General features: G+C 66.6%; 51 protein-coding genes and 1 pseudogene (1 of these 52 cut by a window edge). 34 read left to right on the top strand and 18 right to left on the bottom strand.

All coding sequences use genetic code 11. The features are described 5' to 3' along the window. The 10 genes from LGN17_RS34590 to LGN17_RS34545 form a co-directional block, all read left to right on the top strand. Positions 1-389 carry the 3' end of an efflux transporter outer membrane subunit gene (locus tag LGN17_RS34590; protein ID WP_226201308.1) on the top strand. The gene continues 1,093 nt to the left of window position 1, outside the view, so only the last 389 of its 1,482 coding nucleotides appear in the window; its start codon lies off the left edge, out of view; its stop codon occupies positions 387-389. A 432-nt stretch (positions 390-821) separates the two neighbouring features. Continuing rightward, positions 822-1,631 carry an enoyl-ACP reductase FabI gene (gene fabI / locus LGN17_RS34585; protein WP_226201307.1) on the top strand — a complete coding sequence of 270 codons (810 nt, stop codon included), beginning with the start codon at positions 822-824 and terminating at the stop codon, positions 1,629-1,631. Positions 1,632-1,692: 61 nt separating this feature from the next. Continuing rightward, positions 1,693-4,041: a DUF3141 domain-containing protein gene (locus LGN17_RS34580; protein ID WP_226201306.1), complete on the top strand. Its 2,349-nt coding sequence runs from the start codon at positions 1,693-1,695 to the stop codon at positions 4,039-4,041. Positions 4,042-4,060: 19 nt separating this feature from the next. Further along, positions 4,061-4,999, top strand: coding sequence for a phosphate acetyltransferase (locus LGN17_RS34575; protein ID WP_226201305.1), 939 nt, complete (start codon positions 4,061-4,063; stop codon positions 4,997-4,999). A 4-nt stretch (positions 5,000-5,003) separates the two neighbouring features. Then, complete coding sequence (locus LGN17_RS34570; RefSeq protein WP_226201304.1) at positions 5,004-6,182, top strand: acetate/propionate family kinase; 1,179 nt, start codon at positions 5,004-5,006, stop codon at positions 6,180-6,182. A gap of 33 nt (positions 6,183-6,215) precedes the next feature. Beyond that, positions 6,216-6,470 (top strand): RNA-binding protein, encoded by a 255-nt coding sequence (locus tag LGN17_RS34565; RefSeq protein WP_113194772.1) that lies wholly within the window; start codon positions 6,216-6,218, stop codon positions 6,468-6,470. Between the two features lie 270 nt (positions 6,471-6,740). Next, entirely contained in the window at positions 6,741-7,784 is a 1,044-nt protein-coding gene (locus LGN17_RS34560; RefSeq protein WP_226201303.1) for an alpha/beta fold hydrolase, read from the top strand. After that, a complete protein-coding gene (locus LGN17_RS34555; RefSeq protein WP_226201302.1) occupies positions 7,784-8,326 on the top strand; it encodes a cytochrome P460 family protein in 543 nt (180 codons plus the stop codon). Before LGN17_RS34560 ends, LGN17_RS34555 begins: the two co-directional genes overlap by 1 nt. A 302-nt stretch (positions 8,327-8,628) precedes the next feature. Continuing rightward, positions 8,629-8,955 carry a DUF4148 domain-containing protein gene (locus LGN17_RS34550; RefSeq protein ID WP_175965635.1) on the top strand — a complete coding sequence of 109 codons (327 nt, stop codon included), beginning with the start codon at positions 8,629-8,631 and terminating at the stop codon, positions 8,953-8,955. Between the two features lie 84 nt (positions 8,956-9,039). Then, positions 9,040-9,831 (top strand): alpha/beta fold hydrolase, encoded by a 792-nt coding sequence (locus LGN17_RS34545; protein ID WP_226201301.1) that lies wholly within the window; start codon positions 9,040-9,042, stop codon positions 9,829-9,831. Positions 9,832-9,885: 54 nt separating this feature from the next. Here LGN17_RS34545 and LGN17_RS34540 read toward each other — a convergent pair whose 3' ends face one another. Continuing rightward, entirely contained in the window at positions 9,886-10,194 is a 309-nt protein-coding gene (locus LGN17_RS34540; protein WP_226201300.1) for a hypothetical protein, read from the bottom strand. 444 nt (positions 10,195-10,638) lie between these two features. On the opposite strand from LGN17_RS34540, the gene LGN17_RS34535 reads away from it, so the two are divergent. Then, complete coding sequence (locus LGN17_RS34535) at positions 10,639-12,252, top strand: FAD-dependent oxidoreductase (RefSeq protein WP_226201299.1); 1,614 nt, start codon at positions 10,639-10,641, stop codon at positions 12,250-12,252. Between the two features lie 197 nt (positions 12,253-12,449). Here the strand turns inward: LGN17_RS34535 and leuB are convergent, their stop codons facing one another. The 4 genes from leuB to LGN17_RS34515 form a co-directional block, all read right to left on the bottom strand. Then, the gene (gene leuB, locus LGN17_RS34530) at positions 12,450-13,544 is read right to left on the bottom strand and encodes a 3-isopropylmalate dehydrogenase (RefSeq protein WP_226201298.1); all 1,095 of its coding nucleotides are present in this window, start codon (positions 13,542-13,544) and stop codon (positions 12,450-12,452) included. 396 nt (positions 13,545-13,940) lie between these two features. Beyond that, on the bottom strand, positions 13,941-14,714 hold the full coding sequence (locus tag LGN17_RS34525; RefSeq protein ID WP_226201297.1) for a class I SAM-dependent methyltransferase: 774 nt from the start codon (positions 14,712-14,714) through the stop codon (positions 13,941-13,943). After that, positions 14,695-15,357 (bottom strand): flavodoxin family protein, encoded by a 663-nt coding sequence (locus tag LGN17_RS34520; RefSeq protein ID WP_226201296.1) that lies wholly within the window; start codon positions 15,355-15,357, stop codon positions 14,695-14,697. The genes LGN17_RS34525 and LGN17_RS34520 overlap by 20 nt, the downstream gene beginning before the upstream one ends. Positions 15,358-15,389: 32 nt before the next feature. Beyond that, on the bottom strand, positions 15,390-16,424 hold the full coding sequence (locus LGN17_RS34515) for an MDR family NADP-dependent oxidoreductase (protein ID WP_226201295.1): 1,035 nt from the start codon (positions 16,422-16,424) through the stop codon (positions 15,390-15,392). Between the two features lie 92 nt (positions 16,425-16,516). On the opposite strand from LGN17_RS34515, the gene LGN17_RS34510 reads away from it, so the two are divergent. Further along, positions 16,517-17,158: a TetR/AcrR family transcriptional regulator gene (locus tag LGN17_RS34510; protein WP_226201294.1), complete on the top strand. Its 642-nt coding sequence runs from the start codon at positions 16,517-16,519 to the stop codon at positions 17,156-17,158. Positions 17,159-17,355: 197 nt separating this feature from the next. On the opposite strand, the gene LGN17_RS34505 is transcribed toward LGN17_RS34510, so the two are convergent. After that, entirely contained in the window at positions 17,356-18,183 is an 828-nt protein-coding gene (locus LGN17_RS34505) for an SDR family NAD(P)-dependent oxidoreductase (RefSeq protein ID WP_226201293.1), read from the bottom strand. Positions 18,184-18,282: 99 nt separating this feature from the next. Between LGN17_RS34505 and LGN17_RS34500 the strand changes: the two genes are divergently transcribed. From LGN17_RS34500 to LGN17_RS34475, 6 genes are all read left to right on the top strand, one after another. Continuing rightward, positions 18,283-18,657, top strand: coding sequence for a MerR family transcriptional regulator (locus tag LGN17_RS34500; RefSeq protein WP_226201292.1), 375 nt, complete (start codon positions 18,283-18,285; stop codon positions 18,655-18,657). 601 nt (positions 18,658-19,258) lie between these two features. Further along, a complete protein-coding gene (locus LGN17_RS34495; RefSeq protein ID WP_226201333.1) occupies positions 19,259-19,729 on the top strand; it encodes a rhodanese-like domain-containing protein in 471 nt (156 codons plus the stop codon). Positions 19,730-19,757: 28 nt separating this feature from the next. Continuing rightward, positions 19,758-20,696: a serine O-acetyltransferase EpsC gene (gene epsC, locus LGN17_RS34490; RefSeq protein WP_226201291.1), complete on the top strand. Its 939-nt coding sequence runs from the start codon at positions 19,758-19,760 to the stop codon at positions 20,694-20,696. Positions 20,697-20,704: 8 nt separating this feature from the next. Beyond that, positions 20,705-20,926: a helix-turn-helix domain-containing protein gene (locus LGN17_RS34485; protein ID WP_175965646.1), complete on the top strand. Its 222-nt coding sequence runs from the start codon at positions 20,705-20,707 to the stop codon at positions 20,924-20,926. Positions 20,927-21,062: 136 nt separating this feature from the next. Beyond that, positions 21,063-21,995, top strand: a complete 933-nt coding sequence (locus tag LGN17_RS34480; RefSeq protein WP_021156739.1) for a family 2A encapsulin nanocompartment shell protein — start codon at positions 21,063-21,065, stop codon at positions 21,993-21,995. After that, complete coding sequence (locus LGN17_RS34475) at positions 21,970-23,970, top strand: family 2A encapsulin nanocompartment cargo protein cysteine desulfurase (protein WP_226201290.1); 2,001 nt, start codon at positions 21,970-21,972, stop codon at positions 23,968-23,970. Before LGN17_RS34480 ends, LGN17_RS34475 begins: the two co-directional genes overlap by 26 nt. 58 nt (positions 23,971-24,028) lie before the next feature. On the opposite strand, the gene LGN17_RS34470 is transcribed toward LGN17_RS34475, so the two are convergent. The 6 genes from LGN17_RS34470 to groES all read right to left on the bottom strand — a co-directional run bounded on the left by LGN17_RS34470 (position 24,029) and on the right by groES (position 28,889). Then, positions 24,029-24,922 (bottom strand): acetylglutamate kinase, encoded by an 894-nt coding sequence (locus LGN17_RS34470; protein ID WP_226201289.1) that lies wholly within the window; start codon positions 24,920-24,922, stop codon positions 24,029-24,031. Between the two features lie 48 nt (positions 24,923-24,970). Further along, complete coding sequence (locus LGN17_RS34465) at positions 24,971-25,492, bottom strand: PTS sugar transporter subunit IIA (protein WP_226201288.1); 522 nt, start codon at positions 25,490-25,492, stop codon at positions 24,971-24,973. 139 nt (positions 25,493-25,631) lie between these two features. After that, on the bottom strand, positions 25,632-25,850 hold the full coding sequence (locus LGN17_RS34460) for a hypothetical protein (protein WP_226201287.1): 219 nt from the start codon (positions 25,848-25,850) through the stop codon (positions 25,632-25,634). A gap of 61 nt (positions 25,851-25,911) precedes the next feature. Continuing rightward, complete coding sequence (locus tag LGN17_RS34455) at positions 25,912-26,283, bottom strand: DUF6697 family protein (RefSeq protein WP_039354345.1); 372 nt, start codon at positions 26,281-26,283, stop codon at positions 25,912-25,914. A 662-nt stretch (positions 26,284-26,945) separates the two neighbouring features. Then, positions 26,946-28,586, bottom strand: coding sequence for a chaperonin GroEL (groL, locus tag LGN17_RS34450; RefSeq protein ID WP_226201286.1), 1,641 nt, complete (start codon positions 28,584-28,586; stop codon positions 26,946-26,948). Between the two features lie 12 nt (positions 28,587-28,598). Then, positions 28,599-28,889, bottom strand: coding sequence for a co-chaperone GroES (gene groES, locus LGN17_RS34445; RefSeq protein WP_175954388.1), 291 nt, complete (start codon positions 28,887-28,889; stop codon positions 28,599-28,601). Between the two features lie 183 nt (positions 28,890-29,072). Between groES and LGN17_RS34440 the strand changes: the two are divergent. Then, a pseudogene (locus LGN17_RS34440) lies at positions 29,073-29,282 on the top strand (porin); the annotation flags it as partial. A gap of 111 nt (positions 29,283-29,393) precedes the next feature. Here LGN17_RS34440 and LGN17_RS34435 read toward each other — a convergent pair. Continuing rightward, on the bottom strand, positions 29,394-30,413 hold the full coding sequence (locus LGN17_RS34435) for a zinc-dependent alcohol dehydrogenase family protein (protein ID WP_226201285.1): 1,020 nt from the start codon (positions 30,411-30,413) through the stop codon (positions 29,394-29,396). Positions 30,414-30,547: 134 nt separating this feature from the next. On the opposite strand from LGN17_RS34435, the gene LGN17_RS34430 reads away from it, so the two are divergent. After that, entirely contained in the window at positions 30,548-31,459 is a 912-nt protein-coding gene (locus LGN17_RS34430; RefSeq protein ID WP_226201284.1) for a LysR family transcriptional regulator, read from the top strand. A 104-nt stretch (positions 31,460-31,563) separates the two neighbouring features. Beyond that, positions 31,564-31,692 (top strand): hypothetical protein, encoded by a 129-nt coding sequence (locus LGN17_RS36935; RefSeq protein ID WP_264166164.1) that lies wholly within the window; start codon positions 31,564-31,566, stop codon positions 31,690-31,692. 63 nt (positions 31,693-31,755) lie between these two features. Here LGN17_RS36935 and csgH read toward each other — a convergent pair whose 3' ends face one another. After that, complete coding sequence (csgH, locus tag LGN17_RS34425; RefSeq protein WP_226201283.1) at positions 31,756-32,076, bottom strand: curli-like amyloid fiber formation chaperone CsgH; 321 nt, start codon at positions 32,074-32,076, stop codon at positions 31,756-31,758. Between the two features lie 56 nt (positions 32,077-32,132). Continuing rightward, positions 32,133-32,753, bottom strand: coding sequence for a hypothetical protein (locus LGN17_RS36795; RefSeq protein WP_226201282.1), 621 nt, complete (start codon positions 32,751-32,753; stop codon positions 32,133-32,135). Positions 32,754-33,352: 599 nt separating this feature from the next. On the opposite strand from LGN17_RS36795, the gene LGN17_RS34415 reads away from it, so the two are divergent. From LGN17_RS34415 to LGN17_RS34385, 7 genes are all read left to right on the top strand, one after another. Next, positions 33,353-34,072: an SDR family oxidoreductase gene (locus LGN17_RS34415; RefSeq protein WP_226201281.1), complete on the top strand. Its 720-nt coding sequence runs from the start codon at positions 33,353-33,355 to the stop codon at positions 34,070-34,072. 222 nt (positions 34,073-34,294) lie between these two features. Further along, positions 34,295-36,253, top strand: a complete 1,959-nt coding sequence (locus LGN17_RS34410; protein ID WP_226201280.1) for an arylsulfatase — start codon at positions 34,295-34,297, stop codon at positions 36,251-36,253. A gap of 14 nt (positions 36,254-36,267) precedes the next feature. Continuing rightward, the gene (locus LGN17_RS34405; protein ID WP_226201279.1) at positions 36,268-37,317 is read left to right on the top strand and encodes a formylglycine-generating enzyme family protein; all 1,050 of its coding nucleotides are present in this window, start codon (positions 36,268-36,270) and stop codon (positions 37,315-37,317) included. Next, positions 37,314-38,123, top strand: a complete 810-nt coding sequence (locus LGN17_RS34400) for a MetQ/NlpA family lipoprotein (protein WP_226201278.1) — start codon at positions 37,314-37,316, stop codon at positions 38,121-38,123. Before LGN17_RS34405 ends, LGN17_RS34400 begins: the two co-directional genes overlap by 4 nt. Beyond that, the gene (locus LGN17_RS34395) at positions 38,117-39,103 is read left to right on the top strand and encodes a YkgJ family cysteine cluster protein (protein WP_226201277.1); all 987 of its coding nucleotides are present in this window, start codon (positions 38,117-38,119) and stop codon (positions 39,101-39,103) included. The genes LGN17_RS34400 and LGN17_RS34395 overlap by 7 nt, the downstream gene beginning before the upstream one ends. 65 nt (positions 39,104-39,168) lie before the next feature. Next, complete coding sequence (locus LGN17_RS34390) at positions 39,169-39,495, top strand: antibiotic biosynthesis monooxygenase family protein (protein ID WP_175954362.1); 327 nt, start codon at positions 39,169-39,171, stop codon at positions 39,493-39,495. 197 nt (positions 39,496-39,692) lie between these two features. Beyond that, positions 39,693-41,393 carry a hypothetical protein gene (locus LGN17_RS34385; protein WP_226201276.1) on the top strand — a complete coding sequence of 567 codons (1,701 nt, stop codon included), beginning with the start codon at positions 39,693-39,695 and terminating at the stop codon, positions 41,391-41,393. A gap of 93 nt (positions 41,394-41,486) precedes the next feature. Here LGN17_RS34385 and LGN17_RS34380 read toward each other — a convergent pair whose 3' ends face one another. Both LGN17_RS34380 and LGN17_RS34375 read right to left on the bottom strand, forming a co-directional pair. Then, entirely contained in the window at positions 41,487-42,392 is a 906-nt protein-coding gene (locus LGN17_RS34380; protein ID WP_226201275.1) for a hypothetical protein, read from the bottom strand. A 178-nt stretch (positions 42,393-42,570) separates the two neighbouring features. Next, complete coding sequence (locus tag LGN17_RS34375; RefSeq protein WP_175965668.1) at positions 42,571-43,503, bottom strand: LysR family transcriptional regulator; 933 nt, start codon at positions 43,501-43,503, stop codon at positions 42,571-42,573. 205 nt (positions 43,504-43,708) lie between these two features. On the opposite strand from LGN17_RS34375, the gene LGN17_RS34370 reads away from it, so the two are divergent. The 4 genes from LGN17_RS34370 to pdeR all read left to right on the top strand — a co-directional run bounded on the left by LGN17_RS34370 (position 43,709) and on the right by pdeR (position 52,198). Beyond that, the gene (locus tag LGN17_RS34370) at positions 43,709-44,482 is read left to right on the top strand and encodes a putative hydro-lyase (protein ID WP_011356168.1); all 774 of its coding nucleotides are present in this window, start codon (positions 43,709-43,711) and stop codon (positions 44,480-44,482) included. Between the two features lie 78 nt (positions 44,483-44,560). Next, positions 44,561-45,859, top strand: a complete 1,299-nt coding sequence (locus LGN17_RS34365; protein WP_226201274.1) for an MFS transporter — start codon at positions 44,561-44,563, stop codon at positions 45,857-45,859. 120 nt (positions 45,860-45,979) lie between these two features. Further along, entirely contained in the window at positions 45,980-49,630 is a 3,651-nt protein-coding gene (locus tag LGN17_RS34360; RefSeq protein ID WP_226201273.1) for a hydantoinase B/oxoprolinase family protein, read from the top strand. 564 nt (positions 49,631-50,194) lie between these two features. Further along, on the top strand, positions 50,195-52,198 hold the full coding sequence (pdeR, locus tag LGN17_RS34355; protein ID WP_226201272.1) for a cyclic di-GMP phosphodiesterase: 2,004 nt from the start codon (positions 50,195-50,197) through the stop codon (positions 52,196-52,198). 48 nt (positions 52,199-52,246) lie between these two features. Here the strand turns inward: pdeR and LGN17_RS34350 are convergent, their stop codons facing one another. Further along, positions 52,247-53,110, bottom strand: a complete 864-nt coding sequence (locus LGN17_RS34350; RefSeq protein WP_089432175.1) for a crotonase/enoyl-CoA hydratase family protein — start codon at positions 53,108-53,110, stop codon at positions 52,247-52,249. Between the two features lie 582 nt (positions 53,111-53,692). Between LGN17_RS34350 and LGN17_RS34345 the strand changes: the two genes are divergently transcribed. Both LGN17_RS34345 and LGN17_RS34340 read left to right on the top strand, forming a co-directional pair. Then, a complete protein-coding gene (locus LGN17_RS34345; protein WP_175954344.1) occupies positions 53,693-54,415 on the top strand; it encodes a winged helix-turn-helix domain-containing protein in 723 nt (240 codons plus the stop codon). A 10-nt stretch (positions 54,416-54,425) separates the two neighbouring features. Next, the coding region (locus LGN17_RS34340) for an ATP-binding protein (protein ID WP_226201271.1) at positions 54,426-56,629 on the top strand (2,204 nt) is incomplete at its 3' end.

The following is a 56,629-nucleotide window of genomic DNA, read 5'->3' as shown; positions in this document are numbered from 1 at the left end:
ACCTCGCGAACCTCGATCTCGCGCACGTGCAGAAGCGCATCGAGATCGCGAACTACGAGAAGACGATCCAGGCGGCGTTCCGCGACGTGGCCGACGGGCTGGCCGCACGCGGCACGTACGACCAGCAGATCGCGGCGCTGGAGCGCAACGCGCACGCGCAGCAGCGCCGCTTCGACCTGTCGGACCTGCGCTACAAGAGCGGTGCCGACAGCTATCTGTCGGTGTTGACCGCACAAACCGACCTGTACAACGCGCAGCAGACGCTGATCAATGCGCGTCTGGCGCGCTGGACCAACCTGGTCAACCTGTACCGCGCGCTGGGGGGCGGATGGATCCAGCGTAGCGGCGAGACGCCGCGTCCGGCAGATCAGCCGATCGCATTCCGATAGGTGGGGATGTCCCGGTGCGCGGCCGGCACGCAACCGGCCGACGGATGGCCCGGTCGGTGCCGTGTGACGAAGCGACAGATCGTGCGTTGGGCAGCCAACCGGTCATGAAATCGACGAACGCGGGGCGGCGCAGTCATGCCACTCGCGTTCGTTTCTTTTTTATGGCGAGAACGGCGATGACTGGATTGCTGCCTGCAGAAGCACCACGCGCTTGCACACACGATTGAATGACATATCGATGAAATGCGCACTTATGGATCGAAACATTTCAACGTAATTATCTGATTCAAAAGCGATTTTGATAAAAATCAAAAACATGTCGCGCGAATGATCAGATGGTTTGAAACCCTCAATACAATGATTCTCCGCATAAAGGCCAACCGGCCTTGACGCAGTTTCGTCCGGTGAAAAAATTCGACCCGAGGTTTCGCGATGACGAATCACGACGTGCGCGAGTCGCGCGTGTCTTGCAATGGCTTGCAGCCCCTTGAAGGCAAAAGGGGAATCGTCGTCGGCCTGGCGAACGAGCAGAGCATCGCCTGGGGATGCGCGCGCGCATTTCACGCAGCGGGTGCCGAGCTGGCCGTGACCTGGCAATCCGACCGCGCGTTGCCGTACGTCGAGCCGCTGCTGGAACAGCTGAAGCCGGCGATTGCGTTGCCTCTCGACGTGAGCCGGACCGACCAGATGCGCGAGGCGTTCGACGCGATCGGCGAGCAGTGGGGCGGCCTCGACTTTCTGCTGCATGCCGTTGCCTATGCACCGAAGGCCGATCTGCACGGGCGGGTCGTCGACAGTTCGCCGGAAGGGTTCGCACTCGCGATGGATACCTCCTGCCACTCGTTCATCAGGATGGCCAAGCTTGCCGAGCCGTTGATGACCTCCGGCGGCAGCCTGATGGCGATGACCTACATCGGCGCCGACCGGGTCATCGACGAGTACGGCGTGATGGGGCCGGTCAAGGCGGCGCTGGAGGCCTCCGTTCGCTACCTGGCCGTCGAACTGGGATCGGCAGGCATTCGGGTGAACGCCGTTTCGCCCGGCGCATTGCCCACGCGCGCGGCCTCCGGGCTGCCGAACTTTGATCACCTGCTCGACGACACCGCGCGACGTGCGCCATTGCGCCGGGCGCTCGACATCGATGACGTCGGCGCGCTGTGCACCTTTCTCGCCAGCGATGCCGCGCGCGCGATGACCGGCGGCGTTCACTACATCGACGCCGGGATGCACGTGCTCGGCTGACGCGAGTCGGCCGCTCCCGGCATGCGTCGCGATTCACCTTGCCCCTCTGGAGAACAGTGTTATGGATGCTGCCACGCAACTGGCGCGCAGTGACGAGATCGCCGCGGAGATTGTCCACGTCCTGCATAAGCGCACGCGGCACGCGCTGGAACAGTACGGGAAACGGTTGGGCGAAGCACTCGACGGCAGCGACAGCCCCAGCCACGATCCGGGCGCCGCGCCTTCGGGCACACCTTTCTCGCCGCTGAGCGCATGGCATTACGCGGTCGACGCCGTGCAGCGCTCGCTGCTGTTCTGGGACACGCTGCGCGAGCGCGGCACGCAATACGTCGAGCGCGCGGCCCAGGGGCTCAAGCCGGTGCTGCATTTCGACTACGACGTCGTGCTCGACGGGCGGCAGTTCGAGCGGCCCGTCAATTACGCGCTCGTTCACATCCAGCCGCCGGACGGCGTGATCGTCGACGCCGCGAAACGGCCTTACCTGATCATCGATCCGCGCGCGGGGCACGGCCCCGGAATCGGCGGCTTCAAGGACGATTCGCAAGTCGGCGTTGCGTTGCGCGCAGGGCATCCGGTGTACTTCGTCGTGTTCTTCCAGGAGCCCGAGCCCGGCCAGACGCTGCTCGACGTGTGCGCGGCGGAACAGGCGTTCGTCCGGAAAGTGCGGGAACTGCATCCGGACAGCCTCAAGCCGGCCATCGTCGGCAACTGCCAGGGCGGCTGGGCCGCGATGATGCTCGCGAGTTCGTCCGCCGACGATACGGGCCCGATCGTCATCAACGGCGCCCCGATGTCGTACTGGAGCGGCGCATGGAGCGAGGGGCCCGGCGACAATCCGATGCGCTATGCGGGCGGCCTGCTCGGCGGCACCTGGCTCGCGTCGTTCTCGTCGGACCTCGGCAACGGCAAGTTCGACGGCGCGTATCTCGTGCAGAACTTCGAGAACCTGAACCCGGCGAATACGTTGTGGGACAAGTATTACCACGTGTACGACAACATCGACACCGAGCCGCCGCGCTTCCTCGAGTTCGAGCGCTGGTGGGGCGGCTACTACCTGATGAACCGCGAAGAGATCGAATGGATCACGCGCAACCTGTTCATCGGCAACAAGCTCTGGTCCGGCGAGGTGCGGGACGGGGCGGGCAAGGCGTTCGACCTGCGCGAGATCCGCTCGCCGATCATCCTGTTCGCGTCGATGGGCGACAACATCACGCCGCCGCAGCAGGCGTTCAACTGGGTCGCGGACATCTACGGCAGCACGGAGGAGATCAAGTCGCGCGGGCAGGTCATCATCGGGTTGATGGAGGAGGATGTCGGGCATCTCGGTATCTTCGTGTCGGGCAAGGTCGCGAAGAAGGAGCACGCACAGATCGTCAGCGTGCTGGATGCCGTCGAGACGCTGCCGCCGGGCCTCTATGCGATGTCGATCGAAGAGGTGAAAGGCGCCGACGGAAAGGTCGCGTACGACGTCACCTTCGCCGAGCACCGTCTCGAAGAGATCGCGCAACACTTCAACCGCTTCGGGCGCAAGGACGAACAGGCGTTCGCGGCCGTCGCCGAGCTGTCCGAATTCACGCAGCGCGCCTATGAACTGTTCATGCAGCCGTTCGTGCAGCAGGCATCGAGCGAGACCACGGCACAACTGTTGCGCGATTTTCATCCGCTGCGCGTTCAGCGCTGGGCGTTTTCGGACCTGAATCCGTGGCTGCGATGGCTGAAACCGGCCGCCGACACGGTCAAGGCGAACCGCCAGCCGGCCGACGATATCGAGCCGTGGCGCAGGCTCGAGCGTCGCGGCTCGGACGTCATCAGCGCGTCGCTCGACTATTTCCGCGCGATCCGCGATGCGGGCACCGAGGCGCTGTTCTTCACGCTGTATACGCAGCCGTTCATGCTGCGTTTCGCGGAGCAGTATCGCGACCGTCACGCTGCTTCGCCGGCGGCGACGGACCCCCGTGACCTGCCGTTCGTGAAGGAGGCGCTCGCGTCGATCGACCGGGGCGGCTACACCGAAGCAGTGGCGCGCGCAGCGTTCCTGCTCGAGCGCAGCGGCGAGCCGTTTCCGCTGGCGCAGCTTGCGACCGAGCGCGAACTCGCCGAAACCTACGCCGACTACCTTCCGGACCTGCCGCCCGACCAGTGGCGGCGCATCTACGGCGAGCAGGAGATCATCGCGACGTATGCGTCGCAACAGGCCGTCGCCACGCTGCCGGCCCTGCTTGCCCGGCCGGAGGATCGCGGGCGGCTGCTGACGTTGCTGGACAAGCTGCTGGGCGATCCGCGCGTGCAAAGCGCGGCGGTGAGCGAGCAACAGTGGGCGGCCCTGCAACGCATCCGCGCGGTGCTGGGCGCGCCGCCCGCGAAGCGGCCGGCCAAGGGGCCGGTCGCGGCCCTCGATCGTGTGCAGTGACGGACAGCAAGGAATCGCAATGGAAACCAGACACGAGAAGTATCACCGCCTGATCGAACACTGCCGGACGCTGGCGCCGATGCCGACGGCCGTCGTGCATCCGTGCGATCGAAGCTCGCTCGAGGGGGCGCTCGAGGCGGCGCGCAAGCGGCTGATCGCACCGATCCTGGTCGGCCCGCGCGCACGGATCGAAGCGACCGCCGCGCAGTGCGGGCTGTCGATCGCCGATCACGAGATCGTCGATGCGCCGTACAGCGAGGCGTCGGCGGCCGCGGCGGTGCGGCTCGTTCGCGACGGGCGGGCGGCCGCGCTGATGAAGGGCAGCCTGCATACCGACGAGCTCATGGCCGAAGTGGTGCGTCACGATGCCGGATTGCGCACCGGCCGGCGCATCAGCCATTGCTTCGTCATGGACGTGCCCGCGCACGCCGATCCGCTGATCGTGACCGACGCGGCGATCAATATCGCGCCGACGCTCGAGGAAAAGGTCGACATCCTGCAGAACGCGATCGATCTTGCGCATGCGCTGGCATTTCCGCAGGTATTCGTGGCGATCCTGTCGGCGATGGAGACGGTCAACCCGAAAGTGCCGTCGACGCTCGAAGCCGCCGCGCTGTGCAAGATGGTGGACCGGCGGCAGATTACCGGCGCGCTCGTCGACGGCCCCCTTGCGCTCGACAACGCGATCGACCCCGAGGCTGTGCGCATCAAGCAGATCGATTCGCCGGTGGCCGGGCATGCGAACGTGCTGATGGTGCCGGACCTCGAAGCGGGCAACATGCTCGCCAAGAGCCTGTCGTTCCTCGCGGGCGCGGACGCGGCGGGGATCGTGCTCGGCGCGCGCGTGCCGATCATCCTGACGAGTCGCGCCGATTCGTTGATCACCCGGCTGGCTTCATGCGCGGTCGCGATGCTCGTCGCGAACGCGCAGCGTGAAGCCGCCGCGCGCGCGGGGTGACGCCATGGCAGACGTGATTCTGGTGTTGAATGCCGGCTCGTCGAGCATCAAGTTTTCCGCATTCGACGTGCAGGGCGACACGCTCGGGCTGATCGTGCACGGTCAGGTCGACGGCCTGTATACGGCCACCGCGCACTTCAGCGCCGTCGACCGTCACGCGGAACGTCACGAGCAGCAATGGGGCGGCGGCGATACGTTCGGCCATCACGAAGGGCTCGCGCAGATCGCCGCGTTCCTGGAGGCGCATCGGGAAGGGCATCGTCTCGCGGCGGTGGGCCATCGCGTCGTGCACGGCGGGCAGCGCTTCAGCGGCCCGGTGCGCGTCACGCCCGCGATCGTGGCCGAGCTGGAAAAGCTCACCCCGCTCGCGCCGTTGCATCAACCGCACAACCTGACGCCGATTCGCATCCTCGAAACGGTGCGGCCCGGTATCGAGCAGGTGGTCTGCTTCGACACGGCGTTCCACTGCACGCAGCCCGCGGTGGCCCAGGCGTTCGCGCTGCCGGAGTCGATCACCGGCCGGGGCGTGCGCCGCTACGGCTTCCACGGGCTCTCGTACGAGTACATCGCGAGCGTGCTGCCCGACGTCGCGCCTCGGGCGGCGCGCGGGCGCACGGTCGTCGCCCACCTTGGCAACGGCGCGAGCATGTGTGCGCTCGTGGCGGGCAAGAGCGTTGCCAGCACGATGGGGTTCACGGCGGTCGACGGACTGCCGATGGGCACGCGTTGCGGCAACCTGGACCCGGGCGTCGTGCTGTTCCTGATGGAAGAGCTCGGGATGGACGTGCGCGCCGTCGAGGATCTGCTGTATCGGCGCTCCGGCCTGCTCGGGGTGTCCGGCATATCGAGCGACATGCGCACCCTGCTCGCGAGCGACGATCCACGCGCGCGCTTCGCGATCGAGCTGTACGTCTACCGCATCGCGCGCGAACTCGGCTCGCTTGCCGCCGCCATGGAAGGCATCGACGCCATCGTCTTCACGGCGGGGATCGGCGAGCACGCGGCGGCGATTCGCGAAGGGGTGATGCGCCGTGCGGCCTGGCTCGGCGTCGAGATCGATGTCGACGCGAACCACGCCGGCGGGCCGCTCGTCACGACGGCGTCGAGTCGCGTACCGGCGTGGGTGATTCCGACCAACGAAGAACTGATGATCGCGCACCATACGCGCGAGCTGATCCGGTGACGGGCGGACGAACGAACGGAGAAAGGAGCCGTCATGGCCGAACTGTTGTTGGTCAATGTCGAGGAACACGCACGCGACGACGAGGTCGGCGCGTTCCTGACCCAGTATGGATTCCCGCGGTTCGATGCGATCGAGCGCGTGCCGGCCGGGATTGGCAACCCGGTCGCGCTGCTCAGGTTCAGCACGCTGTCGTCGGTGGCGCTCTACACGCTGCGCGCGCGGATCGATCACATATCGTGGCGGGGGCGGTCGATTCGTGCGCATATCCTGCCGGACCGGAAGGACTGAACGGCTTCGTGTGCCTGTGTGGCTCAAGGGGTGAATGCGGGTCGACTCGCCCGCCCATGCGCGTTTCCAGCACGATTTTTGAATCGCCGTGTGTCGTGTTCGTGCACAGATACGTTGGGATACAAAGCCTCCAGAGGCCTTGGGTATAAATCCGGTGAAGCGATTCACGCGGCGGCGCGGTGCCATGCGCCGCCGTTGCGAACGCCGATTCCCGGGTGCCCGCACGTGCCGCGGGGCCCCTTCTTAGCGATCGACACTGGAGAACGAGTCATGCCTGATACCGTGAACACCCGCCGCCGCCTGATCCTCGGTACGACGCTGGCGAGCCTGAGCCTCGCCGACCTCGGGTTCAGCGCCCTTGCGCATGCGCAGCCGGTGCCCGATGCGGCGCCTGCGAAGCGCACGGCCGGCGTCGCGTCGCTGGGTACGATCCACCAGATCGACGCGGGCGTGCTCAACGTCGGGTATGCGGATCTCGGGCCGCAGAACGGCCCCGTCGTGTTCCTGCTGCACGGCTGGCCGTACGACATCTACAGCTACGCGGAAGTCGCGCCGCTGCTCGTCGCGGCCGGCTATCGCGTGATCGTGCCGTACCTGCGCGGCTACGGTTCGACGACGTTCCGCTCGGCCGACACGGTGCGCAACGGCCAGCAGGCCGTGACCGCTGTCGACATCATCGCGCTGATGGACGCGCTGAAGATCGACCGCGCGGTGTTCGGCGGCTACGACTGGGGCGCGCGCACGGCCGACATCATCGCGGCGCTGTGGCCGCAGCGCGTGAAGGCGCTGGTATCGGTAAGCGGCTACCTGATCGGCAGCCAGGAGGCGAACCGCAAGCCGCTGCCGCCGCAGGCCGAGTTCCAGTGGTGGTATCAGTTCTACTTCACGACCGAGCGCGGCGCGCTGGGCTACGCGGCGAACCGCGACGCGTTCAACAAGCTGATCTGGCAACTCGCGTCGCCGAAGTGGCAGTTCTCCGACGAAACCTATGCACGCTCGGCCGCGTCGTTCCAGAACCCGGATCACGTCGCCGTCGTGATTCACAACTATCGCTGGCGCCTCGGGCTCGCGAAGGGCGAGGCGCAGTACGACGACCTCGAGCGGCGTCTTGCCGCCGGGCCCGCGATTACGGTGCCGACGATCACGATGGAAGGCGACGCGAACGGTGCGCCGCATCCGGAACCGGCCGCGTATGCGAAGAAGTTCACGGGCAAGTACCAGCACCGGACGATCACCGGCGGCATCGGCCACAACCTGCCGCAGGAGGCGCCGCAGGCGTTCGCGGACGCGATCCTGCAGGTGGAGCACCTGTGATGCGGGCACGCGTGGACGTGGTGCGGCGCACCGCGCGCCGCGTGTTCGTCGCGGGCGTGCTGGCGGCCGGTGCGGGGTTGGCGAGCGGCCCGGCCGCGTTGGCGGAGCAGCCGCAGCCGGCTGCCGCCGCGTCGCCGATCTACGGCGTGACGATTCCGCCCGGCTACCGGAAGTGGGAAATGGTCGCGCCGGCCGAAGAGGCCGCGCCGCTCGATGAACTGCGCGTGGTGCTCGCCAACCCCGTCGCGATCCGCGCGCTCGAACAGGCGACGCTGCCGTTCCCGGACGGCGCGATCCTCGTGAAGCTCGCGTACAAGCGCAAGCAGTCCGACGCGTTCCCGCCGGCGACGGTGCCGGGCCAGGCGACGACGGTCCAGGTGATGGTGAAGGACTCGCGCCGTTATGCATCGACGGGCGGCTGGGGGTTCGGGCGCTTCATCAACGGCGTGCCGGCCGATATCGGCCAGCATCGGACGTGCTTTGCGTGCCACGAGGCGCGTGTGAAGAATCACGATGACGTGTTCACGCGGCTGGCGCCGTGACGCGCGTGGCGTGATGTGTTCGACCGAAAGGCGTGCCGTGTGTGGCACGCCTTTTTTCATGGCGGGTGGGCCTTGGGGCGCACATCGGCAAACGGGGCAGCGAACGATGCGGCAGCCCGGTTTGTATCGCACTGTATCTGCGGCCGCTCCTGAAAAACTGGCATGCGGAAAGCACCGATTTCGGAAACATGGCAGATACGTGCGCGGGTTCTACTGTCGACATGCAGGAAACGTTCGATGCCAGACGATCTGGATCGGATGCCGAATGATCGACTGACCTACTTCCTTCAAGGAGAACCTTCATGAAAGCCGCTCGAATCCTCGCCGTCGCCGTCCTCGCCGCCATCCCCGCATTGTCGTTCGCCGATACCGGCCACGGCCTCACGCGTGCCGACGTGCGCGCCGAACTCGTCCGCCTGGAACAGGCCGGCTACAACCCGGCCCGCAGTGAACCGCATTACCCGGAGGACGTCGCCGCCGCGCTGCAGGTCGCGCGCTCCGACCAGAACGGCCCGTCGAAGTCGCAGGGCGACAACATGGCCGACGCATCGACGCCTGTCGGCCATCGCGGCGCGACGCAAGCGCCCGCCGCACCGAATGCCGCTGACAACTTGTACGCGCATTCGTGATGGGCTGCCGCGCTTGCCGCCGGCGGGCGCGGCCATCCCTGCAGTACTTCAGGTGAAAAACACAGCAAAGCAAGGAGCATGACGATGGCCGGTTTGATGAAACGCGTTCTGGTATCCGCCGCGGTGATCGGTGGACTGTTCGGTGCGGCGGCGGCGCAGGCTGCGCCGAAAGAAGACCTGAAGGGCACGAACGTCGTGCTCGTGCACGGCGCGTTCGCCGACGGGTCGAGCTGGAGCCGCGTGATTCCGCTGCTCGAGGCACGCGGGCTGCACGTGGTGTCGGTGCAGAATCCGTTGAGCTCGCTCGCGGACGATGCGGCCGCGACGAAGCGCACGATCGACGCGCAGCAGGGGCCGGTCGTGCTGGTCGGCCATTCATGGGCCGGCGTCGTGATCAGCGAGGCGGGTAACGACGACAAGGTGAAGTCGCTCGTGTACGTCGCCGCGTTCGCGCCCGACAACGGCCAATCGATCGCCGACGTCACGCAGGGGCTGCCGGCGCCCGCCTGGGCCAGTGAACTGCGCAAGGAAGCCGGCGGTTTCGCGACGCTGTCGGACAAGGCGATCGCGCAGGATTTCGCGCCGGACCTGCCGCCCGCGCAGCAGCGCATCGTCGCGGCGACCCAGGGGCCGTGGTATGGCGGCTGCATCTCGGAGAAGGTCACGCAGGCCGCGTGGCATGCGAAGCCGTCGACGTTCGTCGTCGCGACGCAGGACAAGATGATCGACCCGACGCTGCAGGAATCGATGGCGAAGCGGATCGGCGCGACCGTCGCGCGCGTGAACGGCAGCCATGTGTCGATGCTGAGCCAGCCGAAGGCGGTGGCCGATGCGATCATCGCGGCCGCGGAGCGTGTGAAGCAGGATGCGCAGTGAGGGAAGGCGGCGCCGTATGGCGCCGCGAATCGTGCACCCGCGCAACGTCGATGGTTAGCAGCTCGATTGAATCGTGGCTGCCGTCGCAATGTTGGGATTTCCGTCCAAAACACCAGGCATGACGGAAATATGACCGGGGTGGAAGTTGGCGACGCACGAGAAACCGACACTCGTGTTGTTGAGAATCGTCATTGAAACATCGGGCGCTTGCCAGTGAAGCGAGGTGTTTGTCCACGGCGCACCCGACGATGCCGTGCATGTTGCGTTATCGGTGACCGATGTACAGGAATGCTCAGGGACGTCTGCGCATGCACCGGTGATGCGGGCAGCAGCAGTGGAGTCGACAGACGTGTCGAGATTCATTCTACTTGGAGCTTTGTTCACTCAACGTTGACCTCTAAAGTTACTTGAAGGTTGTGGCCGAAGCCGGCCGGTCCGCCGGCCTCAGGGTTGCTCTGAGGCTCGGTTCAGCCATCGCGACCACCCGTCCACGATGTCGCGCTGACAATAGGATGTCGTTTTGCTCTATTGCAGCGGTCATTCGCTCGACGGAGCGAACCGGGCTCGCTTTAGAATCCGGAAAGGATGGTTCGCCAAGCCGATTCGCTCACGGTGAGAAAACGAGACGTCATGAAGAGACGATGCCTTCTGAAGGGTGTTGCCGCGCTGCCTTTCCTCCCAACCCCCTCGATTTTTGCCGATGTGATTCCAGCCGTGGCTGGAACAAGCCGCGTTCGGCCTGGCGATCCTGCGTGGCCGGACACTGAGGAATGGGAGGCGCTGAGTCGCGCAGTGGGTGGAAATTTGATGCGACCGACGACCATCTGGGAGACGTGCGCGCAAGCGCCCCGCACGCCCGATTGTCTAGCTCGCCTGGAGGAAGCGCGAAACCCGATCGCGCTCGGTGACGATCCTGGCGGCACGCAGATCTCAGGGTGGCTCGACGGATGGACACCCCGCGCGAGCGCGTACGCTCTGGCGGCCCGTTCTACCGCCGACGTGGTTGCGGGCATCGATTTCGTGCGCCAACACAATTTGCGTCTGGTGGTGAAAGGCGGAGGGCACAGTTATCTGGGCGGCTCGAACGCGCCGGATTCCCTTTTGATCTGGACACGCGCGATGAACCGCATCGAGCTACACGATGCATTCGTTCCCTTGGGCTCGTCGATGCCTCCGACATCGGCTGTGACTGTCGAGGCCGGCTGCATGTGGATCGACGTCTACACGGCCGTCACCACCCAGGCTGGGCGATACGTCCAGGGAGGCGGTTGTGCGAGCGTGGGGGTGGCCGGCCTCGTTCAGGGCGGCGGTTTCGGATCGTTCTCGAAGCGTTACGGATTGGCGGCCGCGAGCCTGCTCCAGGCCGAGATCGTCACCGCTGACGGCGTTGTCCGCACCGTTAACGCCTCGCGGGAGCCCGACCTGTTCTGGGCGCTGAAAGGCGGAGGTGGCGGCAGTTTCGGTGTGGTGACCAGGCTCACTTTGCAGACCCACGATCTGCCTGAGCACTTTGGTTGGGCTGAGTTCACGGTCAAGGCGTCATCGCGTGAGGCTTACCGGCGGCTGGTTGAACGGCTCGTCGGCCACTATGCCGAAAACCTGTTCAACCCCCAATGGGGCGAGCAGCTTGTGTTTCACGAAGACGAAGTCCACGTGTCGATGGTGTGTCAGGGCCTCAACGACGGACGAGCCAAATCGGTCTGGGCACCTTTCATCGATTGGGTACGCGCCTTACCGGCAGATTTCGCCTTCAATGACGAACCTCGAATCGGCGCCGGTCCCGCACGCCGCTGGTGGGATATCAAGGCCAACCCGGGGCTGGTGCCCGACCCACGAGCCGGAGCGGCTACCCGGCACGGTTGGTGGCGAGGCGATGGAGACGAGGCCTCCCTATTTCTGTACGGCTACGCGTCACAATGGCTGCCCGCGACGCTTCTCGCAGCCGCCCGACGCGGCGAGCTTGCCGGGGCGCTCGTGGAGGCCGCTCAATTTCAGGCCGTGGAACTGCATGTCAACAAAGGACTCGCCGGTGCCCCTGCGGAAGTAAACGAGCACGCACGTCAGTGCGCGATGAATCCCAAAGTCGCCGACGCGTTCGCCTTGATGATTGTGGCTGCGGGCGGTCCGCCGCCGTTTGCGGGTCTCCCGATCACGCCGCCTGACATGACGGAGGCATATCGCCAAGCCGAGCGTGTGGCCAAAGCTGCGGCCGTTCTTAAAGCATTGTCACCACAAAGTGGCTCCTATCTTTCGGAAGCAGATTTTTTCCGTGGAGATTGGCGCGAAGCGTTTTGGGGGGTGAATTATGCGCGGCTGAAAGCGATCAAGAACCGCTACGACCCCGAGGGATTCTTTTTCGTCCATCACGGGGTCGGCAGCGAGGACTGGAGCGCCGACGGCTTTACGCCGGTGCGGTCGTGATTGTTGGGATGTCCGGTGATTGACTTGCAGCGGTCGGGAGTCGTTCATTCGGAGCGCAGACCGATGCGGGTCGGGTGCTGCCCTTCACATCGGGCGGGATTCGCACTCCATTTCGGACATTCGGACGTTCATGCAGCAGCGGTCCTACCTTCTACAGCATGATCGACTGAGGCACTTCACGGCAGACACAGCAGCTTTTACGAAATGGCTTCTTGCGTCGGGAGTGCCGCAGCGACCGCGTCGCCCATCTCGCTGGTGCCGACCTTGCGCGTGCCGGCTTCCCAGATGTCAGCCGTGCGCAGCCCTTGCATGAGCACCCGCTTGACCGCCGTCTCAATGCGCAGGGCTTCATTGGGGAGGTTCAGAGAATGGCGCAGCATCATTGCCGCAGACAGGATGGTCGCAAGCGGATTCGCGATGTCCTTGCCCGCGATGTCCGGCGCAGATCCGTGTGACGGCTCATACAAGCCCTTGCCATTCGCATCGAGGGACGCAGAAGGCAACATGCCAATCGAGCCGGTCAGCATCGCCGCTTCGTCCGACAGGATATCGCCGAACAGGTTGCCGGTGACAATCACGTCAAACGCCTTCGGTGCGCGCACCAGCTGCATTGCGGCGTTGTCGATATACATGTGTGAGAGCTCGACGTCGGGATATTCGCTGGCCACCCTTGTTATCGTGTCACGCCAGAATTGCGAGGTTTCGAGCACATTGGCCTTGTCGACGTTACACAAGCGCTTGCTGCGCTTTTGCGCGGCACGAAAGGCGACATGGGCCACGCGAACGATTTCCGGCGTGCTGTAACGCATGGTGTCAAATCCTTCTTCATGACCCTGGAATGGCCCGTCGGGTGCGATACGCGTGCCGCGCGGCTCGCCAAAATACACGTCGCCGGTCAGGTCGCGGATGATCAGGATGTCGAGACCGCCAACGACTTCTGGCTTAAGCGTCGATGCTGCTGACAGTTCCGGATACAGCATCGCAGGACGCAGGTTGGCGAACAAGGCCAGATGCTTGCGCAGGCCGAGGATCGCTTGTTCCGGTCGCAGTGGTCGTTCGAGCTTGTCGTATTGCCAGTCGCCAACGGCGCCAAGAAGAATAGCGTCGGCTGATTTTGCCAACGCGAGCGTACGCTCGGGCAACGGGTGGCCGTGGATGGCATAGCCGGCACCGCCAACTGGTGCTTCTTCCAGTTCGAAGGAACAATCAAGCGCGTTGAGTACCTTGACGGCCTGCGCCGTGATTTCAGGACCAATGCCGTCACCGGGCAAAACCGCAATTCTTGGATTCATGCGAATGGAGTCTCCGTTGATTGAAGGACTCCAGCCTAACCGACGTACTCTCATGAAAAAAGATTAAGCATTTATCCCGGTACAGATCATGCCATGCTGCCTGAACCGCACTCGACCCGGCAGACGTGAGATGAAGGGGATCGCCGAGCGTCTCGTGCTTGATGCGCCGACCTCACGCGAACACGTAGAGCGGGCTGGTGAAGCCCTCGACGTAGACGAGCACCGAGTACGGTTGCAAAAGTCACTGGAACGAGGCGTTCTCAATGCGACGGAAAGGCAAAACCGTCGCCGATGCAATGCTTCGACCGGATTCGGCAGCGTGCTGCTTCGTCGGCGCATTGAGTACGCAGTCTTTGCCATGAGATGCAGACTTCCGCAAACGGCTTCGGCAATCAACTACTTTTTCGCCGAGATTGCGTGCATTTGACCGACTGACCTGTCGTGATCCACTGTGAATCCGACCCGTTGCAACTCTGCGACCTGGCTTGCGGGTGACAGGCGCAGCTTCTTGTAGCTGCTCTTGTAGAGCCTCCATGCCTCGCCCTCACGCACATGGATCAGATCGGTGACCACAACGTTTTCAGGTTCGTATTCAAGCACGCAAGTCATGAGGCGCTTGTCGTCGGCGCGAACCGGGATGAAACGCTCCAGTCCCACCCGTTCTCGTGAAAGATCACGGAAAGTCAGCACGAGGCGCCCGTCCGGTTCCAGGGCATCGTAGGCGTCCCGATAGAGTCTCGATACATCGTCCTGCCGTTCCAGATGTGTCAGCGTGTCTCCCATGCAAACGATGACACTGACCGAGCCGCATTCGACCAGGGTTGGAAAGGCGCGCAGATCGGCAAACACGGGCGTGACCCGATCGTCGTCCACCGCCTTTTCCAATTCCGCGAGAAGATCCCGGCTGGTGTCGATCGCAATGACAGTGCCGTAGCCGAGATTGACGAGCGCCATGGACTGATATCCCGGTCCACACCCAAGATCGACGGCGACGGCCTTCGGTCCGCAGTTCAAGCCCAGCTCGGCAAGAAGCGCTTTCTGCTCGGCGGCCTTATCGCTGACCGTCGCGCCGCTCATCCACGAATAGTGGGCGGCCAGGAGATCATCATAGTGGCGAGTCACCTGGCTCGCGGGGCGGGCGCCCATGCAGTCACAGATTGATTTTGTCATCCTGACGATCCTGGCGATCTCGACCAGACGACGCGGTGCGGCCCCGCGCGAACTGAAGCGCCGCGTCGGCGACGCGCCAGCCGAGGTGGCGCGCGGTGGCGAGATCCGCTTCGGGAGGCGCGGCCTCGGGCCCTTGATCCGTATTCGATTGCGCGCCCGCACCTAACCAGAAACCCAGCCGATTGAGATCCTCCGCCGAGCCCGTGGTCGAGTTATTGGCAGGAGGCAGGCCAAGATTGACCCAGTGCATGCCGTGCTGGGCGGCGAACAAGGCAAGCTGCACAAGCGTGGACAGTTTGTCTCCGGCGTGCGCGCCGGAATTCGTGAATCCGGCCGCAATCTTGTCCTTCCACAGGAAGCCCCTGAACATCACCGCACTGGAGGTCGCCTCCTGAAAGGCTTTGAATTCCGCCGACACGCCCGCCATATAAGTCGGCGCGCCGAAAATGATTGCGTCGGCAAGTGCGAGTTCGTCCCAGCGCGCTGGCGCGTCCTCGCAAGCGACAAGAAATCCCGTTGCGCCGGCAGCACGGGCGACCCCTTCCTTTACGGCCATCGCCTGCCGTGCGGTATGGCCATAACGGCTATGAAAGACAATCGCTACACTTGCATTCGTCACTGACTTCTCCTGGAAGATCGACATCCCTATCCCGCTTCATCTGGCCAGCCGCCGCACTACAGTTCGACCAGCACCACGCCTTTGAGCCTGCCCGCACACGCCTCCTGCAATGCCGCCGGGGCATTGTCGAGGCCACGGAAGGTCGTGCACGGCAGACAAATCGCACTGGCTTGCCGCCATTCGTGCAGGCGGTCCAACCATTCGTCGATCACACCGGGATCGTCTTCGCATGCGCTGTAGCCGCGCAGCGTGATGCCCTTGATCGGAAGCCGAAACGTATCGATCTCGGCCGGCGCGATAGAGCTGGCGTGCTCGGCACTCAGTTCCGCGACGAGGGCGCCCAGGATGACGAAACGCGCTCCCTCTCGCGCCAGCCCCACGGCGGCGCTCAATTGTTCGCCGCCAACCATGTCGACGAAAACATCGATGCCATCAGGCGCAGCGTCGGCCAGTTGCGCGACGAATGGACTACCGTCGCGCACGATCACCGCGTCATAGCCGAGCTCCCGCCTCATCCACGCCGCCTTGTCCGGGCTGCGCGTGCTGCCGATGACTCGCCCGGCACCGAGCCTGCGCGCGATCTGTCCGGCCATCGATCCGATGGCGCCTGCTCCGCTCGATACGAGCACCGTGTCGCCCCGCTTGATCTGTATTCCACGCGTCAGCGCCGCATAGGCGGTCGAGCCATGACCGAGGTAAGCCGCGGCATCGAGGCCTTCGCCGGGCAACGCCTCGCAGCGATGCGCGTCGACGACCGCATAGTCGCGCCAACCCAGCGGATGCAGGACAATCTCGCCCACCTGCAGTCCGGATTCCGGCCCTGCGGCGATCACCTCGCCAATCGCCGCGTCCGCCAGGGCGTCGCCGGGCTTGAGGGGCGGAAACGGAATGCCCTTGATCTCTTTCGCGTCGCGGCTGGACATCAGGCGCGTCGACACCGAGATGCGGAACCACCGGTTGCGTAGCAGCACCTGATGGGGCGCCAAAGGCGGCAAGGAAGTCTCGACAATCGAGAAATGAGCCGACTGGAGCGTGCCATCCGGGTGGGTGGCGAGTTGAACCTGACGTGAAACACGGGGATGCAAATCCATGGGGGACTCCTTCGATCCGGCGCAGGCAGCATCGCCGAGCGACACGTTTTGCCTGCGAAGGTATAGTGAAATTTTTGCGTGAATCCACAGCCATGGCTACTCGCTTTTCCGCTCCCCCTCCATCGGGCCGCCGAGTCCCCAGGCAGCAGCGTTCGCGCGCCACGGTCGATGCACTCGTCGAGGCTGCTGCTCACGTTCTCGCCGCTCGCGGCTGGGCGAAGTTCACGACCAACGAAGTGGCCCACGTCGCCGGCGCAAGCATTGGATCGTTGTATCAATACTTTCCCGACAAGCTGGCGCTGGCCGAGGCGATCCGTGCGCGTCACCTCGGTGCAGTACTTGCTGCGTTGCCGGATCCCGGCGCGTGCGACGACGCCATTCCGCCTGTGACGCGGGCCGCTCGATTGATCGACGGCATCATCGCGATCCATTCGGCGGATCAGAGGGTGCATCGGGTGCTGCTCGAAGAAGTCCCACTCGCGGCGCGCTCAAGCAATGACGCATTCGAGGTGGAATACCTGCGCCGTTACCAGGCGTTGATCCGGCCAGGCGCGCCGCACGCCGCCGACCCGCGGGATACGATTGCCGCCCAGGTGCTCGCCGCGGCCGTGGAAGGCACGGTCCACGCCGCCGCGTTGCGCGGCACGCTCGGGGTACCCGAGGTGCGGCGGGAACTCAACGGCCTGGTATGCGGCTATCTGCGTGAACGCGGCGTCCGAGCCATCGAGCGATGAGGAACAAGCGCCTCCTGCATTTGCGGGCATTCCTGAACTCGCCGCACGTGGAGAGGGTACCTGCTGCGTTGGAACTGCCTGCGGACGCTCCATGAGCGTTTGCTCAGCGAACTGGGCAACGAGGTGAGTCGGGTATCCGCCGAAGGCGATCTGCGGATCGCAACGTCGAGAGACTGCCGTGTGGAAACAGCACAACCCTACGCCTCGATATCTGTTGCCGCGAGACCCTGAACTTCTCTCGGGCGAAGGATTTTTTCAACGAGGCGAGCCGACATCTGGCGGGTCAATAGTCTCTGCAAGTTCGCAAGCAGTCGATTTCGCGCTCCCACAACCCGATAGCTCAGATTGCGATCGAGCGCCCGCAACGCATCCTGCACCACGTTCGCGACCGGCATCGGCACGCCGACTGCAGCCTCCCTCGCGCCAACAACGTCGAAAAAGGCCGTTTGCGTCGCACCAGGACATAGTGCGACGACCCGGATGCCCCGATGCCGGTTCTCAGCCCAGACGGCCTCCGAAAATGACAGGAGAAAGGCTTTCGTCGCGCCGTAGACCGCCATATACGGATCGGGCTGGAATGCCGCGGTTGACGCGACGTTGATGACTGCGCCATCGGATCGCGCTTGCATCCCCGGCAGCAGAAGATGAGTCAGCTCGACCGCGGCGATGCAGTTCACCTGAACTTCATCGCGCTGGCGCGTCAACGGAATCGTTTCAAAGCGCCCGTAAGCCGCGAAGCCCGCATTGTTGATCAGCACATCGACGAACATGCCTGTCGCCTTCAGATGACGATCGATCGTGTTGACGGCGTCGGCCGCGCTCAGGTCGACCGTCAGGAAATGGGCGTCGCACGCATGGTCGCGTCGCAGTTCCGCGGCCAGATCGCGCAGCGTGTCGTGAGAGCGTGCGACCAGCAGGAGTCTCGCCCCGCGTTCGGCCAACGCATAGGCAAACGCGCGCCCGATACCCGACGATGCACCCGTGACGAGTGCTGTTTTACCGCGAAAATCGAAAGATTTGCTCATGGCCTGCTGATGGAGTGGAACGGGAGTTGCACTCTAAACCGTTGACTATAGGCAACGGTCAAGCGTAAATGACGCTCCACGACATTGATTGGAGGCAGCATGCGCATCGGCGAGCTATGCAAGCGGGCGGGTGTATCGCGCGACACCGTCCGTTACTACGAGCGTATGGGCCTGCTGGACAAAACACCACAACCTAACGCGACGAACACTTACAAGCACTATTCGGAACTTTCGTTACAGCGGATACGGCTGATCGTCCACGCGAAGGCGTTGGGCTTCACGCTGGCGGAAATTGGCGACGTTGTCCATGTATGGGAAAGTCCGACGTTCGGCGTTGAGCAAAAGGTCGTGTGCCTGCAAGCAAAGCTCGCTGAACTCGACGCAAAGCATCTCGCGCTGATCACGCTGCGAGCAGGGTTGCTGAATGCGTTGGCCAAAGTTGGCGGAGAGTGTGTCGAAGATGAAATTGCGTGATCCGTCGCGGCCGAGCCAGTGTCATGATGCCTCGAACAGGGCCGTCAATGGCCGCTTGGATCGCGCGCGCGAGTCCGCGCGATGAGAGCCGGTCGCCCGCGCTCCCGCATTGACGCCTTCTGACCGTCTGTATAGTCGATCCGCCACCTCTGTTTCATTGCAACACGCGTCGCTGCCATGCGGCCTCAAGTGTGTTGCATCGACGGGTTGAATCCGCAGCAGATCACGGACACTCAAATACTGGGTTCATGCGCCCGCGCCGCGCAGAGGCTCATTTCCGAAGACAAGGCGACAACCAGGCCGATGGCGTGCTTCTCGCATCCCGGCGTCATGTCTCGATCGTTCTGATTCCCCACCCGCTATCTCGCGCACCAGGCGATGGCCTCCGGCCGCCGCAAAACTCCCCACCTGGATCCGCCCGTTCACGCTCCCCGGCTATTGCATTCCTCGCGCCGCTGATTAGGAAATGAATTTTTATTGGTTCTGCTTGCCCGGCCGCACTCGCATAGTGGCGCTGACGGCTATAGACAGCACGCAAGCTGCAACGGCCGCATTCCCGGTGTTTTTTGATCATACGAATCAACGAAAACAAGGACGTGTCATGACGGTTGCATTGGAACAACGAACCGCCGCGCAGCAGGCGCTCGAAGACGCGCGCGCGGCGGCAGCAGCGGCCGGCACGCCCTATGCGGGCGGCGTCGCGCCGGAAGCCGCATGGGCGCTGTTCTCTGCCGGCGACGCAGTGCTGGTGGACGTGCGCACCGCCGAGGAACGGAAATTCGTCGGCCACGTACCGGAGTCGCTGCATGTGCCGTGGGCAACGGGCACGAGCCTGACGCGCAACCCGCGCTTCGTGCGCGAACTGGAGGCGAAGACCGGCAAGGCGGCCGTCGTGTTGCTATTGTGCCGCAGCGGCAACCGCTCGGCGCAGGCGGCCGAGGCCGCGACGAAGGGGGGCTTTGCGCAGGTATTCAACGTGCTCGAAGGGTTCGAGGGCGACCTCGACGAACGGCAGCATCGCGGCGGCAGCAATGGCTGGCGTTTTCGCGGCCTGCCGTGGGTGCAGGACTGATTCACGGCCGTTACAGGGAGAAAGCAGCATGGCCGCATTCGACATCGACGACATCGTTCAATCGCTGCAGACCGTGCGCCGCGCGTGGCGCGAGAAGCAGCGCCGCTCGCTCGAGCCGGGCGGGCGCGACCTGCCGGCGCGCGAGGCGCTCGCGCAGATCATCGGCGGGCTGAAGGGCGTGCTGTTCCCGATGCGGCTCGGGCCGCCCGACCTGCGCCAGGAGAGCGAGAATTTTCACGTGGCCCATGCGCTCGATGCGGCGTTGAATGCGCTGCTCGCACAGGTGAAGCTGGAATTGCGCTACGCGGCGCGCCAGCGCAATGCCGACGTGCTGGTCGAAAACGTCGATGACGTCGCGTCGACAGCCGTGCAGGCATTTGCCGCGCGCCTGCCCGAGATTCGCCGGCTGCTCGACAGCGACGTGCTGGCCGCATTCCACGGCGACCCGGCGGCCGGCAGCGTCGACGAAGTGCTGCTGTGCTACCCGGGCATCCTCGCGATGATCCACCACCGGCTCGCACATGAGCTGTACGGGCTCGGCCTGCCGCTGCTCGCACGGATCATCGCCGAGCAGGCGCATGCGGAGACGGGCATCGACATTCATCCGGGCGCGCGCATCGGCGCGGGCTTCTTCATCGACCACGGCACGGGCGTCGTGATCGGCGAGACGGCGATCATCGGCGAGCGCGTGCGCGTGTACCAGGCCGTCACGCTCGGCGCGAAACGCTTTCCGCGCGACGCGGCCGGCCACCTGGAGAAGGGCCTGGCGCGCCATCCGATCGTCGAGGACGACGTGGTGATCTATGCGGGCGCAACGATCCTCGGCCGCGTGACGATCGGGCGCGGCGCGGTGATCGGCGGCAACGTGTGGCTCACGCAGGACGTGCCGGCCGGCGCGAACATCACGCAGGCCGTGCTGCGCAGCGAAGCGAACGCCGCGCCGCGCGCGGCGGCGCGGGTTGCATAGGAGGCCCGATGAGCGACCTCATCCATCACTTCGGCGCCAACGTGCGCAAGCTGCGCGAAGCGCGCACGTGGTCGCAGGAGCAGCTTGCCGAGCATGCGGGGCTGAACCGCTCGTATGTCGGCGAGATCGAGCGCGGCGAGGCGATCGCGTCGATCGTCACCGCCGACAAGATCGCGCGCGCGTTCGACGTGTCGATCTCGACGCTGCTGCCGGGCGTGTACGTCGCCTGAGGCCCCCGTTTCGTTTCCCTTTCGGTTGCACGCGACATGACGGCTATAGCATGTTGAGCCGGCAGGTGCGTGCTTCCGATAATCGTCGAGCGTCATAAGCAATCCCGTTTTTCATCTAAAGAACCCGGAGCCCCACATGTCGACCGTTGCAAGCGGCACGGCCGCGCTGAGCGATCACGCCGCCCGCCAACTAGCGAACGCTACCAAGACCGTCCCCCAGCTTTCCACGATCACGCCGCGCTGGCTGACCCATCTTCTGCAATGGGTGCCGGTCGAGGCCGGCATCTATCGCCTGAACCAGGTGAAGAACCCGGAAGCCGTGCGCGCCGCGTGCACGCAGCTCGAGGACGAAAGCGTGCTGCCGCAGACCTTCGTGCCGTATGAGGAACAGCCGCGCGAGTATTTCCTGAACGCGGTGAGCACGGTGCTCGACGTGCATACGCGGATCTCCGATCTTTACAGCAGTCCGCACGACCAGATCAAGGAACAGCTGCGCCTGACGATCGAGACGATCAAGGAGCTGCAGGAAAGCCAGTTGATCAACAACCCCGACTACGGGCTGCTGGCAAACGTGACTGACGACCAGCGGATCTTCCCGCTGACGGGCGCGCCGACGCCCGACGATCTCGACGAGCTGCTGACCAAGGTGTGGAAGGAACCCGCGTTCTTCCTCACGCACCCGCTCGCGATCGCCGCGTTCGGCCGCGAATGCACGCGGCGCGGCGTGCCGCCGCCGACGGTCAGCCTGTTCGGCTCGCAGTTCCTCACGTGGCGCGGCATTCCGCTGATCCCGTCGGACAAGGTGCCGGTCGCGGACGGCAAGACCAAGATCCTGCTGCTGCGCGTCGGCGACAAGCGGCAGGGCGTCGTCGGCCTGTATCAGCCGGGCGTCGCGGGCGAGCAGGGCCCGGGCCTGTCGGTGCGCTTCATGGGGATCAACAACCAGGCGATCGCGTCGTACCTGATCTCGCTGTATTGCTCGCTCGCGGTCCATTCGCCGGATGCGCTGGCTGTCCTCGATGATGTCGAAATCGCCAAGTTCCATGACTATCCCGACACCTACCGTTAATCCCGGCCTGGCCGGCGGCGACGCGCACGCGTTGCCGCACGCGCCGCTGCCGGCCGGCTTGCCTGACCCGGCGACGCTTGCGCGGCTCGCGTCCGAGTTCTTCGCGACACCGCCCGGGCAGGCCACCGCGCCCGGGCTGTCGGCGGGCAGCGGTGCGGTTGGCGGCGTGCCGTCGGCATTGCCGGCCGCTGCACCGATCCTCGCGTCGGTGAGCAACCCGGTACCGGGCGGCTCGCCGCTCGCAGGGCCGGGCGGCGCGGGCACCGGCGTGCCCGGTCTCGCGCTCCCGCAAGGGAAAGTGCCCGGCGCGAACCTCGCGCCGTCCGCACCGACGCACGTGCTGTCGCTCGGCAACCGCGCACCCGCGCTCGCGCCGCATGCAGCCGCTCAAAACGGGTTGCCCGACACCGTCGTGTCGATCGCGCCGGCGCTCGAGCCGCGCGTCGGCGGCGCGGCGCTCGGCGTGCCGCAAGCGAATGCGCCGGTGCAAGAAGGCGCGGCGAAAGCATCGCCGTACTACTTCACCGATGGTTCGCTGCAGGGCTGGCAGGCGACGCCGCAGGACATCGTCGTGCCGTCGAACGGCCTCGCATCGCCGGAAGCGTTCGGGTTGCCGGGCGACGACGTGCTGCGCGAGCTGCTCGCCGTGCATCGCGACGTGCCGGTGTCGCGTGCGTCGGGCGCCGACGTGCCGCGCTACTTCGTCGACGATGCGCAGGCACCCGAGCCGCAGGGTCAGTGGCATCAGGGTGCGCACCCGCCGTTCGACGTGAACGCGATCCGCCGCGATTTCCCGATCCTGCAGGAGCGCGTCAACGGCAAGCAGCTCGTGTGGTTCGACAATGCGGCGACGACGCACAAGCCGCAGGCCGTGATCGACCGGCTCGCGTATTTCTATGCGCACGAGAACTCGAACATCCACCGCGCCGCCCATGCGCTGGCCGGTCGCGCGACGGATGCATACGAGCATGCGCGGGACACCGTGCGGCGTTTCATCGGCGCGGCGTCCCCGGATGAAATCGTGTTCGTGCGCGGCACGACCGAGGCGATCAACCTGATCGCGAAGACATGGGGCGTGCAGCACGTCGGCGAAGGCGACGAGATCATCGTGTCGCATCTCGAACATCACGCGAACATCGTGCCGTGGCAGCAGCTTGCCGCGCAGAAGGGGGCGACGCTGCGCGTGATTCCGGTCGACGATTCGGGGCAGGTGCTGCTCGACGAATACCGGAAGCTGCTCAACGATCGCACCAGGATCGTGTCCGTCACGCAGGTGTCGAACGCGCTCGGCACGGTCGTGCCGGTGAAGGAAATCGTCGCGCTTGCGCATCGTGCCGGTGCGAAGGCGCTCGTCGACGGCGCGCAGTCGATCTCGCACATGCGCGTGGACGTGCAGGCGCTCGATGCGGATTTCTTCGTGTTCTCCGGGCACAAGATCTACGGGCCGACCGGGATCGGCGTCGTGTACGGCAAGCGCGCGATCCTCGACGACATGCCGCCGTGGCAGGGGGGCGGCAACATGATCGCGGACGTGACGTTCGAGCGTACGGTGTTCCAGCCGCCGCCGAACCGGTTCGAGGCCGGTACCGGCAACATCGCGGATGCGGTGGGGCTGGGCGCCGCGCTCGACTATGTGAGCCGGGTCGGCATCGAGAACATCGCGCGCTATGAGCACGACCTGCTTGCGTATGCAACGAGCGTGCTGGCGCCGGTGCCGGGCGTGCGGCTCGTCGGTACCGCGCGCGACAAGGCGAGCGTGCTGTCGTTCGTGCTGAAGGGTTACGAGACCGAGGAGGTCGGGCAGGCGCTGAACGAAGAGGGCATCGCGGTGCGCTCGGGGCATCACTGCGCCCAGCCGATCCTGCGGCGTTTCGGCCTGGAGGCAACCGTGCGGCCGTCGCTCGCGTTCTACAACACGTGCGACGAGGTCGATGCGCTGGTGAGCGTCGTGCGGCGTCTCGCGACGCGGCGCTGACGCCATTCGCTTGCGGCGGCCCGCGCGGGTCGCCGCAAGCGTTCGATCGCTACACGCTTCAGAACCGCACGACCTGCTTTTGCTCGACGCTGAAGCCGTCGCGCAGCACGCTCGCCGAATCCGCGAAGTAGCGGCGGGTTTCCGACAGCAGGTCGGTGTTGCCGCGGCGGCAGAACACGACCCCGGACCCTTCTTCGGTGAGCAGCTCGTCGATCAGCGATTCGGGTTGCCCGATATCGGCGAGATGGACGTTCTGCACGCCGTGTGCGAGTGCATCGAGCGCTTCGCGCACGCAGGACGCCGCAGTAGCGGCCGGGTGCTCGGCAAGCCAGTGCTCGAGTTCCGTGATGCCGTAAAGCCCGGCGAGCTCGCCGAGTTCGCGCAGCAGCGTGCTTTCGACCATCATCACCAGCGTGACGGCGCTCGTGCGCTGCGCGAAGAGGCTGCCGAGCCGTTCGGCGCGCAGCAGGTGATCGTGGCCTGCGTCGTCCGGGGCGACCGGCATCACGACGGGCACCAGGCCGTTTTCGAGAAACGCGTTCAGCGCGGTGCCGTCGAAACGTGCGATCGCGCTCGTGCCGGTGCGGTCGGGATCTACGCTCGCGACCAGCAGGCCGCCATCGTGACCGTCGATGCCGATTGCCTTGGCGCCGTGACTGCCGATCAGGCGCACCAGCTCGTGATTGACGCCTGCCATCGCCGCGTGAACGGCGTGGATCGATTGCGTACCGGACGCGGCCGGCACACTCTGGACGACGATCGGTCGAACGCCGGTGAGCGCGAGCAGCGCGACATCCTGCGCGAACGCCTGGCGGGCGCGCGCATCGCTCGCGGCGCCGCCCTCGACGATGACGACGGTCTGCCCGTGCAGGGCCTGCATGAACGGCAGCGAGCGCGCCAGGCCGGCCACGCGACGCGACGTAGGGGTGGAACTTTCAGGGTCTGGGAACATGGGAATCCGAATGGATGAAGGGAATGCCTGTCGCCGCACGGTGCGGCATCAATGCATGCGTTGCATCAGCTGGTGAATCTCGTGCGGCGTCTGCGCGTCGCGCGATGCCTGCCGGAACGGGCGTTCGCTGAAACACCGCGCCGCGTCGGCGAGCAGTTCGAGATGCGCGCGGTCGTCTTCTTTCGGGAGGACGAGCACGATGAATTCGCGCACCGGCTTGCGGTCCGGTGCGTTGAAGGTGAACGGATACCGCGTGCGAACGAATAGCGCGACGGCCGAGCGAAGCCCGTCGACACGCGCATGCGGAATCGCGACGCCCTGGCCGAGGCCGGTCGAGCCGAGCTGTTCGCGCTTGATCAGTTCGGTCCTGATCCGTTCGGCGGATACGCCACTGCTGCGCTCGATATATCGCGCGACGAGGTCGAACAACTGGATCGCGCTTTCGACGGGCACGTCGAGCAGGATGTTGTCCGGCGGGCAGGCGGCGGCCAGCCGGGTCGTGTCCGGTGCGCCGCCGCGTCGGCGGGGAAGGTCGGGGTGGCCGCCGGAGGCGGCCTGCTGCGTTTGCATGCGGATCTCTCCGTGTCGGGATGACAGGGAAATCCTAGACAAAACCGCGTAAAGACGGTGTCAGATACGTTGGGGGCCGGCATTAAAATGGTGTATCGATTGCGTCGCGGCGCGCGCGACGCGCTCGATACCCACGCCTTCAGGTGCCCGACAGCACGAACGGCAGCGTCGTCAGCAAAAAGACCGAAATGCCGACGACCGGTGCGCCGAACGCGATCGCCGCGAACGCCACCGCGGCGCTGGTCAGCACGAGCGTTCTCGACACCCGCCGGTGCCGGTCGTGTGCAGCCGCCCTGTCATCGCGGATTGCATCGGTCCGCTCGCCGATCACGTGTTTCCAGAACGTCAGGCCAAGCATGATTGTTGCTCCTGTATGAAAGATGGCCGGAACGGGGCGCGCGATGCGCCCCGCATGCGTATCAGCAGCGCTTGAGCTTGAGCACGCGTGAGATCTGCCCGGGCGTGAAGCTGCTGTTGCGCACGTAAGGCGCGCAGTCGAGCGGCGCGGTGAGCGATTCGCTGACGACGTACTGGCCGACGAAGCGGTACGCGTCCGTCGCCATGCGGATGAACACCGGAATCGCATCGCGTTGCGCGGCGAGCGTCCTGCCGGCCGCTCGCGCGGACGCGCTGCCGTCGCAGAGGATCACGTCGGGCGCGTGCGGGTTGAGGTCCGTGCGCAGGCAGGCGGCCACGACCTTGCCGTTCTTCGTCGGCAGGAACGCCTGCTTGCTGCCGCCACAGGCGGTGTGGATGAATTCGCGGGTGTACTGCTTGTCGATCTCGAACATGATCGGGCTCCGGTATCGGAAAGTTCCGTTGATTAAATCAGGTATGCGAATCAATGAGGCTGGATCGACAGGTCGGATGCGGGCATGCCGATCGATCGTTGCCGCGGCGGCGGATCGATGGCGCGTCGTGACGGGAATGTCCGCGCGAACACGCTTGCGTCGCGCGAGGCGCGGCTAACGCATCGACGTCGTGTTCAAGCGTGCACGGGAATGACTACGGCGCGCACCGTCCGCCTGCTGGCAGGACGGTGGCTCGGGAAAAGAGAGACGCAGGCGTCCTGCCTGTCAGGCAGAAAAGCAACTCGGAGGGCGAGGACTTCGGATGCGCATGTGCGTGCTCGGTGAGGGATGGGTTGCGAACACATTCTAGTGAACGCATGCGCGGGCGCAAGTAAAAAGGTCGTAAAGGTTTCGGGGGCGATGCGGGATGGCGCCGCGTGTGACGTGCGCTGCCAGAAGTTGACGATGCGCTGGCCCGGGCTGGCGATGCTCATCAAGAGGACGCCGGCGAGTGGAAGCAAGGGGGTGAGGGTGGTCGACGCGGGATGGATGCAACGGCAGACCGGGATTTTAAAAAAACGCGTGGCGACCTTGATCGCCACGCGCCGCGGGAGTCCATGAGAACGCGCGCATGCCGGCGAACCGGCACACGCGCCGCACCGTCAGAAATCGAACCCCGGCCCGCCCGCACCCGGGCCGCCTGGCGCCGCCGCCGGCGCCGCGTCCTTCGGCGCTTCGAACACGGTCGCATCGGTCGTCAGCAACAGCCCCGCGACCGACGCCGCGTTCTGCAGCGCCGTACGCGTGACCTTGGTCGGATCGAGCACGCCCGATTCGACGAGATCGCCGTATTCGCCGGTCTGCGCGTTGTAGCCGAAGTTTCCCGAGCCTTCGGCCACCTTCGCGACGACGACGCTCGCTTCCTCGCCCGCGTTCGTGACGATCTGGCGCAGCGGCTCCTCGAGCGCGCGCAGCACGATCTTGATGCCCGCGTTCTGGTCGGCGTTCACGCCCTGCAACTCGCGAATCGCCTGCCGCACGCGGATCAGCGCGACGCCGCCGCCCGGCACGATACCTTCCTCGACCGCCGCGCGCGTCGCGTGCAGCGCGTCGTCGACACGGTCCTTCTTTTCCTTCACTTCGATCTCGGTGGCGCCCCCGACCTTGATCACCGCCACGCCGCCGGCGAGCTTCGCGACGCGTTCCTGCAGCTTTTCACGGTCGTAGTCCGACGTGGCTTCGTCGATCTGCACGCGGATCTGCTTCACGCGCGCTTCGATGTTCTTCGCATCGCCCGCGCCGTCGATCACGGTCGTGTTTTCCTTGCCGACCTCGATGCGCTTCGCCTGGCCGAGTTCGGCCAGCGTCGCTTTCTCGAGCGTGAGGCCCGTTTCCTCGGCGATGACCTGCCCGCCCGTGAGGATCGCGATGTCCTCGAGCAGCGCCTTGCGGCGGTCGCCGAAGCCCGGCGCCTTCACGGCCACCGTCTTCAGGATCCCGCGGATGTTGTTCACGACCAGCGTCGCGAGCGCTTCGCCTTCGACATCCTCCGCGATGATCAGCAGCGGACGGCCCGACTTCGCGACCTGTTCGAGTACCGGCAGGAGGTCGCGGATGTTCGAGATCTTCTTGTCGTGCAGCAGGATGTACGGGCTTTCGATCTCGGCGATCTGCTTGTCGGGATTGTTGATGAAGTACGGCGACAGGTAGCCGCGATCGAACTGCAGCCCCTCGACCACATCGAGTTCATCCGCGAGCGACTTGCCGTCCTCGACGGTGATCACGCCTTCCTTGCCGACGCGGTCGATCGCTTCCGCGATGCGCTGGCCGATCGATTCCTCGCCGTTCGCGGAGATCGTCGCGACCTGTGCGATTTCCTTGCTCGTGGTGGTCGGCCGGCTGATCTTCTTCAGCTCGTCGACGGCCGCCGCGACGGCCTTGTCGATGCCGCGCTTCAGGTCGAGCGGATTGAGCCCGGCCGCGACGTATTTCTGGCCTTCGCGGACGATCGCCTGGGCGAGCACGGTGGCCGTCGTGGTGCCGTCGCCGGCTGCGTCGCTGGTGCGCGAGGCGACTTCCTTCACGAGCTGGGCGCCGATGTTCTGCAGCTTGTCCGCGAGTTCGATTTCCTTCGCGACCGACACGCCGTCCTTCGTGACGACGGGGGCGCCGAAGCTGCGTTCGAGCACGACATTGCGGCCCTTCGGCCCGAGCGTGACCTTCACCGCGTTGGCGAGAATGTTCACGCCCTCCGTCAGCCTGGCCCGTGCGACGTCGCTGAAAATGATTTCCTTCGCTGCCATGATTGCGCTCCGTTAGTGATTGACGACCGCGACGATGTCTTCCTCGCGCAGCACGAGAAACTCGGTGCCGTCCAGCTTGACGGCCTGACCCGCGTACTTGCCGAACAGCACGCGCTCGCCGACCTGCAGGTCGGGCACGATGCGCTGGCCGTCCGCATCCTTGCGGCCGGGGCCGACGGCGATCACTTCACCCTGATCGGGCTTCTCCGCGGCGCTGTCGGGGATCACGATGCCCGACGCGGTGGTGGTTTCCTGGTCGAGTCGCTTCACGATCACGCGGTCGTGCAAGGGGCGTAGGCTCATTTTTTCGTCCTGTGCTGATCTGTCGAAATTGGCTGGCACTCTTTAACAGAGAGTGCTGACGAGTATAAAAATGCGCGGCGCCGCGATCCAATAACGGATTCGGAAATGCATTCGCGCCGTCGTGCAAAGCGCGTCGCTCCCGCTGTTGCGACACGGCCCGCCGTGCGGCGGGCGTGCAGACCGGGCGAATCGTTCGGCGGCACGTACAGCGTCAGCAACGACACGGGCTTCGCGAACAACGGGCAGTGGAGTGTCGGCGCGCAGTACGAGCAGGGCGGGCTGCTCGTCGGTGCGGCCTTGCTGAATGCGGACAACCCGGATGCGATGTCGGGTGGCGCGATCGCGGGTTCGGGATTTGCCGGCGCCGATGCGAACTTCGCTTCGGCGCGGCTGATCTGTCGCCGACCTCGAAGCAGTTGACGGTGCACGCGGGGATCCGTCGCAAGCGCTGACGGGCGAAGATGGAAGAGGCGGCGGGCCGAACGGCCCGTCGCCTCGATGCGCTTACTGCGCGACGCGAATCACGACCTTCCCGAAGTGTTGCCCCGACTGCAGGTACGCATAGGCCTGCGGCGCTTCGTCGAAGCCGAACACGCGATCGACCACCGGCTTGATCTGCTTCGCGTCGACGAGCCGCACGACGTCATCGAGCATCGCGCGGCTGCCGACCATGATCCCGTGCAACTGCCGGATCCCGCCGATCAGCGACAGCAGCCCGAGTTCGGGGCCGGCGAAGCTGCTGAGGCCGCCGATCACCGACACGATGCCGCCCATCTTCGTCGCGGCGACCGAGCGCGGCAGCGTATCCTTGCCGCCGACTTCGACGACCAGATCCGCGCCCGCGCCGCCGGTGAGCCGCAGGACTTCGTCCTGCCATTCGGGCGTCGCACGATAGTTGATGGTTGCGTTGGCACCGAGTGCGCGCGCGCGTTCGAGCTTCGCATCGCTCGACGACGTGACGATCGTGCGCAGGCCCGCCGCATGCGCGAGCTGCAGCGCGACGATCGACACGCCGCCCGTGCCGAGCAGCACGACGGTCGCGCCGGGCCTCAAGCCGCCGTCGGCGAACAGCGCGTTCCACGCAGTGATGCCCGCGCACGACAGCGTCGCCGCCTCGTCGTAGTTCAGATGGGCGGGAATCGCGACCAGCGCGGCTTCGTCGGACACGAAGTGTTCGGCCAGCACGCCGTCGAATTGCGCGCCGGGCGACCCGGAGACTTTCAGCGGTGTGGGCGGCCCGTCGGTCCAGTGCGGGAAGTACGTGTTGATCACGCGATCGCCCGGCTTGAAGCGCGTGACGTCGCGGCCGGTTTCGATGACTTCGCCGGCGCCGTCGGCAACCGGAATCAGCGCGTCCGTGCCGATGCCGAGATAGTCGCCGCGCGCGAACATCAGGTCGCGGTAGTTCAGTCCGGCGGAGTGGATCTTCACGACGACGTCGGTCGGCCCGACCGCGCGGCGTGTCGCGTCGATGCGCCGAAGCCCGGCCACGCCGTCGCCCGGTTTCACTTGCCATGCGTGCATGTCGACTCCTTTTCGATATTTCGAGATAGAGCGGACTATCATAGTGTTGCGCACAGGGACGCATTGGCGAGAATTCGGCTGATGCGTGTCGCCTGTGCGGAACCAATCATGTGACCCAACCGGAGCGGAATGGCATGGACGAGCGGCTGAGAGGCGTGGCCGAATTTGTCGACGTGGTGGAGTCGGGCAGCTTCGCGGCGGCCGCGCTGCGGCTCGGCGTCACGCGCTCGGCCGTCGCGAAGGTCGTTGCGCGGCTCGAGCGCCGTCTCGGCACCCGGCTCCTGCAGCGCACGACACGCCAGCTCGGCCTGACGGACGAAGGGCTCGTCTATTACGAGCAGTGCCGGCGGCTGCTGGCCGAACTCGGCGAGACCGAGGCCGCGCTCGACGCGGGGCAGCGCGAGCCGGCGGGGCGGTTGCGCGTCAGCGTGCCCGTGCTGTTCGGGCGGCAATGCGTGGCGCCCGTCATGCGGCGCCTCGTGGAGCGCCATCCACGGCTCGAAATCGACGTGTCGTTCAGCGATCGCGTGGCCGATCTGGTCAACGACGGCTTCGACATCGCGGTGCGTATCGGCGAACTGGCCGATACGAGCGCGCTCGTCGGCCGGAAGCTCGGCGTGCAGCGCATGGGCATCTGCGCGTCGCCTGCCTATCTCGAACGCCATGGCCGTCCGGTGGGGCACGACGAGCTCGCGTCGCACGTCGGCATCGCGTATTCGCGCGGCGGGCAACCGACGCCGTGGCGGGTCGTCGGTGCGGACGGCGCAGTGCACGACCATCGCCCGGCCGGCCGCCTGCGCCTCGACGACCTGCAGGCGATCGCGGATGCGGCCGCCGCCGGCGCGGGCCTCGCGTGGCTGCCGTGCTGGCTGATGGCGCCTTACCTGCGCGACGGCCGCCTCGCGCTCGTGATGGACAGCAACAGCGTGTCGGGTACCGAAGTGTTCGCGGTGCGGCCGGCGTCGCGCCAGGTGCCGTCGAAGGTGCGGGTCGTCATCGATGCGCTCGTCGACGAGATACCGCGCGTGCTGGCGTCGGACGATTGAGGGGGGCGGCATTTCCACGAAGCATGATCGGCCGACGCGGCGCATGATCGTCTCACGCCGAGGATCCCGGCAGCCCGCTTCGGGAAACGCGCTTCGGCACCGACGTGCATCCTGTCACCGCGAACTTCGCGCGGTACGCGGTTGGCCTTGCGGTCGCCGCGCCGTTCCCCGCATCCGTTGCGCTCGGCGAGACGGTCGGCGCGCTCGCGTGGCCGCGCGCCTGTTTCTCGTGATGCGCTACTGAACCGAGCGATCGCGTGTCCCTTGGCGTGCCGACGCCGGGGCGTCGCACGGGTTCAATTCGACGCCCGATGCGGATTGCAGTCCACCGAATACTCCGCGTGCTCGCCGTTGACGTGCAGCACCAGCGTCGCGTTGCAGATGTCGTCCGAGCCGACGCTCAGCCTCAGCGTCGCGAGCGGCCGGTCCTCGCCGCCGGCGAGCCGCGACTCGCCGGAGCGCGTCAGCGTGGCCGATCCTGCTTCGCCGGTCCTGACGATGCGCAGGCTGTACGACACGTCGACCGGCGCGGCCGACCGCACGTGCGGCACGATGTTCACGCCGCCGGCGCTGGCGGCGATGTCGAAATAGGCGTCGAGATCGTGAATGCCAACCATGATCGTCCCCTGTCGAATGAAAAAAAGGTCGAACGGGCCACCGTCCGGCCTTTTCGTTACACCGGCGGCGCTCGGTGCTGCTTGATCGATGCGGTGTTGTAGAGGCCGTTCTGGCTGATGCTCGCGTAGTTCGCGTTGCCTTGCTGTACCAGCGTGGCGTTGTTGTTGTAGCCGATCTGCGTCACGTAGCCCTGGTTACCCGTGCCCGATACCTGCGATGCGTTGATGAGGTTGAAGCCGCCGGCCTGCGAGAGGCTCATCACGTCATCCGCGCCCGTCTGCGACGCATTGGCGTAGTTGCCGGTGTCGCCCGACTGGTTCACCGTCGCCGTCGAGCCCGATGCTGCCAGCTGCGTCACATACGCCTGGTTGTCCGCCGAACCCTTCGTGATCGATGCCGTCGAACCGGCCGAGCTGCTTTGCGTGATCGACGCCGTGTTGAACGCGGCCGTTTGCGTGATGGACGCGCCGTTGCCGAAGCCATACTGCTGCGTGATCGTCGCGTTGTCGCCGAACTCGAACCACTGATTGACCGTTGCGTTGTTGCCGGCCGTGGTCTGCGTGATCGACGTCGTGTTGCCGGCCGCCGCGAGCCGGTTCACCGTTGCGTTGTTGCCGTTCACGCCGCCCGATTGCGAAATCGTCGTCACGTTGCCGCCGCCGAACGACGAGTTCACGTTGGCGGTTTCGGTGCCGCTCTGCGTCGTCGCCTTCGGCGAACTGCGTCACGTTGGCGTTGGCCGTGCCGCCCGTTTGCGTGATCGACATCGCGTTCGCGGCACCCCAGGCCCATCGCCTGCTTGCGTTCGATACCATTTCCCCGACCCCGGAATCACTTTTGCGAAATAGGGCGCCGCCCGATTTTCGGGTTATTTGTTCCTGGTCGAACGCGGCACATGGTGGGGGGAGGCAGCAAGAGGCATGCCTGCCAATTTTTTAAACGGCATACTTTTTTAAGTCGTTATTCGTCTAATTTTCTGGTTGCATATTTTCGTCACGCAAAACGTTTGCGAGTTCGATATTCATTAACAAGCTTTCCTTTATAAATGGAGCATTACAATTAAATCAGACGATATTTCAGGAAAATCATGATTTGGAAATCCCCGGCGAAGCTGACGCGGAGAAAACGTAACGTGTTGCTACGGGTTCGCGCGTAACGACTCGACGTAACGTCCCGTTACGCACGTAGAATCGTCCGATGAAAGCGCAGGTTCCGGGCCTCCGCCCCGGAAACATCCTTCCACGCCATTCATGCGAATGAACTTCGGGAGCACTCATGTCATCTCGCACGTATCTCGTCACCGGCGCATCGCGCGGCATCGGCCTTGCGGTCAGCGCGTTGCTCGCACAGCGAGGCCATCGCGTCATCGGTCTCGCGCGTCACACACAGGACATCGATTTCCCCGGCGAATTGCGCGCGTGCGATCTCGCCGACATCGAACAGACGGCGGCCACCCTTGCACGCGTCAGTGAACAGCACGACGTCGACGGCATCGTGAACAACGCGGGCATCGCGTTGCCGCAACCGCTTGGACAGATTGATTTCCAGTCGCTGCAGACCGTGTTCGATCTCAACGTGCGGGCCGCGATCCAGGTTACGCAGCACTTTGCGGATGCGATGAAGGCGCGCGGCTACGGGCGCATCGTCAACGTCTGCAGCCGCGCGATTTTCGGTAGCCTCGATCGCACCGCGTATTCGGCCGCGAAGAGTGCGCTCGTCGGCTGCACACGCACGTGGGCGCTCGAACTGGCCGAACATGGCGTGACCGTCAACGCGGTTGCGCCGGGGCCGATCGAGACGGCACTGTTCCGGCAGACGCGGCCCGTCGGCAGCGAAGCCGAACGCAAGGTGCTCGCGACGATCCCCGCGCGCCGGCTCGGCACGTCCGGCGATGTGGCGGCCGCGGTCGCGTTCTTCCTGTCGGACGAAGCCGCTTTCGTCACGGGGCAGGTGCTGGCCGTGGATGGCGGCGGCAGTCTCGGCGGGCGGAGTTGACGCCGAAGCTGAAGCGTCGGACGCCGTAGACGCGGGGGCCCGGCAGCGGCCAGTTTCGGCGCGTATCGGGGGCGGGGGGGCGCGCCCATGTGCGCGCGCTGATAGCGGGCATTCTGCTTGCGCGCATATTCCGCCATCCCGTTAGCATGTGACGAATCGGACTTTGGGCGCCGCGCGCACGACGCTAAGATCGCCGCTCCCGTAGATCGAGCGTTCAGAACAATGAAAAAGTCCGCGTCGCCGTTGCATGCCTTTCGTTTCCGTGTCGTCTGCGCCGCGATTGCCGGCGCGCTGTCGCTCGCATCGTGCGGCGGCGTCGACAGCGAGACGCCGTCGCCACAGACGAACACCACGCCGCCGCTGGCCGCGAAACGCCCGAACATCCTGTACATCATGGCCGACGATCTCGGCTATTCCGACATCCATGCATTCGGCGGCGAGATCAACACGCCGAACCTCGACGCGCTCGTCGCGTCGGGCCGCATCCTGTCGAACCATCACACCGGCACCGTCTGCGCGATCACGCGCGCGATGCTGGTGTCCGGCACCGACCACCATCTCGTCGGCGAAGGCACGATGGGCGTGCCGACCGACGAACGGCGCGGGCTGCCCGGCTACGAGGGCTACCTGAACGACCGGGCATTGTCGTTCGCACAACTATTGAAGGATGCCGGCTACCACACGTACATCGCGGGCAAGTGGCATATCGGCTCGGGGATCGTCGGCAGCGCGACGGGCAGCGGACAGACGCCCGACCAGTGGGGCTTCGAGCGCAGCTACGTGCTGCTCGGCGGCGCGGCGACGAACCACTTCGCGCACGAGCCGGCCGGCTCGTCGAACTACACGGAAGACGGCCGCTACGTGCAGCCTGGCCAGCCCGGTCAGCCGGGCGGCGCGGGCGGCAGTCCGGCCGTGTTCTATTCGACCGATTTCTATACGCAGAAGCTGATCTCGTACATCGATTCGAACCGGCGCGACGGCAAGCCGTTCTTCGCGTACGCGGCCTACACGTCGCCGCACTGGCCGCTGCAGGTGCCCGATCCGTGGCTGCACAAGTATGCCGGCGTGTATGACGCCGGCTACGACGCGATCCGCAACGCGCGGATCGCGCGGCAGAAGGCGCTCGGCCTGATCCCCGCCGATTTCAAGCCGTTCGACGGCTTGCCTGAAACGACGGCCGCGTCGCCCGCGACCGCGAACAACGGCACGCCTGCCGCGAAATACATCAGCGCGGTGCATTCGGCCGCGGACGGCTACAGCGACTACGGCCCCGGCAATGTCGACAAGCTGTGGTCGAGCCTGTCGCCGGCCGAGCGCCGCGCGCAGGCGCGCTACATGGAGATCTACGCAGGGATGGTCGAGAACCTCGACTACAACATCGGCCTCCTGATCCAGCACCTGAAGGACATCGGCGAATACGACAACACGTTCATCATGTTCCAGTCGGACAACGGCGCGGAAGGCTGGCCGATCGATTCCGGCGCGGACCCGACGGCGACCGACACCGCGAACGGGCAGGCGCCGATTTACGCGACGCTCGGCACCGACAACGGCAAGCAGAACGCGCAGCGCCTGCAATACGGGCTGCGCTGGGCCGAGGTGAGTGCGTCGCCGTTCCGGCTCACGAAGGGGTATTCGGCCGAAGGCGGTGTGTCGACGCCGACGATCGTGCACCTGCCGGGCCAGACGCAGCAGCTGCCGACGCTGCGCGCATTCACGCACGTGACCGACAACACGGCGACGTTCCTCGCGGTCGCGGGCGTCACGCCGCCGTCGCAGCCGGCGCCACCGCTCGTCAACACGCTGACGGGCGTCGATCAGAACAAGGGCAAGGTGATCTACAACAACCGCTACGTGTATCCGGTCACCGGCCAGTCGCTGCTGCCGGTGCTGACGGGCACGGCGACGGGCGAGGTGCATACCGCGCCGTTCGGCGACGAAGCATACGGCCGTGCCTACCTGCGCAGCGCCGACGGTCGCTGGAAGGCATTGTGGACCGAGCCGCCGCTCGGGCCGCTCGACGGTCACTGGCAGCTGTACGACCTCGCGTCGGATCGCGGCGAGACGACCGACGTGTCCGCGCAGAATCCGTCGGTGATCAGCACGCTCGTCGACCAATGGAAGACCTACATGAGCAACGTCGGCGGGGTCGAACCGCTGCGTCCGCGCGGCTACTACTGAACCGGGGCGACACGATGCGGTTCCGGTTCTGGACGATCGGCGCGGCGCTTGCCGCCACGCTGTTCGCCGCCGCGTTCGCGGCCGGCTATGCCAATCCCGTCGCACCGGCGGGTGACGCATTCGACGACGCGAATCGCGGCCGCGCGCTCGCCCCGCTCGGCTCGGAGCGCCAATGCGCGCGCTATTCGGGGCTGCCGGCAGGGTGGCGTGACGACCCGAAGGCCGGGATGGTGCACCTGCGCGGCGGCGCGTTCGTGTTCGGCAGCACGCGCGGCTACGCGGACGAGCGCCCGGTTGGCGACGGTCGCGCGCGTGTCGGCGGATTCTGGATCGACCAGACCGACGTGACGATTGCGCAGTTCGCCGCGTTCGTGCAGGCGACCGGTTACGTGACCGAGGCCGAGCAGCAGGATGGGGCGGCCGTGTTTCATGTGCCGACCCGCGACGAGATGAACGCGCGCGACCTGGCGTGGTGGTCGTGGGTGAAGGGGGCATCGTGGCGTCATCCGCGCGGGCCGGGCAGCGGCGTCGACGGCCTCGGCAACCTGCCCGTCACGCTCGTCACGCAGCGCGATGCGCTCGCGTATGCGCGCTGGCTCGGCCGCGACCTGCCGACCGAGGCCGAATGGGAATACGCGGGCAAGGCCGGCCGCGACGACGCATCGCTCGACGCGGCGCCGCGCGATGCGCAGGGCAAGCCGGCCGCGAACTACTGGCAGGGCGTGTTCCCGGTGCTCGACACGGCCGAGGACGGCCATGCGGGGCTCGCGCCCGTCGGCTGCTACGCGGCGAACGGGTTCCGGCTCTACGACATGATCGGCAACGCATGGGAATGGACCAAGGACGCGTACACGGGCCCGCACCAGTCGCACAGGAACGGCGACACGGCGGCCGTCGCGCCGCCGACGCGCCGGCACGATACGCCGATGGTCATCAAGGGCGGCTCGTTCCTGTGTTCGCGCGACTACTGCGTGCGTTATCGTGCGTCGTCGCGCGAACAGCAGGAAGCCGATCTCGGCGCGTCGCATATCGGGTTTCGCACGATACTGAGGGATGCGTCATGAAGCGCGTCATGGTCTGCGCGGGCGCGTGGCTGATGGTTGCGTGCGCTGTCGTTCACTCGGGTTTGACCGTTGCTGCCGAATCGGCTGCGCCGGCCGTGCGCGTCGGCGTGACACGCGGTGTGCATGCGCAGATCATGGATGAAGTGAAGCGGGTCGCCGCGTCGCGAGGATTCGGCGTTGACGTCGTCGAATTCGACGATGCATCGCGCATCGACGCGGCGCTGGCCGATGGCCGGATCGACGCGGCCAGCTTCGAGGATGCGCAACAGCTTGCCGCGACACGCGCGCGGAAACGCTACGCGCTGACCGAAATCGCGCCGACCGTCACGCTGCCGATGGCGCTCTATTCGCGCAGGCTGAAGAACCTGAACGAACTGCGGCCTGGTGCGACGGTCGCGATTCCCGCCGATCCGCGCGGGATGGCGCGCGCGCTCGTGCTGCTGCAGAACGACACGCTGGTGACGCTGCGCGAGCGGGCCGGCCTGCACGCGACACTGCGCGACGTGACCGGCAACCGGCTCGGGCTGAAGCTCGTCGCACTGCGGCGCGATCGCCTTTACGCGGCGCTCGACACGGCCGCGTTCGTTGCGATCGACAGCGACGATGCCGCGCGCGCCGGGCTGCAACCCGCGCGCGACAGCATCAGCCTCGAGGATGCGCGCTCGCCGTATGCGAACGTGCTGACGGTGCGCGAGGCCGATCGCACGAAGCCGTGGGTGACGCAACTCGTCGCCGCGTATCACTCGGACGACGTCGCGCGCTTCATTCTCACGCGCTACCAGGATTCGGTGCGGCGGCCGTGGTAGAGACCTATCTGCTCGCATGCAACGCATGCGGACGCTGCTGCAACAGCGCACCGGCGCTGTCGTTGCGCGAACTGTTCCGGCATCGGCATCGCTTCGTCGGTGCGCTGGCGATCCGTCGCGTGCCGAAGCGGCGAATCGGCGAGCGCTGGCGTGCGGGCGGCCGCGAGCACGCGCTCGATGCGGACGACGTTGCGGCTTCCGATGCGCTGGCGGCGCGGCTGTTTCATCGCACCGGCGGCGGGGGCGCCGAATGGATCGCGCTGACGCTGCAGGGCTACGACTATCCGTCGCTTGGCCGTTGCGCGGCGCTGGCCGGCGACGGACGCTGCAGCGTGCATGCGGACAAGCCGTCGATCTGCCGCGCGGTGCCGCTCGATCCGATGCTGCCGGACCGCTTGCAGCCCCGCGTGCTGGCCGCGCGGCGCGACGATGCGGCGTGGCTCGGCGCGAACTGCATCGTCGAAACGGCGCGCACGCAATCGTCCGTTGAATCTTCATTTCCGATTCCGCTGGTGACAGCCGGGGAGGTCGCGGATCGTGCGGCGCTCGACGCGTATCGCGAAGCGCTCGTGTTCGAGCGCGTGGTGTGGCGAGATGCGGTGGTCGCATCGTTGACCGATGGCGGGCAGGACGTGCGGCATGCACTGTCGCGGCTTGCGCCGGGCGGCTACCTGACCGTGTCGATCGCGCCGGTCTTGTTGGCCGTTGCATCGGTGTCCGCGCATTGCCACGCGCTGTGCATGGCATTCATCGATGCGCAACTCGCGTTGATCGGTATGAACATTGAAGCAGCACTCGCGCGCCGGCTGGCCGACGACCGTCCCGCGACGCGTGAGTTGCGCGGCTTCGCACAGGCGCTTGAACGCGCACGACAGGCGCTGGCCGCGCTGCCGGCGCCCGCGGCCGGCATGCGTGAAGACGCACCGCGCATCGACGCGTGGCTCACCGGCCGGCCCGACCTCGACACGCTCGCCGCGTGACGATCTCGGCACGCCGCATTTGTCTTACAATCGGCCCTCTTTCAATCGCTTTCGATGGAGCGGGCATGTACGCGTCGACTTTCATTTTCCGTGCCGGGCAATACGACGACGAATTCCACCGGCTCGACCGGCAGATTGCCGACATGGCGCGCACGACGCCCGGCTATCTCGGCGAGGAGACGTGGGAGAGCGCCGAATCGGGGCTGATCCAGAACGTCTACTACTGGGAGTCGGAGGCCGCGCTGCAGCAGCTGATGCAGCACCCGGCGCATCTCGAGGCAAAGACGAAGCAGGCGCGCTGGCTGGACGGCTATCGCGTCGTGATTTCGAAAGTGCTGCGCGAGTATGGCGACGGCAAGCTCACGCAGCCGCATGCGGGGCAACCCGCCTGAATGGCTGTCTGATGCATTTCTTTCGCATTACGGATCAATAACGAGGCGTTGCGCTCGGCAGCCCGTGTTGGCGCGCGGGTTTCCCCGCGCTCGTGTGCAATCAATTCTTCATCAAGCATGGCTAAGGTGGCGGGGCTTCACGTCGTCAGTCTGTCCACCAACAACATCCTCACTCGATGTCGTACGGAGCCTTGTCCATGCCGAATTTCGCCTTGTCCGCGAAGCGCCGCCGCGCGCTGCGCGATCGTACCGTTCCTGTCTTCGCACTGACGCTGATTGCCGCGAGCATCGGCGTGCACGCTGCCCCGCGTGACAACGACGGCGACAGCCGTTTTACGCCGGGCTTCGTGCCGGGCTTCCTGGTCCTCAGCCGCAGCGTGTACGACAACGTGTCGAGCAACGTCCAGCCCGGCGCGATCCTGCCGCCGAACTGCGCGAAGACCACCGGCGGGTGCGGCACGGCATCCGGCGCGCCGAGCGACGGCACCTATCCGTACGTGTGGAACAACGACCGCTACGACGGCAACTTCGGCATCACTTCGCGCATCTTCCTCGACCAGATCACGCCGGCCGGCGGTGTCGTCGGCACGCTCGAAGTGCCAAACAGCCTGCAGAAAGGCTTCGCGCGCGACCAGATGGTGACAAGCTTCAGCTCGAAGTCGGAACTCGGCTTGCACCTGTCGCTCGACGGCAACTATCTGACGTTCATGGGCTACGTCGCACCGGTCAACGCGATCGACGTGTCGAACTCGAACACGCCGCTCGCGGTCGATACGACGAACCCGGACGGGCAGACCTTCTATCGCGCGATCGCGCGCATCGATCGCCACGGGCATTTCCGCTTCACCGAGACGAATGCGTACAGCGGCAACAACGGCCGCGCGGCGATCCTGAACAATCGCGACGGCCATGAGATCTACTACACGTCGGGCAACGCCGGCAACGGCTCGAACCCGCAGCCGGACAACGTGATCCTCGGCGCGGGCGCACAGCTCATCGACGGCGCGAAGCATCACGAAGCGCAGCAGGATCCGGGCGTGCCGACGCCGCTCGCGAGCTTCTCGGTCACGGCACTCGGCGCGAAGGCCGACAAGATCGGCAAGGACGACAACTTCCGTGGTATCGCGGTGCACGAGAACGTCGTGTACTACACGAAGGGCAGCGGCGGCAACGGCGTGAACACCGTGTACTTCGTCGATACGACCGGCACCGCGTGCCCGTCGGGCGTCGGCGTGCCGTCGCCGAAGGCCGCGCTGCCGACGGCGCCGCTCGCCTACAACGCGGCCACGCTGCAGACGGCTGGCCTGCCGAACAACATGTGCGTGCTGGCCGGCTTCCCGACCACGCTGAACAAGACCGCGACGACGCTCTCCTATCCGTTCGGGATCTGGTTCGCCGACGCGAACACGCTCTATGTCGCGGACGAAGGCGACGGCTATACGGGCGGCGCGGACCTGTATACGCATGCCGCCGCGCAGACCACGGCCGGCTTGCAGAAGTGGGTGTACGACGCAGGGGCGAAGCAGTGGAAGCTCGCATACACGCTGCAGAACGGGTTGAACCTCGGTCAGCCGTATTCGGTCGCAGGCTATCCGACGGGCAACAATTCGGCGACGGGCCTGCCGTGGGCACCGGCGACGGCCGGCCTGCGCAACCTGACGGGCCGCGTCGAACGCGACGGTACGGTGACGATCTGGGCGATCACGTCGACGGTCAGCGGCAACGGCGATATCGGTGCGGATCCGAACCGGCTGGTTGCCGTGCGTGACGTGCTGAAGAACACGAGCGCGACGACGGCTGCGCACGAGCAGTTCGCCGTGCTGAGGACGGCGAAGTTTGCGGAAGTGCTGCGGGGGATCGAGTTCGCGCCGGGGACGGATACGGGGCGGTCGCACTGAAGAAGGTGAGCGCCCGGCGGGCTGATGCCGGGCGACATAGGCACGGCTGCGCGTTTCCGTGGCCGTGTCCTTCAACTTTGTCGTGGCACGGGTTCAGTCGGTGCGTTGTGCTACGTCGTCTTTCGGCTCCGCCCGCGTCGCGCGCTGCCAGATCGGGAACATCGCGTTCTGGACCGACGTCTGCGCGTCGATGACCTTGCGGTGGTCGATGCCAGGCAGGTCGAGCAGCCGATCCACGGCCGCTTTCGCGCCTTCGGCGTCCTGCGGAAACCCGCACGCGAACTGCTTGTTCATATCGAACAGGATCCACCACACATCCGATTCGTACGGCCCCTGGTCGTTGGTTTCGATCGCGACCGCGCCGAGATCGGACAGCGCGATTCCGTGTGTTGCGCCTTTCGGGTCGGTCGCCTCGATGCGCGTATCGGTCGCGGTCACGGCCCAGCGGCTCGGCGGGATGGGCGAAACGGGCGGTGACGGCGCGGTGCCGGGTTGCGCCGCGTCGCCGGAATCGGCTGGCGCGGCGACATCCGTCGCATTCATCGATTCGACCGGGTCATCCGGCGCGATCACCGCCGCTGGCGCGACGGCGTCCTTCTTCGTGCGCCCGCCAATCCACGGCAATGCGGCGCCGCCAACCATCGCCGCAATCCACAGGTAGTACCCGATGCCGAATGCGTGGATGGGCTTGAAGTCCGGGCCGGTCGGTATCGTGTGCCATCCGAGTGCGAAGGCCACGACCACGGCGAGCAGCGCGGACACGATGCGGTTCGGCTTGATCAGCGCAACGACCAGCAGCGGGTTGCCGAGCCAGGCGAATTGCAGGTCGAGGATCGCGAGCGGGCCGATCGCGAGCACCATATAACCGCGCCACCAGTTTGTTGCACCAGCCGCATTCGGCGGTTCGGCGGCGACCGGCAGCAGCAGCGATACGACGTACAGCGCGACGATGACGGCGCGCGCGAGGTTCAGGCGAGCGGAAGCGGGGCGAGTCTGCATGTTGCCTTCCTGTTGTGCAGGCGCGTGCGAAGCGGTCAATGCCGGACGGCCGTGCCGGCATTCGCGACACATGGCACGCACGCGTCGCCGGCGATTGTGGGCGATTGTGGGTGATTCGGGCGACGATGTCGAATCCGTGCCGGCTGCCCGGCCTCGCGACCCGCCGGCCCGCACCGCATCAAAGCGCTTCGACCAGCAACCGCTTGCTCTTCTCGCAGTACTCGTGACAGGCGGCCCGCGCCGCGATCGATGCGCCATGCACGAATCTCGGCGCGTCCGCCCGCCGCGACATCGACACGACGATCGACGGCGGCGACGGCTGCAGCGGCAACTCCACGACTTCACCGCTTTCGATCAACGCATCGACGAACAGCACCGGAATCGCCGCGACGCCGAACCCGTCACGCACGAGCTGCACGATCACCGAGATCGACGGCGACCCGGTGATGCGCGTGTCCGACAGCGGCACGCCGTGCGCGTGCGCGAGCGTGCGGACGATATCCTCGAGCGCCCGGTGGGGCGCCGTACCGCGCCCGTAAGTGAGGATCGGCTGGCGCAGCACCTGCCGCGCGAGCCCCGTGCGCGTGTTCGGCAGCAGCCCCGCGCGCGCGATCCAGCGCACCGGATAGTTCGCGAGCGCATCGCACACGACCGACGCCTCGTCGCTGCCTTCCACGCGGATGATCAGGTCGAGCTCACCCGCCATCAGCCGGCGCTGCAGCACGACGCTGACGTCGACGGTCAGGTCGATCTCGAGCTGCGGATAGTCGGCCGCCAGCCGCCGCATGTAGTGCGGCAGCCAGCTGTGCACGACGGTCTCGATCACGCCGAGCCGCAGCTTGCCGCGCAGCGCGCGCTCGCCGGAGGCGGCGGCCAGCAGCTCCTGGGTCGCCTCGACCACGGCTTTCGCATAGCCGAGCAGGTATTCGCCGTTCGGCGTGAGCCGGAATTCGCGGCTGTCGCGGTCGACGAGCACAGTCTGCAGTTCGTCCTCGAGCGCCTTCAGGCGCTGCGAGATCGCGGCCGGCGTCGCGTGCAGCGCGGCGGCCGTCGTGCGGAAGTTGCGCAGCTTCGCGAGCGTGACGAAGGTTTCGAGAAAGCGCGTGTTCATGGCGGTCGGGCGATGGGGGGATATGCACTTTGCCGGTGAGGAAAAGTGAACAGAGCCTGGGAAAACCCCAAGATCCGTTAAGAAATTCTATACACGGAGCGCAGAAAAACTCGTTGGCGACAAAATTTTTTCTTTTCTATTCTTCGCCGTATCCGATGACACGGCACCGCCATCCCGACGACATACCGATCTGCGACAGACCCTCATGACCCCTTCCGAATTCCGCCAGTCCGTGCGCCACGGCGCGTTCCGCGGCCCGACCGCCGGCCACTGCGGCCCGTACGCGCAAGCGAACCTCGCGATCCTGCCCGAGGCGGTCGCGCACGATTTCCTGCGCTTCTGCCAGGCGAACCCGAAAGCCTGCCCGCTGCTGGGCGTCGGCGAGCCGGGCGCGTTTCGGGTCGACGCACTCGGCGAGGATCTTGACATCCGCACCGACGTGCCGAGCTACAACGTCTACCGCGACGGCCGCCTGACCGAACGCGTCGAGTCGCTGGAAGCACTGTGGCGCGACGATTTCGTTGTATTCGCGATCGGATGCTCGTTTTCGTTCGAGGACATGCTGGCCCGCGAAGGGATTGGCCTGCGCCATGTGGAGGAGGGGCGTAACGTGCCGATGTACCGCACGTCGATTCCGAACCGCCGCGCGGGGATCTTCGGCGGCCAGCTCGTCGTGTCGATGCGGCCGATGCGCGGCGCCGACGCGATCCGCGCGGTGCAGATCACGAGCCGGTTTCCGGGCGTGCACGGCGCGCCGATCCATCTCGGCGATCCGCGCGAACTGGGCATCGCCGATCTGAACGCCCCCGAATTCGGCGACGCGGTGACGATCCGCGACGGCGAGCTGCCGGTGTTCTGGGCCTGCGGCGTGACGCCGCAAACCGCGCTGATGGACGCGAAGCTGCCGATCGCGATCGCGCATACGCCCGGCCACATGCTGATGACCGACATCACGAACGCATCGCTGGCCGTATTCTGAGCCGGGGCGACGACCACCCGCACGACACACCGCACGCACGATCGCCATTTGGCTGCGCACAACGACAGGAGCATCACCATGGAAAGCAAGACCCTCGCGGCCCCCGCCGCCGAGCCCGCGAGCCCCGAGCGTAGCGGCCTGTTCTCGTGGTATGGGGATGCGCAGCCGCGCGAGCGCCGCGCGTTCTGGAGCTGCAAGGTCGGCTACATGCTCGACGGGATGGACACGCAGATGCTGTCGTTCGTGATCCCGACGCTCGTCGCGACCTGGGGCATCTCGTTCGCGGACGCGGGCTTCATCGGCACGGTCACGCTGCTCGCGTCCGCGCTCGGCGGCTGGATCGCCGGCATCCTGTCCGACCGGATTGGCCGCGTGCGCACGCTGCAGCTCACCGTGCTGTGGTTCGCGGTGTTCACCGCGCTGTGCGGGCTTGCGCAGAATTACCACCAGCTGCTCGCGGCGCGCGCGCTGATGGGCTTCGGCTTCGGCGGCGAGTGGACGGCCGGCGCGGTGCTGATCGGCGAAGTGATCCGTGCGCGCGACCGCGGCAAGGCGGTCGGTCTCGTGCAGTCGGGCTGGGCGATCGGCTGGGGGCTGTGCGCGCTGCTGTATGCGCTGCTGTTCTCGGTGCTGCCGGCCGAGCAGGCGTGGCGCGCGCTGTTCCTCGTCGGCCTCGCCCCCGCGCTGCTGGTCGTGGCGATCCGCCGCTACGTGAAGGAGCCGGACGTCTACGAGAAGGAGAAGGCCGCGCAGGCGCAAGTAGCCGATGCGCCGCGCCTCACCGAGATCTTCGCGCCGAAGCTGATCACGACGACGCTGCGCGCGGCGCTGCTGACGACCGGCGCGCAGGGCGGCTACTACGCGATCACGACGTGGCTGCCGACCTTCCTGAAGACCGAGCGGCACCTCACGGTGATGGGCACCGGCGGCTATCTCGCGATGATCATCCTCGGCTCGTGGGTCGGCTACCTGACGAGCGCGTACCTGACCGACCGCCTCGGCCGCAAGCCGAACTTCATCCTGTTCGCGGTCGGCTCGATGGCGATTGCGTTCGCATACACGTCGCTGAACCTGACCAACGCGTCGATGCTGTGGCTCGGCTTCCCGCTCGGCTTCTTCGCGTCGGGCATCTTCTCGGGGATGGGCGCGTTCCTCACCGAGCTGTTCCCGACCCGCGTGCGCGGCTCCGGCCAGGGCTTCTGCTACAACGTGGGCCGCGCGATCGGTGCACTGTTCCCGTTCCTGATCGGTGCGCTGTCCAAGCAATACGGGCTCGGCATGAGCATCGGCATCTTCGCGGTCGCCGCGTACGGCGTGGTGATCGTCGCCGCGCTGACGCTGCCCGAGACACGCGGCCGCGAACTCGACGCCGCTTGAGCGGCGGGCCGGCCGGCCCTTCGTTTTTCTCCCCCTTTGACCGACCCGGCGACACGGCGCGCGACGCGCGCCGTGCGGCGGCGCTCGCCCCTCGACCCAACGACGCATCGACCCGACATCATGACTGACCGACACCTTTCCCCCGTTCCCTCCGACGCCGCACGCTGGCAATTCTGGATCGATCGCGGCGGCACGTTCACCGACATCGTCGCGCGCCGGCCCGACGGCACGCTCGTCACGCACAAGCTGCTGTCGGAGAACCCCGAGCAATACCGCGACGCGGCCGTGGCCGGAATTCGCCAGTTGCTCGGCCTCGCGGCCGGCGAGCCGATCACGCCCGAGCGCGTCGAGATGGTGAAGATGGGCACGACGGTCGCGACCAACGCGCTGCTCGAGCGCAAGGGCGAGCGCACCGTGCTCGCGACGACGCGCGGCTTTCGCGACGTGCTGCGCATCGCGTACCAGAACCGGCCGCGCCTGTTCGATCTCGACATCGTGCTGCCCGACGCGCTGTACGAGACCGTCGTCGAGATCGACGAGCGCATCGGCGCACATGGCGACGTTGTCGTGCCGCTCGATGTTCAGGGTGCCGAAGCGTCGCTGCGCCGCGTGTTCGACTCCGGCGTGCGCGCGCTCGCGATCGTGCTGATCCACGGTTATCGCTACACCGCGCACGAACGCGCGCTGGCGGACCTGGCGCGCCGCATCGGCTTCACGCAGGTGTCGGTGTCGCACGAGGTGTCGCCGCTGATGAAGATGGTGTCGCGCGGCGATACGACCGTCGTCGACGCGTACCTGTCGCCGATCCTGCGCCGCTATGTCGAGCAGGTCGCGCACGAGATGCCGGGCGTGAACCTGCAGTTCATGCAGAGCAGCGGCGGGCTGACGCGCGCCGACGCGTTCCAGGGCAAGGACGCGATCCTGTCGGGCCCGGCCGGCGGCATCGTCGGGATGGTGCGCGCCGCGCAGGCGGCCGGCTTCGAGCGCGTGATCGGCTTCGACATGGGCGGCACGTCGACCGACGTGTCGCATTACCACGGCGAGTTCGAGCGCGTGTTCGAGACGCAGGTGGCCGGCGTGCGGATGCGCGCGCCGATGATGAGCATCCATACGGTTGCCGCGGGCGGCGGCTCGGTGCTCGGCTTCGACGGCGCGCGGCTGCGTGTCGGGCCGGAATCGGCCGGCGCGAACCCGGGGCCGGCCGCGTACCGGCGCGGCGGCCCGCTGACGGTGACCGACTGCAACGTGATGCTCGGCAAGATCCAGCCCGATCATTTCCCGCGCGTGTTCGGCCCGCATGCGGACGAGCCGCTCGACCGCGACGGCGTGGTCGCGAAGTTCGCGGCGCTCGCCGATGAAATCCATGCGGCGACGGGGCGGCGCGAGACACCGGAGGCGCTCGCCGAAGGTTTCCTGGAAATCGCGATCGGCAGCATGGCGAACGCGATCAAGAAGATTTCCGTGCAGCGCGGCCACGACGTGTCGCGCTACGTGCTGACGACGTTCGGCGGCGCGGGCGGCCAGCACGCGTGCGGCGTGGCCGACGCGCTCGGGATGACGCAGGTGTTCGCGCATCCGCTCGCGGGCGTGCTGTCCGCGTACGGGATGGGCCTCGCCGACCAGACCGCGATGCGCGAGCGCGCGGTCGAGGCCGTGTTGTCCGACGCGTCGCTGCCGGCGCTGAACGCGGCGCTCGACCGGCTGGCCGACGAAGCCGTCGGCGCGCTGCTCGAACAGGGCGTGCCGCCGGAGCGGATCGCGACCGAGCGGCGCGTACACCTGCGCTACCAGGGCACCGACTCGGCGCTCGACGTGCCGGCCGGCAGCGTCGCCGCGATGCAGCAGGCGTTCGAGGCCGCATACCGGCAGCGCTACGCGTTCCTGATGCCCGGCACGCCGCTCGTCGCCGAGCTCGCGTCGGTCGAGGCGATCGGCCGCTCCGACGCGCCGGTGGAGATCGCGCCGCTCGCGCCGCGCAACGAGGGCAACGGCGCCGGTGCCGCGCTACGCGCCCATTCCACGGTGCGCTTCCATTCCGGCGGGCAATGGCACGACGCGGCGCTCTACGTGCGCGACACGCTGCTGGCCGGCGACGCGATCGACGGCCCGGCGATCGTCGCGGAGAAGAACGGCACGACCGTCGTCGAGCCCGGCTGGCGCGCGCGGATGACCGCGCAGGGCAACCTCGTGCTGACGCGCACGACGCCGCTGCCGACGCGCCGCTCGCTCGGCACCGACGCCGATCCGGTGCGGCTCGAGATCTTCAACAACCTGTTCATGTCGATTGCCGAGCAGATGGGGCTGCGGCTGCAGAACACCGCGTACTCGGTGAACATCAAGGAGCGGCTCGACTTCTCGTGCGCGATCTTCGACGGCGACGGCAAGCTGATCGCGAACGCGCCGCACATGCCGGTGCACCTCGGCTCGATGGGCGAGAGCATCCGCACGGTGATCGAGCGCAACCGCGGCCGCATGCGCGACGGCGACGTGTTCATGCTGAACGACCCGTATCACGGCGGCACGCACCTGCCGGACGTGACCGTCATCACGCCGGTGTTTGCCGACGGCTCGGACACGCCGCTGTTCTACGTCGGCTCGCGCGGCCATCACGCGGACATCGGCGGCACGACGCCGGGCTCGATGCCGCCCGATTCGACCCACATCGACGAGGAGGGCGTGCTGATCGACAACTGGCAACTGGTGTCGGCCGGCACGCTGCGCGATGCGGAAACCCGCGCGCTGCTCGCTTCGGGCCGTTACCCGGCGCGCAACGTCGAGCAGAACATGGCCGACCTGCGCGCGCAGGTCGCCGCGAACCAGAAGGGCGTCGACGAGCTGCGCCGGATGGTCGCGCAGTTTGGCCGCGACGTCGTGCTCGCGTTCATGGGGCACGTGCAGGACAACGCGGAAGAAGCCGTGCGGCGCGTGATCGGCGCGCTGCAGGACGGCGCGTACCGCTATCCGCTCGACAACGGCGCGGAGATTCGCGTCGCGATCCGCGTCGACCGGGCGGCGCGGCGCGCGGAGATCGATTTCACCGGCACGTCCGCGCAGCTCGACAACAACTTCAACGCGCCGAAGGCCGTGTGCATGGCCGCCGTGCTGTACGTGTTCCGCACGCTGGTCGGCGACGAGATCCCGCTGAACGCCGGCTGCCTGAAGCCGCTCACGGTGATCGTGCCCGCGCGCTCGATGCTGAACCCCGAGTATCCGGCGGCGGTCGTGTCGGGCAACGTCGAGACGTCGTCGGCGATCACCAACGCGCTGTACGGCGCGCTCGGCTGCGTCGCGTCGAGCCAGGGAACGATGAACAACTTCACATTCGGCAACGATCGCTACCAGTACTACGAGACGATCGCGGGCGGCAGCGGCGCGGGCGACGGCTTCGCGGGTGTCGGCGCGGTGCAGACGCACATGACGAACTCGCGGCTGACCGATCCGGAGGTGCTCGAATGGCGCTACCCGGTGCGGCTCGACTCGCACCGGATCCGCGCCGGCTCGGGCGGCGGCGGGCGCTGGCGCGGCGGCGACGGCGCGGTGCGGCGGATCCGCTTCCTCGCGCCGATGACCGCGTCGATCCTGTCCAACAACCGGATCCACGCACCGTTCGGCGCGGCGGGCGGCGAGCCAGGCACGCTCGGCCGCAACACGATCGAGCGCGCGGACGGCACGGTCGAGACGCTCGGCCATATCGGCCGCGCGGAGATGGCGCCGGGCGACGTGTTCGTCGTCGAAACGCCGGGCGGCGGCGGATACGGCACGGCGGGCTGAGCCGCGCGACCAGCGCCGGCGCCCCGCGCCGATGCTCGAACGGCATTGCAACGGACTGTGGAATAAAGTTGCGTATTAGCGCGCGAAAGGAATCAAAATCGACGGAAAGTCGGGTCGCCGCGACGCGATCCGACCCTGTCGCCGATGGCTTGTCGCAGCGCTGCCCATGGCTGCTGGAATCGGCCGCAAATGCCCGCCCGGCGGGGCGTTCAGCCCGATTCGCCGAACCCGTCCCGCAGCGCCGCAACCGCGATCGGGCAGGCTGCCAATCATGAAAAATCCGGCTTGCCAATCGAGTCCCAATTCCTTGACACTCTGCTCTAAATGTGAGTGCCAATCCTGATCGTCATTTGATAAGATGGCTCTCATCATTCTTTTGGCAGCACCTGCGCGCATCACGCGCGAACGCCGGGTCGCATTAGCGGGAAACAAGTACGGGACGAGGCCCATCATCACGGCAATCACGGTTGCCCTGCCGGGAACGCGCGACGCGCGCCCCGGAAGGGCGGCCGGCCGGGTCGCCTCCGTCTACACTGTGCGTTTTTTCTGGATCGGGGCGTCTCCATGGATGACGAAAACGATAGCGCGGTGCTCGAGGCGCACGTAGGTACGCGCAGCCCCTGCTGGCGTCTCGGCAGCGACAGCAATGCCCTCGAACTGGCGGCCGTCCGCGGCCTGACCAACGTCGCCGTCGCGCTGACGGGCGAACAGGCCGCGCGCATCCGCGCGCTGACCGGCGTCACGTCGCACCTCGTGCTCGACATCACGCTGTTCGGCGAACCGGTGAGCCTTCATCTCGTCGGGCGGAAAGTCGACACGACCGACTGGGCCGGCACGGCCTCGGCCTATTCCGATACCGAATCCGTCGCGGCCGATCTCGCGCACGGGCTCGCGTTTGCCGAGCAGGTCGTGTCCGAAGTGAATTCGCTCGTCGTGATTCTCGACCGCAACGGGATGGTGCAGCGCTTCAACCGCCTGTGCGAGGAAGTGACGGGCAAGCGCGAGGTCGACGTGATCGGCCGCAGCGCGTTCGAACTGTTCATGAGCCCCGAGCAGGGCGCGCAGTCGCGCAGCAACATCACGGGCTTTTTCGCGAGCAACCACTCGTTCGCGGTCGAGCGCTACATCAATACGGTCAACGGGCCGCGCCTGTTCCAGTTCCGCAACAAGTTCGTGCAGAGCGGCAGCGGCGTCGAAGAGCAGTTCCTGATCTGCTCGGGCATCGACATCACCGAGGAGCGCAACGCGCAGCATCGGCTCATCGAACTCGCGAACACCGACGTGCTCACCGGGCTGCCGAACCGCCATGCGATCAGCGAGCGCATCCACGCGGCGATTGCGGCCGAGACCGCCGCATCGCGCGGGCAGGTCGGCATCCTGTTCCTCGATCTCGACAACTTCAAGCGCGTCAACGATCACTACGGGCACATCACCGGCGACCGGCTGCTGCAGGACGTGTCGGCGATCATCAGCGGCTGCCTGCCGTCCGGCGCGACGCTCGCGCGGCTCGGCGGCGACGAATTCCTCGTGCTGTTCGAGCACGGCACGCGGCCGCTGCTCGAAGCGACCGCGCAGATCATTCTCGAACGGCTGCGCACGCCCATTCATCTCGGGCTGATGGAGGTCTACACGAGTTGCTCGATCGGCATCGCGATGCATCCGCAGCACGGCGATTCGCTCGAGACGCTGATCCGCAGCGCGGATACCGCGATGTACGTCGCGAAGGAAGAGGGCAAGCATACGTACCGCGTGTTCTCGCTGGAGATGAACCAGAAGGTCGCGAAGTACATGTGGCTCGACACGAACCTGCGCAAGGCGCTCGAGGAAGAGCAGTTCGTGCTGCACTACCAGCCGGTCGTCGATATCGCGACCGGCGACGTGCACGCTGTCGAGGCACTGATCCGCTGGCAGTCGCCCGATCGCGGGCTCGTCGCGCCGATCGAGTTCATCCGCTTCGCGGAGGAGTCGGGCCTGATCGCGCCGCTCGGGCGCTGGGTGATGCGTACCGCGGCCGCGCAGGCTGCCGCGTGGAAGGCGAAGGGGCTCGACATCCGGATCGCGGTGAACGTGTCCGCGCGGCAGTTGCAGGACATGAACATCGTGCACCAGATGGCGTCGATCCTCGACGCCGCGGGGCTGAAGCCCGGCCTGCTCGACATCGAGCTGACCGAGAGCTGCTTCATCGAGGACGAGGATGCGGCCAACGGGCTGATGCGGCAGTTCCGCCAACTCGGCGCGCAGATCCATCTCGACGATTTCGGCACCGGCTATTCGTCGCTGTCGCAGTTGTCGCGCCTGCCGCTCGACGCGATCAAGCTCGACCGCAGCTTCATCACGGGCATCGACCGCAATCCGCGCTCGCAGGCGCTGGTGCGCTCGGTCGTGTCGCTCGCGAAGGCGCTGAATTTCGCGGTGGTCGCCGAAGGCGTCGAAACGCATGCGGAAGCCGAATTCCTCAAGCAGCTCGACGTCGATCATGCGCAGGGCTACTACTACGCCCGCCCGATGCCCGCACAGGCGTTCGAGGCGTGGCTCGCGGAGACGAGAAAGCTCAGGCTGATCGCCTGAGCTTCGTTCACGAACGGGCGCCGCCGGCAAGCGGCGGCGCCCGTCGCATTACACCGTGCGCAGCTTCGACACGCGCCGGTTCTGCAGCATCACGAGGCGTTCCATGTACGCGAGATCCTTCGGCTCGATCGTGAACGCCGCATGCACCCACGCTTCCGTGATGTCCATCAGCTCGGAGCGCGTCAGCTGGAACACCCGCTCGCGCGCGCGCAGCATCGCACGCACGCCGTTCAGCTTCGGCTTCGTCACGTCGATGAAGGTGCGCGTCGCGAGGTACGCGTCACCCGCGTCGAACGTCTGGTCGACCAGGCCGCGATCCTCGTACCACTCGGCAGCGTGCGCTTCGCCGGTCGAGATCAGTTGCTCCGCAATGCCCCGATCGGCCTTGCGCGCGACGAGCGAATAGCCGCCCATGCCCGGGAACAGGTTGAACGCGATCTCGGGAAACCCGAGCTTCACGCCCTTCTGCGCGAGCACGTAGTGATGCGCGAGCGCGGCCTCGAAACCGCCGCCGAGCGCGCTGCCCTCGACCATCGCGATCGAGATCGCCCCGGTGCCGAAGCCCGTGTAGATCTCGTACACGCCGTCGATGCACGAGCGCGCATAGGCCATCAACAGGTCGCGCTTGCCGCTGCGGATCGCGTCGACGAAAAAGCTCAGGTCGCCGCCGACGTTGAACAGCTCGGGGACGAGCGAGCCCGTCACCCAGAAGTCGAACGGCAGGCCCGAGTCGCGTGCGACGCGCGCGAGATGGATGATGTCGGTAACGAGTTGCTGGTTGAAGCACGGCCGCGGCTCCGATCGCAGCATCATCCACATGACATTACGTCCCTCTTCATAAAAGGCGGTCAGTTGCGTGAGTTCGCCAGCTTCGTAAAACGGGCGGCACGCGGGATGGGATTGGAGTTGCATGGTATGTCCTCGTGAGATGTGGTTCTTGAAGACCATCGCGCCCGGTGCCGTGCAGGAGGCGAGTGTCCTGACGGGTGCCGGGCGCGAGGCATCGCCATTGTTGCGCGCGCACATTCGGCGTATCTGTGGAGTGGGTCACCCGAAAGCCGCGCGGGCCCAGGCAGGGCGGCGGTTTCGGGCGAGCGGTCGAGGCGCGGGGGGAGGCCGGCCGGGCCGGTATCGCGGCGTTCCGGACGTGACGACGGAATGCGGGCATGCCGAGTGTCGGCAAACCTGCGAACGGCGCGGCAATGCCGCGTGCGATGCGTGCAGTCGTAACCGTGAATTGGCAATGCGGGGCACGCGTCGCGACCGCTCGCCGTGCAGGGTATTCACCGGTACCGACGGGTATCCGGTGAATTTTTTGCAGCGTTAGAATCGCGCGCCCGTTCATATCTGCGCGCCTCGTTCCGCGCGCAGGGTCGCGGTTCTCCTCCCCGGCGCGCATCCGACGGAACTTGCCAGAGTCGGTCGGCTTCAGCCAACATTCGCATCCGGCACGGCCGCGCGTTCCGAGCGCGGCCGGCATGGAGGAGAACACGCATGTCAGAGAAACATCGGGTCCTGGTGCTGGACGACGATCCGGAGGTGCGCGCCTGGTTGAGGGGCGTGCTGGAAGAGGCGGGGTTCGACGTATCGACGGCCGACAGCGCCGCGGTGATGCAGCAGCAACTGGCTGCCGCGCCGCACGCGCTCGTCATCCTCGACCTGAAGCTGCGCGGCGAGGACGGCCTGACGGTCGCGCGCGAGCTGCGGCGCCGGTCCGACGTATCGATCATCATGATCAGCGGGCTGGGCGACGAGACGGACCGCGTGCTCGGCCTCGAAACCGCGGCGGACGATTTCATCACGAAGCCGGTGTCCGGGCGCGAGCTGATCGCACGCGTGCGCGCGCAGCTTCGCCGCACGACCGAGCTGTCGATGCCGCGTCCCGCTCCGAACGGCGGCGGCCCGCGCTTCTGCTTCGACGGCTGGACGCTCGATTTCGCCGCCCGGACGCTGACGCACGGCGGCAATCCGTGCGCGCTCACGCAGGGCGAGTTCGAGCTGCTGGCGGCGATGGTGCAGCAGCCGTCGCGCGTCTGGTCCCGCGAGCAGTTGCTGGAGCGCACGCGCGGCTTCGGCATCGACGTCTACGATCGCACGATCGACGTGCTGATCCTGCGCCTGCGCCGCAAGATCGAACCGAACCCCGAGCACCCGACCTACATCCGCACGCAGCGCGGCGCCGGTTACGTGTTCTCGGTGCCGGTCGTGCGCGTGTGACGCGATGCGCATGCCCCCTACCCTGTTGCCGCCGTGGAGCGTGCGGGCCAAGCTGATCGCGACGTTCCTGGTGCTGTTCGGCATCACGCTGGCGGTCGTGGTGGTCGGCGTGCTCGGCATGCGCGCGAATCAGAACGCGCTCGACGAATACGAGGCGAACGTCGTGCCGGAGATCGCGCGCGCGCTCGAGCTGTCCGACAAGGTCGCGCAACTGGCCGCGGTGGCGCCGAGCATGATGCTGACCGATTCGCCGGACCTGCTGCACAGCGATTCCGAACTGCTGCGCGGCCTGCTCGGCGACATCCGGCGACTGTCGCCGGGTTTCGGCAAGCCGGCCGGTACGGCGGAGAAGGCGGGCGGCCGGCTCGCGGTGATCGACGATCTGGATGCGATCGACCAGGATCTGGCGCGGCTGCTGCTCGTATCGGGCCGGCAGCGGCAGCTCAAGGCGGAGCTGAGCGACCTGCGTGCGGCAACCGACAGCATCGGCGACGGTATCGCGCGCCAGAAAGGGGTGATCGCCCGGCAAGCGCCGACGCTGCTGGAAATCTGGGCGCGCACGACCGGCGCGTTGCAGGCGGCGAACGCGGCGGAGCTCGGCAGCGCGGAGAGCGACAACGAGGCGTTGTGGCTGCGGGTGCGCGAGCGCGGCGAGGAGCGCAGCCAGCCGGCGCTCGCCGAGGCGCTGCAGCGCCTCGACGGCGGCGCGCGCAGCGTGTTCGCGGTGCGTCGGGAGTTTCTGTCGAGCGAAGCGCAGACGGGCTATCTCGTCACGCTGTTGCGCGGTCACGCGGATCACCTCAGCGGCAAGTCCGCCCGCTACGTCGAGCGCCTGCGGCAGATCGCGAGCGAGCGTAGCGACAAGGTGCGCAAGGTCGCGGTGTCGAGCCAGTCGGGCCTGCTGCTGCTGGCCGTCGCGGGCGTCGCGGTGGCATTGCTCGGCGTGGCCTACGCGAGCCGCATCCTGCACAAGCTGCAGGCGATGACGCGCGTGATGACGCGCCTGGCGAAGGGCATCACGTCGGACCGGATGCCGTCGATGCACCGGCCCGACGAAATCGGCGAGCTGGCGCGCGCGTTCGAGGTGTTTCGCACCAACCTGATCGAGAAGGAGCAACTGACCCAGGGGCTCGAAGCGCAGCGCCGCCTGCAGGAATCGGTGCTCAACTCGATGAACGACGGCGTCTCCGTGCACGACACGCAAGGCAGCCTGGTCGCGTGGAACCCGACGTTCGCGAAGCTGCTCGGCATCGACGCGTCCGCGTTGCGGGCGGGCCTGCCGCTCGTCGCCCTCCGTGCTGCGCTGGCGCGGCCCGCCCGGTGGCACCAGGTATCGTCCGAGACCGCGACGCATACGTCGGACGGCGTGCGCGTCGCCGCGTCCGCCGAGCTGCACCTGAGCGACCGGCGGACGCTCGAATTCCACTGTCAGCCGTTGCCGGACGGCGGATGGGTATCGGTATGCCGCGACCTGACGAGCCGCCGCGCGGTCGAGGCCGAACTGCGCCAGGCGCAGAAGATGGACGTGCTCGGCCAGTTGACGGGCGGGGTCGCGCACGATTTCAACAATTTTCTCGTCGCGATTCTCGGCAACCTCGAATTGTTGCTGCCGCGGCTCGACGGGCAACACGACACGCAGACGATGGCCGAACGTGCGCGCCGCGCGGCCGAGCGAGCGTCGCGGCTCACGCGGCGGCTGCTTGCGTTCGCGCGTCGTCAGCCGCTGCAGGCCGAGCGCGTGTCGGTACGGGCGATGCTCGCGGAAATGCTCGACCTGGTCGAATATTCGGCGGGGCAGCGCGTCACCGTCGTGCTGGAGCCGTCCGCCGACACGATGTGGGTGAACGTCGACCGCGGCCAGCTCGAGAACGCGGTGCTCAACCTGACGCTCAACAGCGCGGCGGCGATGCCGGACGGCGGGACGCTCACGCTGTCCGCGCATCGCGAGCCGGCGCAGGATGCGGCGGGCGGCCCGGCGTCGATCGTGCTGAGCGTGACGGATACCGGGTGCGGCATCGCGCCCGTGCTGCTCGACAAGGTGATCGAGCCGTTCTTCACGACCAAGGCCGCCGGTGAAGGCAGCGGGCTCGGGCTCAGCAGCGTGTACGGGTTCGTCCGGCAAAGCGGCGGCGATTTGCGGATTCACAGCGAGGTCGGCCGGGGCACGCGGGTCGAGCTTCGGCTGCCGGACAGCGGGCCGCCCGCCGGCGGGCC

It is taken from the genome of Burkholderia sp. AU30280 (genome assembly GCF_020420125.1).
In the GTDB taxonomy this organism is placed as follows: Bacteria; Pseudomonadota; Gammaproteobacteria; order Burkholderiales; family Burkholderiaceae; genus Burkholderia.
The sequence above is the reverse complement of the archived record's forward strand: the minus strand, read 5'-3'. Positions and strand labels throughout refer to the sequence as shown.

What these genes read in the sequence shown, in the direction of transcription:
- LGN17_RS34380 (WP_226201275.1), bottom strand. Translation starts at nt 42,392, where the DNA reads ATGCAGACTCGCCCCGCTTCCGCTCGCCTGAACCTCGCGCGCGCCGTC.
- LGN17_RS34580 (WP_226201306.1), top strand. Translation starts at nt 1,693, where the DNA reads ATGGATGCTGCCACGCAACTGGCGCGCAGTGACGAGATCGCCGCGGAG.
- LGN17_RS34545 (WP_226201301.1), top strand. Translation starts at nt 9,040, where the DNA reads ATGGCCGGTTTGATGAAACGCGTTCTGGTATCCGCCGCGGTGATCGGT.
- LGN17_RS34465 (WP_226201288.1), bottom strand. Translation starts at nt 25,492, where the DNA reads ATGCAAACGCAGCAGGCCGCCTCCGGCGGCCACCCCGACCTTCCCCGC.
- LGN17_RS34470 (WP_226201289.1), bottom strand. Translation starts at nt 24,922, where the DNA reads ATGTTCCCAGACCCTGAAAGTTCCACCCCTACGTCGCGTCGCGTGGCC.
- pdeR (WP_226201272.1), top strand. Translation starts at nt 50,195, where the DNA reads ATGGATGACGAAAACGATAGCGCGGTGCTCGAGGCGCACGTAGGTACG.
- LGN17_RS34415 (WP_226201281.1), top strand. Translation starts at nt 33,353, where the DNA reads ATGTCATCTCGCACGTATCTCGTCACCGGCGCATCGCGCGGCATCGGC.
- LGN17_RS34410 (WP_226201280.1), top strand. Translation starts at nt 34,295, where the DNA reads ATGAAAAAGTCCGCGTCGCCGTTGCATGCCTTTCGTTTCCGTGTCGTC.
- LGN17_RS34460 (WP_226201287.1), bottom strand. Translation starts at nt 25,850, where the DNA reads ATGCTTGGCCTGACGTTCTGGAAACACGTGATCGGCGAGCGGACCGAT.
- LGN17_RS34565 (WP_113194772.1), top strand. Translation starts at nt 6,216, where the DNA reads ATGGCCGAACTGTTGTTGGTCAATGTCGAGGAACACGCACGCGACGAC.
- LGN17_RS34455 (WP_039354345.1), bottom strand. Translation starts at nt 26,283, where the DNA reads ATGTTCGAGATCGACAAGCAGTACACCCGCGAATTCATCCACACCGCC.
- LGN17_RS34560 (WP_226201303.1), top strand. Translation starts at nt 6,741, where the DNA reads ATGCCTGATACCGTGAACACCCGCCGCCGCCTGATCCTCGGTACGACG.
- LGN17_RS34370 (WP_011356168.1), top strand. Translation starts at nt 43,709, where the DNA reads ATGACCCCTTCCGAATTCCGCCAGTCCGTGCGCCACGGCGCGTTCCGC.
- LGN17_RS34385 (WP_226201276.1), top strand. Translation starts at nt 39,693, where the DNA reads ATGCCGAATTTCGCCTTGTCCGCGAAGCGCCGCCGCGCGCTGCGCGAT.
- LGN17_RS34375 (WP_175965668.1), bottom strand. Translation starts at nt 43,503, where the DNA reads ATGAACACGCGCTTTCTCGAAACCTTCGTCACGCTCGCGAAGCTGCGC.
- LGN17_RS34570 (WP_226201304.1), top strand. Translation starts at nt 5,004, where the DNA reads ATGGCAGACGTGATTCTGGTGTTGAATGCCGGCTCGTCGAGCATCAAG.
- LGN17_RS34365 (WP_226201274.1), top strand. Translation starts at nt 44,561, where the DNA reads ATGGAAAGCAAGACCCTCGCGGCCCCCGCCGCCGAGCCCGCGAGCCCC.
- groES (WP_175954388.1), bottom strand. Translation starts at nt 28,889, where the DNA reads ATGAGCCTACGCCCCTTGCACGACCGCGTGATCGTGAAGCGACTCGAC.
- groL (WP_226201286.1), bottom strand. Translation starts at nt 28,586, where the DNA reads ATGGCAGCGAAGGAAATCATTTTCAGCGACGTCGCACGGGCCAGGCTG.
- LGN17_RS34345 (WP_175954344.1), top strand. Translation starts at nt 53,693, where the DNA reads ATGTCAGAGAAACATCGGGTCCTGGTGCTGGACGACGATCCGGAGGTG.
- LGN17_RS34405 (WP_226201279.1), top strand. Translation starts at nt 36,268, where the DNA reads ATGCGGTTCCGGTTCTGGACGATCGGCGCGGCGCTTGCCGCCACGCTG.
- LGN17_RS34360 (WP_226201273.1), top strand. Translation starts at nt 45,980, where the DNA reads ATGACTGACCGACACCTTTCCCCCGTTCCCTCCGACGCCGCACGCTGG.
- epsC (WP_226201291.1), top strand. Translation starts at nt 19,758, where the DNA reads ATGGCCGCATTCGACATCGACGACATCGTTCAATCGCTGCAGACCGTG.
- LGN17_RS34505 (WP_226201293.1), bottom strand. Translation starts at nt 18,183, where the DNA reads ATGAGCAAATCTTTCGATTTTCGCGGTAAAACAGCACTCGTCACGGGT.
- LGN17_RS34495 (WP_226201333.1), top strand. Translation starts at nt 19,259, where the DNA reads ATGACGGTTGCATTGGAACAACGAACCGCCGCGCAGCAGGCGCTCGAA.
- LGN17_RS34430 (WP_226201284.1), top strand. Translation starts at nt 30,548, where the DNA reads ATGGACGAGCGGCTGAGAGGCGTGGCCGAATTTGTCGACGTGGTGGAG.
- csgH (WP_226201283.1), bottom strand. Translation starts at nt 32,076, where the DNA reads ATGGTTGGCATTCACGATCTCGACGCCTATTTCGACATCGCCGCCAGC.
- LGN17_RS34480 (WP_021156739.1), top strand. Translation starts at nt 21,063, where the DNA reads ATGTCGACCGTTGCAAGCGGCACGGCCGCGCTGAGCGATCACGCCGCC.
- LGN17_RS34500 (WP_226201292.1), top strand. Translation starts at nt 18,283, where the DNA reads ATGCGCATCGGCGAGCTATGCAAGCGGGCGGGTGTATCGCGCGACACC.
- LGN17_RS34515 (WP_226201295.1), bottom strand. Translation starts at nt 16,424, where the DNA reads ATGGATTTGCATCCCCGTGTTTCACGTCAGGTTCAACTCGCCACCCAC.
- LGN17_RS34540 (WP_226201300.1), bottom strand. Translation starts at nt 10,194, where the DNA reads ATGAATCTCGACACGTCTGTCGACTCCACTGCTGCTGCCCGCATCACC.
- LGN17_RS34350 (WP_089432175.1), bottom strand. Translation starts at nt 53,110, where the DNA reads ATGCAACTCCAATCCCATCCCGCGTGCCGCCCGTTTTACGAAGCTGGC.
- LGN17_RS34555 (WP_226201302.1), top strand. Translation starts at nt 7,784, where the DNA reads ATGCGGGCACGCGTGGACGTGGTGCGGCGCACCGCGCGCCGCGTGTTC.
- leuB (WP_226201298.1), bottom strand. Translation starts at nt 13,544, where the DNA reads ATGAATCCAAGAATTGCGGTTTTGCCCGGTGACGGCATTGGTCCTGAA.
- LGN17_RS34520 (WP_226201296.1), bottom strand. Translation starts at nt 15,357, where the DNA reads ATGTCGATCTTCCAGGAGAAGTCAGTGACGAATGCAAGTGTAGCGATT.
- LGN17_RS34475 (WP_226201290.1), top strand. Translation starts at nt 21,970, where the DNA reads ATGACTATCCCGACACCTACCGTTAATCCCGGCCTGGCCGGCGGCGAC.
- LGN17_RS34550 (WP_175965635.1), top strand. Translation starts at nt 8,629, where the DNA reads ATGAAAGCCGCTCGAATCCTCGCCGTCGCCGTCCTCGCCGCCATCCCC.
- LGN17_RS34390 (WP_175954362.1), top strand. Translation starts at nt 39,169, where the DNA reads ATGTACGCGTCGACTTTCATTTTCCGTGCCGGGCAATACGACGACGAA.
- LGN17_RS34485 (WP_175965646.1), top strand. Translation starts at nt 20,705, where the DNA reads ATGAGCGACCTCATCCATCACTTCGGCGCCAACGTGCGCAAGCTGCGC.
- LGN17_RS34575 (WP_226201305.1), top strand. Translation starts at nt 4,061, where the DNA reads ATGGAAACCAGACACGAGAAGTATCACCGCCTGATCGAACACTGCCGG.
- fabI (WP_226201307.1), top strand. Translation starts at nt 822, where the DNA reads ATGACGAATCACGACGTGCGCGAGTCGCGCGTGTCTTGCAATGGCTTG.
- LGN17_RS34435 (WP_226201285.1), bottom strand. Translation starts at nt 30,413, where the DNA reads ATGCACGCATGGCAAGTGAAACCGGGCGACGGCGTGGCCGGGCTTCGG.
- LGN17_RS34525 (WP_226201297.1), bottom strand. Translation starts at nt 14,714, where the DNA reads ATGACAAAATCAATCTGTGACTGCATGGGCGCCCGCCCCGCGAGCCAG.
- LGN17_RS34510 (WP_226201294.1), top strand. Translation starts at nt 16,517, where the DNA reads ATGGCTACTCGCTTTTCCGCTCCCCCTCCATCGGGCCGCCGAGTCCCC.
- LGN17_RS34535 (WP_226201299.1), top strand. Translation starts at nt 10,639, where the DNA reads ATGCGACCGACGACCATCTGGGAGACGTGCGCGCAAGCGCCCCGCACG.
- LGN17_RS34400 (WP_226201278.1), top strand. Translation starts at nt 37,314, where the DNA reads ATGAAGCGCGTCATGGTCTGCGCGGGCGCGTGGCTGATGGTTGCGTGC.